This window comes from Pseudohongiella spirulinae, from assembly GCF_001444425.1.
Classification (GTDB): Bacteria; Pseudomonadota; Gammaproteobacteria; order Pseudomonadales; family Pseudohongiellaceae; genus Pseudohongiella; species Pseudohongiella spirulinae.
In genome coordinates this window covers 1,380,294-1,437,964 of the sequence record NZ_CP013189.1, presented here as the reverse complement: position 1 = coordinate 1,437,964, position 57,671 = coordinate 1,380,294, and the positions used below count along the sequence as shown (strand labels likewise).

Here is a 57,671-nt window from a genome sequence, read left to right as displayed (position 1 = left end):
CCCATTGCTGGATTAAAATTGCGCTGCACCTCTTTGAAACCAAGTCGCGAACGCCAACCCGTGTTGTTCGGAAGCCTGAGACCGAAGCCCCAGGACGCATCGTCGCCAGCCAGCCCCGGCGTATCCGACTGCTGGTACCAGGCATCCGCTTCGAAGCTGCGGCCGCCGCCAATCTGGTTATTCAGATACCTGAAATCCAGGCCAAGCACCGAATTGTCGTTGTTCGATCTCGGATCTCCGTCCGTATAGATAAATCCGATACTGGAATCGCTCAGCACATTGGCCGACATGCGCGCTACAAACAGATCCGATGCTTCAATAGCGCCGTCTTCGTCCTGTCTGATCGCTAAAGTGCCGATATTCCAGCGTCCTACGCGACCGCTGATACGCCCGCCGTAATTAATATCGACGGGCGAACCCGACTGACTCAGGCCGATCCTGCGCGAAAAAAACGGGCGGGCATTCTCACGGCTGCCACCTGAGGTAGCGCTGTTGCCACCCGCCATTCCGCTGATGTTACCAAACTGGAACAAATCCGAATCATTCAGGAAAAAATCCCGCTTCTCGGGAAAAAACAGACTGAATCGCGACAGATTGACTTGTCGGTTATCCACCTCGGTTGCCGAAAAATCAGTATTGATGGTCAAGGCCGCATTCAGCGATGGCGTCAGTCGATAAAACGCATCCAGAGATGGCGCCCAATGCACGTTGGTCGATCCGGCAACGCCGTAATCCTTGCTGCGCGTAACCGCCATCGACGGCACAATATCCAGTCCGGCTCCGGCACTGAGGCCGGTCAAACCAGTCAATTGTCCCGAAATGCTGGGGTTGTAGGTGCGGTTCTGTGACACCCAGGCCATTTCTTCGCCGCGTCGGCGAATGGCGCGGCCAAAATTGAACCCCCAGGTATCAATCGCCGGATCAAATGGAATAGATTTGAAAGGTATGGCAATTTCGGCCACCCAGGCGTTGCCATCAACATTGGCGGCCACATCCCAGATGGTATTCCAGTCGATAGAAAATGAAGTCACGCTGGTGTATAGAGAATCATGACGGGCAGCGTTCAGATTAGTCTCAAACCGGTATCCCGCACGCCGGGAATTAAAGGGATCAAGGATCACGACCAGCCGATCGTCCGAGGGCATGCCCTGACCATGCCGGATTACGGGCGCGGCAATCAGGTCCGGCTCGCTGTCATACATACGGGCAGCGATGTAGAGGGCATCGTCATCATACAACACGTAAACTTCAGTGCGCTCCGACGGAGGGGTTCCGTTACCTGGCCGGGTCTGGTGAAAGTCCGTGATGACATCAGCCTGGGTCCATACCGGATCGCTCAGATCACCATCGATGACCGGCGGCACAGAAACCCGCACGGCTCTCACCTGTTTGACTCTGGCTGTCTCTTCAGGCGACAGGGCTTCCTGTGCGTGAAGGGATGTGACACCAAACAAGGACGACAGGACAACAACAGTACTCAATGACGATACAGATCCGGCCCGACGTCTCATAATCAAACTCCCGCATAAAAATCCGGATTTTAATTATAAATCGCGACCAAGTAACCAGAATAATGGAAAACAATTGTGGCCGGATGCCTTGATTCTGTGACAATGCATTAAAAACTGTTACAGTGGCGGTATGCGCACCCAGCCTTCCATCAGGGTACGGGCGCTGCGACTCATCATTGCCTTCTTGACCTGCCAATTACCATCCACCACTGCAGCGCTGGCGCCTACCCGTAAAGTGCCCGATGGGTGGCCGAAAGTCACCGCCTCGCGCTCGCCACCACCCGCAGCCAGATTAACCAGGGTGCCCGGCACAGCAGCGGCCGCGCCGATTGCTACAGCCGCAGTCCCCATCATGGCATGGTGCAGCTTACCCATCGACAGGGCACGCACCAGCAGGTCTATCTGATCTGCAGGCACCAGCTTCCCGCTGGATGACAGATACTCAGCCGCAGGTGCGACAAAAGCGATTTTTGGAGTATGTTGACGGTTCGCTGACTCGCTGACCTGCTTAATAAGGCCCATTCGTACGGCTGCATGCGCACGAATGCTCTCGAACATTGCCAAAGCCTGTTGATCACTGTTTATGGCATCCTGAAGCTCAGTACCCTTGTACCCAATGTCTGAGGCATTGACGAAAACGGTGGGTATCCCGGCACTCACCAAAGTGACAGGCAAAATACCGACACCCGGCACCTCCAGTTGGTCAATCACATTACCGGTCGGGAACATGCCACCGCCCGGCGCGTCATCGTCAGACGGATCCACAAACTCCAGTTGTACCTCTGCCGCCGGAAAGGTGACGCCATCCAGTTCAAAATCACCGGTCTCCTGCACCATGCCCTCAGTAACAGGCACATGCGCGATGATCGTCTTGCCGATGTTGGCCTGCCAGATTCTGACAGTACAAAGACCGTTGATTGGCACCCGCTCTGAATTTATCAGCCCTTTACTGATGGCAAATCCGCCAACTGCAGAGGACAGATTTCCACAGTTCCCGCTCCAATCAACAAACGCCTTGTCGATCGACACTTGTCCAAACAGGTAGTCGACATCATGATCAGGGCGTTCACTTCTGGAAATTATTACCGTTTTGCTGGTACTGGAGGTCGCCCCACCCATGCCATCAATCTGTTTCGCATAGGGGTCGGGGCTGCCAATTACCCTTAGCAGCAACTGGTCCCTGGCGGGACCTGGTACCTGCGCTGCATTGGGCAGCTCGTCCAGCAGAAAGAACACACCCTTGCTGGTGCCGCCGCGAATATAGGTCGCTGGTATTTTTAGTTGCTGAGTCATTCGCTGGCCCCTTGAGTATGAGCTTGCCCCTGCAGAAAGTCTTGTGCGAAACGCTGCAGTACACCACCGGCCTTAAAAACTGAAAGCTCTTCGTGGCTATCCAGACGGCACTTGACCGGCACCTCTTGCCGCCCACCATCACGGCGATGAATGAGCAAAGTCAACTCTGCACCGGGCGCCGGTTCCCCCTGTACATCAAAGGTCTCCGTGCCGTCTATCTCAAGCGTTTTACGCGTCGTACCTGGCAGGAATTCCAGCGGCAGCACACCCATGCCAATCAGGTTGGTACGATGAATACGCTCAAAACCTTCAGCCACTATCGCTTCTACTCCGGCAAGGCGCACACCTTTGGCCGCCCAATCACGGGACGATCCCTGGCCGTAATCTGCTCCGGCAATGATGATCAGGGGTTGCTTGCGCTGCATATAGGTTTCGATCGCTTCCCACATGCGCATGACTTTACCTTCCGGCTCAACACGCGCCAAAGAACCCTGTTCGACCTTGCCATCAATCACGGCCATTTCATTGATCAGTTTGGGGTTGGCAAAAGTGGCACGTTGCGCTGTCAGGTGGTCACCACGATGCGTCGCATAGGAATTAAAGTCTTCCTCTGGCACGCCCATCTTGCTCAGATACTCTCCCGCCGCACTGTCTGCCAGAATGGCGTTGGAGGGTGACAGATGATCCGTGGTTATATTGTCGCCCAGCACGGCTAGCGGACGCATGCCCTTCAATGAGGGCTCGCCGGCCAGTGCGCCTTCCCAGTATGGCGGGCGACGAATATAGGTCGACATGGGCCGCCAATCATACAGCGGACTGACCTGCTGAGACTCATCACGAGTGATATTAAACATGGGGATGTAGACATCACGGAACTGCTGTGGCTTCACCGCCGTTTTGACCAGTGCATCAATTTCTTCGTCAGAGGGCCAGATGTCTTTTAAGCGGATTTCCTTTCCATCAACCACCGCCAGCACATCTTTCTCGATATCAAAGCGGATAGTGCCGGCAATGGCATAGGCAACAACCAGCGGCGGTGACGCAAGAAATGCCTGTTTGGCATAGGGATGAATACGTCCATCAAAATTACGGTTGCCTGATAACACGGCCACTGCATACAGATCCCGGTCGATGATTTCCTGCTGTATTTCAGGTTCCAGAGCACCAGACATGCCATTACAGGTGGTGCAGGCAAAAGCCACCACACCAAAACCCAGCGCTTCAAGGTCATCAGTTAAGCCGGCTTCCTCCAGATAAAGCTTGACCGCTTTGGAGCCAGGCGCCAGCGAGGTCTTGACCCAGGGTTTTCGCATCAGTCCCAGCTTGCGGGCATTGCGTGCCAGCAAACCAGCAGCAATGACATTGCGCGGATTACTGGTATTGGTGCAACTGGTAATGGCCGCAATAATCACAGCGCCATCCGGCAACAGACCCTGCGCTTCCTGTTCGCGAGCCTGTTGCAGATCTTTGGCAATGCCCCGCGCTGCCAGATCACTGGTGGCCAATCGCGCATGGGGATTGCTGGGGCCGGCGAGGTTTCTGACGACTGAACTGAGATCAAACTGCAGTTCACGTTCATAGTGCACAGTCTTCATATCGTCGGCCCACAAACCACAGTGCCGCGCATAGGTTTCAACCAGCGCCACCTGATCATCTTCACGGCCGGTCAATTTCAAATAATCTATGGTCTGCTGATCGATGAAAAACATCGCAGCCGTTGCGCCATATTCCGGCGCCATATTGGAAATCGTCGCGCGATCGCCCAGTGTCAATGCTGCTGCACCTTCCCCATGGAACTCCAGCCAGGCACCAACCACTCGCTCTTTTCGAAGAAATTCTGTCAGGGCCAGCACCAGATCAGTTGCCGTAATACCAGGCTGTAACTTGCCGGTCAAATTGACGCCAACGATATCAGGTGTGCGCATCCAGGATGCCCGCCCCAGCATAACGTTCTCCGCCTCCAGTCCACCCACACCCACAGCAATGACGCCCAGGGAATCAACATGCGGCGTATGACTGTCTGTACCAACACAGGTATCCGGAAAGGCGACACCCCGATCGGTATAAATAACCGGTGACATTTTTTCCAGATTAATCTGATGCATGATGCCATTACCGGGCGGAATCACATCGACGTTTTTAAACGCATACTTTGTCCAGTCGATAAAATGAAAGCGATCCTCATTGCGGCGATCTTCAATATCACGATTCTTCTGGAATGCCTCTGGCACATACCCGCCGCACTCCACCGCCAGCGAGTGATCCACAATTAACTGCACCGGCACCACCGGATTCACCTGAGCCGGATCACCGCCCTGCTCGGCAATGGCATCGCGCAGACCGGCCAGATCAACAAGCGCCGTTTGTCCCAGAATATCATGACAAACGACTCGCGCCGGAAACCAGGGAAAATCTCTATCCCGACGCCGTTCAACAAGTTGCCTCAATGACTCTGTCAGATCCGCCGGATCGCATCGTCTCACCAGGTTTTCGGCCAGCACTCGCGACACATACGGCAGCCGGTCCCAGGCGCCGGCTTCAATGTCATTAACAGCCTGCCTGGCGTCATAGTAGTCCAGCTCTGTACCTGGCAAGGATTTCCTGTAATTAACGTTCATGCTTTTTTACCTTGAGGCAATAGGCGTGACTTTACGCGGTTCGGGACCAACATACTCGGCACTGGGCCGGATAATGCGGTTATCCGCACGCTGTTCCATGACATGAGCAGCCCATCCGGTCAGGCGACTCATCACAAATATCGGTGTAAAGAGTTTGGTGGGTATTCCCATAAAGTGATAAGCAGAGGCATGGAAGAAGTCGGCATTACAGAACAGCTTTTTCTCGCGCCACATCACTTCTTCACATCGCACGGAAACGGGATACAGTACCGTGTCACCCACATCAGCAGCCAGCTTCTGTGACCAGGATTTGATGATGGCATTTCGCGGGTCAGACTCTTTGTAAATGGCGTGACCAAAACCCATGATTTTTTCCTTGCGCGCCAGCATGCCCATCATTTCCTGCTCGGCATGCTCTGCATCACGGAACTTTTCGATCATCTCCATGGCCGCTTCATTGGCTCCACCATGCAAAGGCCCACGCAGTGAACCAATAGCGCCGGTCACACAACTGAAGATATCAGACAGCGTGGATGCACAGACCCGGGCGGTGAACGTCGATGCGTTAAATTCGTGCTCGGCATACAGAATCAGCGACACATTCATGACAGTGGAATGCAACTCGCTCGGCTTTTTGCCAAGCAGCATATGCAGGAAGTGACCACCAATAGAATCATCATCGGTATTCTCATCAATACGAACACCATCGTGACTGAATCGATACCAGTAACAGATAATAGATGGAAAAATCGCCAGCATACGATCGGCAGCTGCCTGTTGTGTCGGGAACTGTCCTACTACAGAGGTATCCTCAGGTTCCAGGTTACCCAGCACCGAGCAGCCAGTACGCATGACATCCATCGGATGGGCATCTTTTGGAATTCGCTCCAGCACTTCTTTTAATGCTTTAGGCAAACCGCGCAAAGATTTTAATCTGGCTTTGTATTCAGTCAATTGCGCCTGTGTCGGCAACTCACCTTTGAGAACCAGATAAGCGACTTCCTCAAACTGACAATTTTCCGCCAGATCTTCCAGATCGTAACCACGATAAGTCAACCCCGAGCCTGACACACCCACGGTCGACAGGGCTGTCTTACCGGCCACCTGCCCGCGTAGTCCCGCACCGCTTAATACTTTACCTTCTGCCATGTTTTGTACTCCTTATCTGATTTTGATTCTTGATTCAATTCGGTTTACCTGCCAACCCTCTTCCGGAGCATCAGGACTGCTTCTGTTTGGCAAACAATGCATCCAGGTGCTCTTCGTACACGTGATAGTTAATCCTGTCATAGAGTTCCGCACGGGTCTGCATGGTGTCGACCACGTTCTTCTGAGTGCCGTCACGGCGCACAGCCATATAAACATTTTCTGCCGCTTTGTTCATGGCCCGGAAAGCCGAGAGTGGATACAAAACCAAGCCGACATTAACAGAGGCCAGCTCATCCACTGTATACAGCGGAGTCGAGCCAAACTCAGTGATATTAGCCAACACCGGTACCTGCAGGCGCTCGGTGAACTTCTGGTACATGGACAGTTCCGTAATGGCTTCCGGGAAGATCATATCCGCGCCAGCCTCAATACACGCCTCGGCACGATCCAGCGCAGAATCCAGTCCCTCCACAGCCAGCGCATCCGTGCGGGCCATGATCACAAAACTCTCGTCCGTGCGTGCATCGACCGCCGCTTTGATGCGATCGACCATTTCCTGTTGAGTCACAATCTCTTTATTGGGCCGGTGGCCACAGCGCTTGGCACCCACCTGATCCTCTATGTGCATGGCCGCCGCGCCAAACTTGATCATTGATTTAACCGTGCGGGCCACATTAAACGCGCTGGCACCAAAACCGGTATCCACATCGACCAACAGCGGCAGATCACAGACATCGGTGATGCGGCGCACATCAGTCAGCACGTCATCAAGACCGGTGATACCCAGATCGGGCAAACCCAGCGACCCTGCCGCGACGCCCCCACCAGAGAGGTAAATGGCGCGAAATCCCGCGCGCTTTGCCAGCAGCGCATGATTGGCGTTAATTGCCCCGATTACCTGCAGCGGCTGTTCTTCTGCCACTGCTTCTCGGAAAAGTTGTCCGGGTGTCTTGTGCATAATGTACTCCTGAAAGATTGCCAAATATTCAGTCGCGGTCGCTCTGCTCCCGCATCAATTGTTCAATATTGCGCCTTGAGGCACTGATATGCCGCCGCATCAGTATTTCCGCCAATTCACCATCGCGGTCAGCGATTGCCTCAATAATCCGGTGATGTTCTGAAAAGGCTTGTTGTGGCCGTCTGGGTACCGTGGAATAGCGATAACGATACATTCTGAGCAGGTGATAAAGGTCGCTGCACAAAAGATCATGCAACATTCTGTTCTTGCTGCCCTTGATGATCAGGTAATGCAGATCCAGCTCGCCTTCCTGCTGATAATAGGATTCATTGCTGTGCAAGCCACTGTGCTGCTCATGCTCGGCCAACACCTGTCGCAAGCCGGCTATTTCTTCGATGCTCATGTTCTGTGCGGCCAGCCGACAGGCCATACCTTCCAGGCCCTCGCGCACGTAGTACAGCTCCAGCAGTTCCTCATAGCTCAGTGATACCACTCGCACACCGGCATGCGGAATACGCACTACCAGACGACGACCTTCGAGTCTGCGTATGGCTTCTCGCAGGGGGCCGCGACCAATGCCGAAGGTACTGCTCAGATACTGTTCGCTCAGTCGGGTACCTGGCGCTATCTCTCCTTTGACAATGGCATTCTGGATGCGTTCAAAGGCGCCATCAGACAGGGTCTGTGGGTTATCCGGGCGACTCACAGAGGCAGATTGTAGATGATCCATGGGTTGAAAGGTCAATTTAGCGGTATATTTGGGTGCATGGTCACCCAATATTATCAGATTGTCAACAATACAGCTCGAAGCTCGGGCAGTGGAAGCCCTGCTGCAATGGCTTTCGATCAATCGGACCGACCGCATCCTTTTGCCATTCCCCCGGCGGGGGGGGGAACTCGACGTCGCAGCTGCACCGTTCCGGACTCAGACAGTCCCGCCCGCTGATCGGGAGAATGGCAAAAGGATAAACGCGGTCTGATTGGTCCTCATCGATCGAAAGCCAATGCAGCAGGGCAACACTTCGTAGTGGGAAATCTATGAGTTTGAGTTGCGTCACTCAATGCCGCCAGATCCGGTTTAGCTGAGTTCCGAGCGTGTAGGCTGGGCGGGCTTTATCGTCACTTCAGCCAGGATGCTGTCCGGCATCGGGAATAGCAGTCTCTGGTTTGCAGGCTATAAAAATCACATTGTCTGACTCGCCCTTCCAGGGGATAAACGCGCCGTAGTTGTGCTCCAGCACGGTGACTTCAAATCCCGTTTCGCTAAGGATCGACTGCAACTCCCCTATGGTGATGGCCGTCATCTGGTGTTGATCATGCCATTGCTCGCAGCCTGCTGAGTCTTGACGGGTAATGGTCAGATGTAAATCCAGCGTTTCCCCCTGCCCCCGGTAATGCCAGGCCGAGCGGAAAGTTAATTGTTGCTCGCCTCTTTTGATCTGCGTGACCACCGGCCGCTCGGTCAATGCTCCCTGAGCATTGACCGCATTGAATACAAACACGCCTCCGGGTTTAAGTGCCTGCAGAACCCTCGTGAGCGTCTGGCGCAAGGAAGAAACCGGATGGCTGTAATGTATGGAATATAGAAAACAGCTCACCAGATCATATACTTCGTGCACGTCAAGTGCAGACATATCTGACTCGATGAGTCTGGCCCGCGGGACTTTGACCTGTGCCTGTTTCAGCATGGCCGGATTCAGATCCAGGCCATGCAGCTCATAGCCATAGGCCTGCATACGCGCAAGATGTGCGCCGGTGCCGCACGCCAGATCCAAAGCTACTGCACCGTCCGGACTGCCAAACGCGCTCAATACCCGATGCGCAAAGGCAGACTGTTCGTGGTAATCCACGCCAGCACAGAAGTCATCATAATACGCAGACAAATCGCTGTATAACGCATTATCTGCAACAAGCGTTTCAGACATAAATCTCACATATAAAAAGACGCCCTGTCATCGCCTTGCAAGCAGCACGACAACAGGGCGCCTCGAACAAATCAGCTCATCCAGTGCAGGGCACAGACCTTGTTGCCTGACGGATCTCGCAAATACGCCAGGTATAACTTCATACTGCCGCCCTCACGAACGCCGGGGGGATCTTCGCAGGTCACTCCACCACTTTCCAGTCCCGCCTTGTGCCAGGCCTCGACGGCTTCGGGGCTTTCAGCGGCAAAACCAATGGTGCTGCCATTGCCATTACAGGCCGGATTACCATCAATAGGCTTGGACAGGGCAAACACCCCGGTCTTGGTGCGATAGAAACAACGGCCTTTGTCATCCATCGTCCCCGCGGACACACCCAGAGCGCCCAGCGCGGCGTCATAAAATTTCTTGGACTGGGCCACATCGTTGGCGCCCAGCATCACATGACTGAACATCGTTTAACTCCTTTTTATGTCGTTGTTTGTTACTTCAGATTAAAAAAGTCATATATAAATGCTTGTATCGACTAAAAAACGGCTTTAATCTCATCATCTCGTCACTTTCCTGAACAGTCACCCAAATGAGTTCCGTCATGAAGCAATTTGTTCTGATCCTGAGTCTGTTTACCTTTGTAGCCTGCTCAGAGGCACCGCAACAGCCCTCGCCGCAAAGTGATCCTGCACCAGAAGCGCTTACAGAGCAAGCGTCCGGTTGGACCAAAGGTTATATGGCGGCTGTCGCCAATCCCTACGCCACTGAAGCTGCTGCTGAAATGCTCGCCATGGGCGGTCACGCTGTGGATGCGGCCATCGCCGCGCATGCCGTACTGGGTCTGGTAGAGCCAGAAAGTTCAGGTCTGGGCGGCGGCGGATTTATGGTGGTCTACGAACAGGATACCAAGTCCGTCAGATTTCTGGACGGACGTGAAACCGCGCCGGCCGCTGCCACCGCTGACATGTTTGTGCGGGATGGGGCAACCATGGGCTTTCTGGACGCCTGGCAAAGCGGCAAGGCGGTCGGTGTACCGGGTACCATCGCCCTGTACAAACTTGCACACGACAATTACGGCAAATTACCCTGGGAAACCTTATTCGAACCAGCTATTCATCTTGCCGCCAATGGCTTTGTTGTACCTGCCAAACTGGCCAATTATCTGCCGCAGATGGCTCAGATCAGTCGCCTGGATGAAAACCCCGGGTCCGCAGAGTATTTCTATCCCAATGGCCAGCCTCTCAGAGCCGGTTCGATTATCCGCAACCCGGAATACGCTCAGACATTACAACGCGTCGCCGCCGAGGGCCCATCGGCCTTTTATAGCGGCGAGATTGCCGAGGCAATTGCCGCCGCAGCTCAGGCCGGCCCCGACGGCGGCAGCCTGACTGTAGAGGACATCGCCGGATACCAGGCTTTAGAACGTCCGGCAATCTGTGGCCCCTGGCGTGAACTGCAGATCTGCTCAGCCACGCCACCTTCATCCGGTGCCATGCAGATCATGATCGCCAACATGTACGACCACCTGCTACCTGAAGACGCCTCAGCGGAGCAACGCATACAGGCCTTTGTGGACGCTCAGCGACTGGCTTACGCCGACCGTGACTACTATTTCGGTGACCCGGATCGGGTTGAGGTACCGCTGGATCAATTGCTCGACCCCCGCTATCTTGAGTACCGCGGCAATAACCCGGCAGAGCCTTCAGGCACACCTTTGCCCGGTGATCCCGCAGCCGTTCTGGCTCAGGGTACGGCCGCCATCTGGGCGGCTGACAGCACCTATGAAGCCGCCGGTACCACTCACCTGTCGATTGTCGACAATGAAGGTAATGCGGTCTCTGCAACCATGACTGTTGAAGCACCCTTTGGCTCAGCCCGCTGGGCCGCTGGTTTTCTGCTGAACAACGAAATGACTGATTTTGCGCGCGACTATGATGCCAGCCAGCCTGAAGCCGCTAACATGGTCAGGCCCGGTGCCCGGCCCAGGTCATCCATGTCGCCATCCATCTTGCTGGACGATGATGGAGAATTGTTTATGGTCACCGGCTCACCGGGTGGCAATTCCATTCCTGCCTATACCGCCAAGACCGTACTGGGAATTGTTGATTGGGGCCTGTCTGTGCAAGAAGCCGTCAATTTTCCGAACATCATCGCCCGGGGCGATACCGTCCGTGTGGAAATCAGTGTCGACTCAGGGCAGCAGCAGGCCGACCACCTGCGTGCCACGGGTTACAATGTTGAAGAAACCGACGGGGAAAATTCAGGACTGCACGTTATCCTGGTTACCGATGAGGAGTTAATCGGCGCCGCCGATCCGCGGCGCGAAGGCACAGTGGCTTCGGGAATGGCAGTGAACTGAACATGACTGTGAAAACTGGCATCTGCACGCTGCTATGCGTGCTTTCAGCACTGATCACTGCGATAACTGCCCATGCTCAGCCGCAGCAGCCGAGCATTGATCAGTTGCTTGATGAGCCCTTCCTTGATGACTACTACTCCAATGTTGTTTATGGATATAACATCATCACGGACACCCAGTCTCATGCCAGTCGTTATGTCGGCAACCGCCTGAATTGCACCAATTGTCATCTGCAGGCAGGCACTGTACCGGATGCCCTGCCATTAAATGTCGCTGGTATGTATCCGAAATGGCGAGCCAAGAACGGCAAACGCAATGGCATTGGCCTGCGTATCCGTGAGTGCTTTCTGTACAGCATGGATGGCATCATGCCACCTGAAGACGCGCCAGAAGTATTGGCAGTGTCGGCCTATGTAACCTACCTCTCGCAAGGCCAGATCATGGGGGCAGAGCCAGAGGGACGAGGTGTACCCACCCTTCCTGACACCGGCTACGATCCCAACCCCGCTAATGGCCGCGCGGTCTACATGCAGCACTGTGCCAGTTGTCACGGACAACAGGGTGAGGGAGTGGCTGGCATGCCGCCGGTTTGGGGCCTGGACTCCTATAACAGAGGTGCCGGGATGAACCGTATTCAGGAAGCAGCCGGTTTTATCTGGGCCAATATGCCGCTGGGACAAGGACGCACACTGACGCACCAACAGGCGCTGGATGTTTCTGCTTATCTCAACCTGCAAATTCGCCCCGCGGATCCCAGAAACAGTAAATTCCTGAAACTGTTGGAACACCTGATAAATTGATTAACAAGCTAATCAAAGAGGCAGTACCTTCGCTGTCCTGGGTGCAGAAACCTGACCGATGGCGTACTGAAATATTTGCCGGCCTGGTCGGTGCCATTCTTGTCATCCCCCAGGGCATCACCTTTGCCTATCTGGCTGGACTGCAGCCTGAATACGGCCTCTATTGTGCAATTTTTGTGACCCTGTTCTGCAGTTTGATGGGTACCTCTTCCATGATGAGCGGTCCGAACACCGCCGTGGCGATTCTGATTGGTACCGCCGTGCTGCCATTGGCCGGACGCGGCAGCCCCGTTTATATCGACTTTGTTTTTCTGCTCTGCATGATGGTGGGCTTGATTCAATTGCTGTTCTGGCTGCTGCGTGGCGGACGCATCTTTCAATATCTGTCTCCTGCCGCTATCTCCGGTATTTCAGCCGGCGCAGGCTTTCTGATTATCATGGCCTCGCTGGACAGCATTCTTGATCTGTCGACATTCAAGACCACTTTCTTCTATGAAAAAATATTTATCATCGTTGACGATGCACGGGATCTCATAAATCCATTCAGCCTGACGATTGGTGCCACAACGATTGCAGCCGGTTACATCGGACGACGCTTTTCACCTCGCTATTTCATTATTATCGCTGTCACTGCCGGCTATCTGTGCGGGCTGCTGGTGGCCTTTATCTGGCCACAACCGGTCACTGAACTGGAGTATCTGGGACGCATGCCTCTGCAGTGGCTGCCGTTTAACATTCCGACGGTCAACCGGGAATACCTGATGATCAGTGTCTCGTTGATCCCCTATGCAATCACCATCGCCTTTATCGGTCTTGCGCAGTCTCTGGTTATCGTGCGCGAGCTGAAAATGGAAACTGACCAGGACATCAATCTGGACAAAGAAGTCTACGCACAGGGCATGGCAAACTTCCTGGCACCCTTCTTCTCAAGCTTTGCCGGCGCCGGCAGTTTCAACCGCACGCGCGCCAATCAAAGCCTCGGCGCTACCACGCCCCTGTCGGGCATCGCAGCCGCGGGCTTTGTCTTACTGCTGATCACGTTTCTTGGACCCATACTGACCTACATGCCAATGGCAGCCATGGCCGGCACCCTTTTTATTGTTGGTGCCGACATGATCAAGTGGCGTGATATCAAACACTACGCCCAGGTCCGTTCAGAGCTGGTCATCTATCTGCTCACATTCATCTGCATTATGTTTTTTGACCTCGCAGCGGGTGTTGTTGTGGCCGTATTTTTGTCAGTCAGTGTGTTTCTGATGCGTATTACCCAGCTAGAATTGCTACTGGAGAAAAACAACACCGGTATTGTGCTAAAAATCAAAGGCGCGCTGTTTTATGCATCAGTCGCCCATTTAACCGAAAAATTCCAACAACATGCCGGAGAGAATATGACTGTCGATCTGCAATATACGACACATATTGATCAATCCGCCGTTGACTTCTTCATACGAGAGGCGCGCAATATGCGCACTCACGGTACTCGACTGACCTTGCTGATAAACGACAAACAAGCCCTCTTTCTGAAAAAACTCGGCGCCAGTCGGGACATCGATCTGGTTTTAATTCAAGTATGACTACAGGAGATCATCATGAGCGATGAACAACAAAAATCAGTAGGCCGCCGTACTCTGCTGGCGGGCATGGGTGTCATGGCGGCGGCCGGCCTGGCTACTGGCAGCTCGCCAGCCTCGGCCCAGACGCCATCAAGCGGTTTCCAGCCCGCACGACACGATCAGGACAAATGGATGGATGAACTGCCAGGCAACCATCGGGTGTTTGTCGACTCCTCTACAACTACCGGTGGCGGCAGCGCACTGTGGTATGCAAACAATATTATCAGTGCCCATGAAGAAGCCTATGATGGCAAAGCATCTGACTACGCTATGATCGTGTGCTTCCGGCACATGTCCACGCCTTATGGCTTTAACGATGCCATCTGGGCCAAATATGGTGCCCTGCTCAATCGCAATGCCGATCCGGCGCCCACCAGCAACCCAATGAGCCAACCGGGTCCAACCAACGGAGGCAACAGCATAGCCAGCTCAGTTGAGCGTGGTATGCACTTTGCCATCTGTGGACGGGCTACCCGACGTTTTGCGGGCATGCTTGCCCAGGCCACCAATGGCAGTGCTGATGAGATTTATGCTGAACTGCTGGCCAACGGCATCCCCAACAGCCATTTTGTGGCAGCTGGCGTGCTGGCTGCCACGCGAGCGCAGGAATACCGTTACAGTCTACTCTACGCAGAATGAAAAACAGGGGGAGCTGTCACACATTAACGGTACCAACCAGCTCCCCCTGACTGCTCCCCTGCATGGGTCCCAGCCCCAACCTCATGGCCTGTCGTTTGCTCAAGGGACGTTGCTCCGGACGATAGACACGCAAATGTCCATCCGCCGCTGCCATGTAGAACGGCAACCCCCATTCTCTGGCCAGTTCAGTATCTTCCGGCGAGAAGTATTGGCGTGTCCAGTGCTCCGCGCCATGCGTATGCCAGAAGGCTACAATCTCACTGCCTTGCGGAATGCGGGCCCGAACCGTCACGGTATCCTGCCCTGATTGACCCGCCCCGACTGTGTAACCAAACAGAAAGCCAGCATGCGCAGCACGACGGAAGATAACACCCATGAATTCACGATCCTCTCTCACTGACGCCGGATTATAAAGATTACTGGCATGCTGAACCGCCTGCAGCTCTGATTCGAATTGTGCCGTGACAGTTATCGATGACTCAGAGGAGGCCAGCGCAGATGAATTTAACAACAAGTGCAATCCGGCCAGTGCCAGCGATTTCCCGAAAGACTTGGTAAGCATATTTTGTTCTCCCATCCGGTTAAAGACGGGGTCAATGTTGTTCGATCAAAATCGAGTAAACCTTTGCATAAACTCAAATACACTTCTGAAAACCTTTTCATCGTGAAGACGTATTCGGAAAACATCCAGAATTCACCCTGATTTAAACGAATCGTTGTCTGCCTGCGTCTTCCATTTTAAAGTTTCCATACCACCCCTGGATCGCAGGCAGGAGAACAAAAATGAATAACTATTACGAGGGATTTTTGTTGGGCGAATGGCAGGTGTACCCGGAGACTGGCGTGTTAAGTCGCAACGGGCTGCGGATTCGCGCTGAACCAAAGGTTATTGATTTACTGATGGCATTGATTCACTCACCGGAACAATTCGGATCACGCGAGCAGTTGCTGGCCAAAGTCTGGCCTGACGTCGTTGTCAATGAGGAAGTTTTGACCCGCGCGGTATCCGAGCTGCGGACATTACTGGGCGATACAAGTCGCAACCGGCGTTATATTCTGACCGTACCTAAACGTGGTTATAAGTTACTACTCACGCCAACCACCCTGTGCAAACCACCATCGCAGCCAAGCGACAACTCACGGCCAATGTTTGCACAATGGAGCCGTTGGATCATGCTCGGCAAACTGGCTCATCATATTGCGGTTTTTGCCGGCTACGTCTTTCTGGGGGCAGGTAGCTGGCTGTATTGGGCGGATTCAAGAGATCACCATGCCACACCGGCTCTGGACAGCGGTGCAATCGCGCAGTCTCCGTACAATTGTGATCCCAGTGACAGTGCCACCCTGAGTAGCAAATTCAAAGCCGCCTGAAGGAGAGTATGCTAACATCCGGCCCGTATCTGAGAGATGCATAACTCCAGCATCAATGACCGGAAATTTGCTTATGACAAGATGGCTGAGCGCACGCAGGCTCGACACTCTCTGTGGCCAGCAGCGGCATCAGGCGCGCCTGGTACACATTGTGCTGATATTGATGGCTGTATATTTTGCCTTCATCGGCACGCTGAACGTCGTCATATTCAAAGACTACAATTTAGCCGCGATGGATTATGTTGGCCTGGTCACCGCTTGCGGACTGCTTGGGTACTTTCGTCACAGCGCCAACCTTAAGCTAACGGCCTGGCTGGTGGTCATCAGTATTGCATTAATCATGCTTTACTTCGTGCACCAGACCGGCGGGTTGGCATACTCAGTCATGTGGGTCACACTGCTGCCTCCCATTGCCTTTTTCCTGCTTGGTCGACAATCGGGTGCCCTGGTTTGCGCAGCCGTTTTCATATATGTCGGTATATTCTTTTATATGAGCTTGCCCGACATGCCAGCCGTACAGCCTTCCACGGGAAGTTTGTTCAATATTCTGGAGATTTTATTGGCGCACTGGCTGCTGTTCAGACTTTATGAGCGATCCCGAAGCGAGGCATACAGTGAACTGGAGCGACTCTCGGTTACGGACAAACTGACCGATCTTTACAATCGCAGCCATCTGGATGATTTGCTGCAACAGGAAATCACACGTCACCACCGCAGTGGTCAGGCGTTGACGTTAGTATTGTGCGATATTGATCACTTCAAACAGATTAATGACAAATATGGCCACCTGACCGGCGACGTTATTCTGCGCGAACTGGCGCGGCTGCTGAAGGGCAATATGCGCGGCACGGATTATTGCGGACGCTGGGGCGGTGAGGAGTTTTTGATCATCTGCCCGGATACGCCCGCAAATGCAGCAACCGCCATTATCAGCAAACTACAGCAGTCTATCAAAGAAGCAGATATGACAGAGCATATCCGCGTCACGCTAAGTTTCGGAATTGCCACCTTGCAGCACGGCGAAAGTGCGGATGATCAGTTGCGACGCGCCGACAGCGCCCTTTATGAAGCAAAGCGACTGGGACGCGACCGCATGATCATTGCTGAGGCAGCAGTTTCAGTTTAGAGGCAGGCTCAGATAACGATTGAAGCCCGAACCACCCTGAGAACCCGTATCGATCACCATACCGTAAACGACTCTGCCTTGCGCATCAAAATGCACTGAACCTCGCACCCAACCCGCGTCAACGTCGCCTATAAGCCGTTCGGCCTGTGACCAGGTCCCTGGCCGCGTTGAGTAAACATGGTAAACATCCCTGTCGTTCGCGTCGATGTAAACAACATGCAGCGTACCGTTATGATAGATCGTGTCAGCGCCGACCTGCTCCGCATCAACAGCATCGGTGACAACCGGCTGACGGGTCACCTGCACCACATCAGACAGGGTACCATTACGATGGAACCGACGCTCATACAGATAGCCGTCTGCCTGGCGGTACACCAGTATTGTTTCGCCTGTTTCAGGCACAACCACCAGCGGAGCCATCGCGCCATTTTCAGAATCTGTCACACCCAGATTATCAGCAAACTGAACACGCGTGGATAAAGTCCCCCCGGGCGGCAGATGGCGTACAAAACCGCTGCCATCACGGCCAGTATAGGCAAGCGTCACAATGTCATCTGGTGCAACCGCCAGTACAGGGCCAGACAGATCGGGTGCAAGCTCAACATCAATCTCTTGCGGCGCCTGCCAGGAACCACTGACGCTACGTCGCTGTAAGAACAATTTGTGCGCGCCACCATAAAGTGCCACAAGAGAGCCATCACTGAGCGCTACCAGATCAGCAAACTGAGTCGGCGGTTCCGCTGGTGTGGCAATGCTTTCACTGTTGACCAGCCATTTGCCAGGCACTCCCATCTCGAAAGCATGGTAAAACACCTCTTCGCTCTGTTGATGCAATATGTGAATGACGTCACCAACGCGGGCGGTTGCCACACCTTCCAGATCACCCTCGTCTGGACGATTCGCGCCATCCACCTCTCGCCAGGATTGACCGAAATCAGAAGACTTGACAGCCATGAAACGATTGTCGGTTTCTGAAGGTTCCATAACGAAATACAGATCTCCGTTAGCTGTCTGATAAGGGCCAAGTCTGCCCGGTGTTTCCACAAAAGTACCGCCCAGATGACCATCTGCTGCCCTGAATCTTAGAATAGCAGGACCTGAACCTGGCAGCGGCCTGTTGTAGCCATCAACCACACGCAACTGTATTTCAGTATCATTCTCAGCAAATCCCGGACCGTCAAAGAAGCGTCGCACAACTAGCGGCCACTCCCACTCTAGAGCCTCTCCTGTAGCTCGCCACACCGGAGTCTCGGCTGTCGCATTCAAGGCAAAACCATCGTCCCAGGCAATATCAGAAGTCCCCAGCAAGCGCACGGTCTCTTCGCCATGTTCGTAGGCATCTGTGCGAATGACAGAAATCATGGGGGTCGCAAAGTCCGGATAGGGAAAATGGGCGAGCCCCACTGGCCGCCAGACACTGCCCGGCAGACGATATTGCAGCCGCAATACATGCCCATCTGGTTCAACACGATTAGCACTGACCTGCACACGCAATCGAAATGGCTGGTCATATAAAAGCTGCGCGCTGGAATTTTCAGCGGCGGCCCAACCAATGTCTGCATTCAATGGCGCTGTGTCATCACTACGAATCCGGAAAGCTTGCCAGAGAAGATCCGAGGCGGACGATTCAGCCCCGCTGGATGGCGGCTGCGAGCTGCACCCGATGCTCAATCCCGCCATGAAAAACACAGCCAGGCAATTTCTGCTAGCTCGTGATACTGAATTTATTGAGAACATCCCTGGCTCCAGACGGCAATAAGAGGACTTCAGAGTCTATTATCGAAATAGTGTCATTATTGTGACAAATCGTCTGAACGCACTTTTTTATAAGCCTCAGAATCCAGTAATGGCTGCATCTGTCGGTACAACAAGATGTTGCGTAAGCGCAGGGGCAATAACCAGGACATCAGCCAAAGAGGCTTCGACTGATGGCCGTAAATAATTCGCTGACGCCCCTTTCGAAGAGCTTTGATGACATAGCGGACAAATTCATTCGCGTCCGTCTTGAGGAAACGCTGTGTGAACTCATCACCGCCCTCCACGCCTTTAGCGATATTTGTGCGGATTCCGCCGGGATGAACCAGATGCACTGTGACCGGCGATTCGCTTAACTCAACCATCAGGGACTCTGTAAATCCGCGCACTGCGAATTTAGCCGCGCAATAATCTGAGGTGTTGGGTACGCCTACCAGACCAAAAACGCTGGAGACATTGACAATCGCACCTTCAGCATTAGCCAGTAGCTGTGGCAAAAAAGCTCTGGTGCCATATACCACACCCAGAAAGTTGATCTGCAGGGTTCGCTCATATTGAGCATCTTCCATATGCCAGGCAGGCTGCCCGCCGCCGCCAATTCCTGCATTATTGATAATCATGTGTGCATTGCCCAATCGCTGTTTCACGCTATCGGCAAATGCAGACACTGCATTCCGGTCACTGACATCCAGGGGTTGACTGTAAATATCGCAGTTCGCAGCGCTGGTCACCAGTTTACAGGTTTCCTGCAATGATTCGGTGTCGATATCACACAAGGCCAGTCTTGCACCCATTCGCGCAAACTCAAGCGCATACGCACGACCCATTCCGGAGCCGGCACCCGTGATCACAATAACTTTTCCATTAAAATTTTTCATAGGGAGGACGCTACCACTGCAATTTCAATTTTTGCATCTCTGGGCAACCGGGCTACTTCAACAGTAGCTCGTGCTGGTGCATTGTTGACAAAGTACTCGCCGTACACTTGATTCATACGTGAAAACTCCTGCAGGTCAGTCATATACACAGTAGCCATTACCACGTGCTCCAACCGGAGGCCAAGTGATTGCAGTTTTGCTGCGATGTAATCAAGAACTTGTCGGGTCTGCTGTTCGATGGTGTCACCAGCAATTGCATCCCCATTCAGATTCAGGGGAATGACACCCGACAAGAAATACTGATCACCAGCTTGCACAATCTGTGAGTATGGGCCAACAGCCGGGTAAATATCAGCTGTACTGTGAATCAGCTTCCCGGTAGAAGGAGATACATGGCACGCTGTTAAAAAGATACACACCAATGCAAAGAATATATTTACAGACTTATGTGCCATGACCAGAACCCTCATTATGAGTCTGTGGATTGAGCACCCTGACTTCACGCTGCGGGAAGGGAATCGAAAATCCATGATCACGCATAGCCTCATAAATCATCAACAGCAGGTCGCCACCCACCCTGTTCTTACCGTCATCGATGCCTTCCATCCAGAATTCCACAAACATGTTAATGCCAGAATCACCGAATCCATCAATCTCACAATCGGGTCGCTCCTCAAAGGGTACCTCTTCGCCACTAAGCACCTGGTCATGGGACGCCACAGTTGCCTTGACAATCTCCACAAGACGACGGATATCAGAACCATAGGCCACGGAGAAATCGACCCGGTAACGCTGCTTTTTGTTTTTATGTGTCCAGTTCGTGAAACTTTCGGTGACAAATTTTTCATTCGGCACCATGATGTCTTTACCATCGAATGTTTCCAGCGTCGTTGATCGCAGCGTCAGTTCCCGAACAACGCCGGTGCGACCATCTTCCAGTTCAATATAGTCACCCAGTGATACCGAACGATCCAGCAGAATGATGATACCGGAAATGAAATTTGAGGCGATAGCCTGCAGCCCAAAACCCAGGCCCACACCCACTGCACCGCCGAACACCGCAAGAGCCGTCAAATTGATGCCCATGATCTGCAACAGCAGCAAAAAGATGACAAAAAAGATGGTGACCTGGAGAAGCTTGGCCGCCACCTCACGGGCACGGAAATCCAGTTTCTCCTGACGCCGGATCATCTCTTGTCCGGTGTTGTTGGAAATGCGTCCCAGCCAGAACAGGATCGAGCCAAATACTGCAACCCGCACCACACCATAGGCAGAAACCTGAATATTGCCCAGAGTCACCTGCATGGATTCAAGAATGTCGATCAATGGTTCCAGCCACTCAAGGTAATAAAGAAAGATCAGTGGCAATCCCACCCAGCGGAATACAAATGCAACAAAATCATTGCGTACGTGATCCCTGATAATAGAGTTGTAAATCAGCAGCATGGCGACAATCAGTGCTGTGCGTACCAGCCATGACTGTCCCAGCAAAGTGGTACTCAGTTCCACAGCGAAACTCAAAACCAGCACACTTAACAGCGGAAACAGTAAATTACCAAGATGACCGGTCAGTTTACGTATCGGACTGAGAGGACCGTCAGGCGCAGACTCCGCAAAGCCGGGTAAATACGCCCGCAGGCGGCTACTGATAAAATAGGCGAAGCCGAAAATAACGATGACAAGTCCGAGTTGAGCATAAGTTTCGGTCTGAGTTGACACATGCAGCAGCTGTGCAGACAGCGCGACGGCCTCATTTTTAAAGTCTGTGTATTCCACTGACTTGGCTACCTCTTGAGTTGAGTCGTTTGACGGAGAAACACTGACCCGCCATTTTTACGATCGTATGTTCGCACATAATCCTGAAGTTACACCATATCTTCACTGGGCCAATCAGTTTTGGGTGACGCGTGAAGAGTCACCAAATTCTATCTGTCTCGATGATTACGTCCCCAATACCTTGCACAACAAAGTACTTGCCTGCTGGGAAGTGCCACACACGCAGATACGTTATGAATTTTTCGGTCCTAAAGAAGACTTGACCGCTTAGATTTCTTGCGCTGCAACATAGCAAAGCGTATAAGTATATTCGTCTTCGTAATTCACGGATTATTGAACCTGTGACCGTGTTTCGCACATTGATGTCGACCCACTTCCTGCTCTGCGCTTTGCTGTTGTCAGGCTTTCCCCTGTCAACAGCCAGCGCACAGGGACAGCACAATGCAGATAAGCTTGGTGGCTGGGTCGCCTCACATGCCTCACTGCCAGCTGACATGCGGGCAGTGCTCGCCAGTCAGTTAATCCAGGACGAGTCTGATCCGGATCTGGCGATAGCGGGCCAGCCGCTGGCTCCGCTCAGCCGCTCCACAGGCGCCGCTTTCCTTTCCGGGAATGAGTGCCACATCAAACAGGCACTGACAACTCAGCAGGCCCGCGCCCCACCCTTTAATCGATAAACCCTGCATAACATCCTTTTTTTCTTGATGTGAGCCACGGCAAAACAATGCTTGCTGCGTAGCGAGTATTTGTCGTGCAGGAGTTATTGATGATGACGTCACTTTACAAGCGCACGCTGTGGTATGCGCTGATTATAGTTCTGGGGTTGCTAAGCGCCCTGCCCAATGTTCTTCCCGAGTCGGCACACGGCATGCTGCCCGAAGCCTATCTCAACAACACCCTGAAGCTGGGACTGGACCTGCGTGGTGGTTCCCAGCTATTGCTGGTCGTCGACAGCCACGAAATCTACCAGGATCGCGACAAGCTGAGTGCAGATGCCCTGCTGGATGATGTGATCAGCCAGAGCATCGAGGTCATCCACCGGCGACTGGATGAAACCGGCATGGTCGAACCGAGTATTACCCGCCAGGGCCAGGATGCGATTCTGGTGCAACTACCAGGCGTAGACGAGCCGCAACAGGTGAGAGAGCTGCTGGGTACAACTGCCCAGATGAACTTCCACTGGGTTGCCGAACCTGGCAACCGCACGGTCATGACTTTGCCCGATCAAAACGATCCTGAGCAAACATACCGCCTGGAGCGTCGAATAGCCATGGAAGGCAAACACGTTAGAGATGCACGCATGGCGTTGCAGCCACAGACAAATCTGCCGGTGGTCAACTTTACACTTGATCAAACCGGTGGCCGCCAATTCGCGCAAATGACCCGGGAAAATATCGGACGCGCACTGGCGGTAGTGCTGGACGGCAAAGTGGTCACGGCTCCGGTAATCCGTTCGCCGATAACTGGCGGCAGCGGGGAAATCAGTGGTCAATTCTCAGCGGTGGAAGCCGGTGAACTGGCTATGCTGCTACGCGCCGGCGCTCTGCCAGCTGCACTGGACATTGTTGAGGAACGCACTGTCGGACCCAACCTGGGCAGCCAGGCTATCAACATGGGCATTATGACTGGTTTGTTGGGGGCGGGGCTGGTGCTTGCGTTTATGCTGGCGATCTATGGCAGCTGGGGGCTGATCGCCTGGCTGGGACTGGCCATCAACATGGGCCTGGTCTTCGGTGTATTGAGTCTGCTCGGTGCCACCTTGACGCTGCCGGGCATTGCCGGTTTGATCCTGGTGCTGGGTATGGCTGTTGACGCGAATATCCTGATTAACGAACGCATCCGCGATGAAGTCCGTCAGGGCAAAGGCGCCTGGCTATCGCTGGACAACGGCTTTCGGCGCGCCTACGGAACGATTCTTGACTCCAACATCACAACCTTGATTGCTGTCAGCCTGCTCTTTGCAATGGGATCGGGGCCGATACGTGGTTTCGCTGTAACTATGGGTATAGGATTGCTGACGTCGCTGTTTACAGCTGTCGCCGTTAACCGGGTAATGATGGAGTGGATAGTGCGCCGCCGTGGTCGCAAACCACTGGTCATCCGTGGCCTGCCATGGTTGGATCACGCAGGTGATCAATTCAGCAGTGGCCGGCGTGTGATTCGCTTCATGAAAGCCGGTGCCACCGGACTGCTCATTTCGGCAGTTCTGTCCATTGCATCATTGGGGCTGATGATGCAACCCGGACTTAATTACGGAATCGACTTCAGCGGTGGTGCACTGCTGGAAATGCGAACATCTGATACCTCTCTTGAGCAGCTGCAGGCTGTGTTAAGCCAATCCGGTCTCCAGGATATATCTATACAGGCACTTTCTGCTGGTCAGGGACAGTCATGGCTGATTCGCCAGGCTGTTCAGGCAACAGCTGACGGAGATAATCAAATAGCGGATTTACGCAGCGCAGTCAGTGCAGCACTTCCGGAGGTCAATATAGACCGTGCCGAGATGGTAGGCCCCCGAGTCAGCGGTGACTTCACAGATATGAGCATACTGGCCGTCATGCTGGCAGGTGCCGGGATGTTGTTATATCTGTGGTATCGATTTGAAAATCACTTTGCTCTGGCGGCGATACTTACCATTGCGCTGGATCTGACCAAAACCATTGGTTTTTTCGTGCTCACTGGCGTGGAATTCAACCTCACAGCCATCGCAGCTCTTTTGGCACTGATCGGTTATTCAGTCAATGATAAGGTCGTGGTGTTTGACCGCATGCGAGAAAGCATGCGAGCGCGGCCCGATATGGCGCTGGACACTCTGGTCAATCGCAGCATCAGCGCAACGCTTACCCGAACAACTTATACCTCGATAAGTACACTGGTGGCGGTATTACCTATGGCGATTGCCGGTGGCAGCGCCGTTGCCAGTTTCGCTATCCCTATGCTGTTTGGCATCGTGGTCAGTACCAGCTCGTCAATTTTCATAGCGGCACCCATTGTATTGATATTGGGCAAACGCCGACAACGCCTGGGACAGCCCCAGTTACGCCCTCTCGAGCACGACGTGGCAACTGTTGTTAGATAGTGACAGGTTCATAACATTCTGCGGAAGATTCCATCCTTTCGCAGAATGTGACGAATGGCAGCAGCAATATGGCCCGCAATCAGCACACCCAGAACTAAAGCCAGCGTACCATGTATCGCAAACAATCTTTCGGCGAGCTCCTGGTTAACTGGCACCATCGGCATGGCCGGCAGATCGCCTCCCCAGGTAATCAGCGCCGGGTAGGCCGTCACACCGGCCCAGCCAAACAGTGGGGTCACGATCAGCAGAACGTACAATAAATGATGTAAACCCTTGGCGGCTCGCTGCAATGCCACCGGCAACTCTGCAGGATACGCCGGCGTGCGCAGCGTGAGTTTGAACCCGATTCGGACAACCATAAGCAAGAGCACCGCAAAACCAATCGCTTTATGCGAGCTATACAGGGCGTTGGTTAACTCACCCCAGACGTTCGCCTCACCACGCGCCGTCATCCACAAACCAACAGGGATCAGAGTCAGCACCATCAGCGCCATCAGCCAATGGAGTATTCGCCACATCAACGGGTATTTTTGTTGCTCAGACATATTCATTCTCCCGGTTCTACGATAAATTCGGACTTCTGTTTCGTCAGGAACACCCGACAGAATGTCGCCACGGATTGATATCTAATCCGTTACAAGATCACGATGCGGTTTGAGTTTCGATACTGAGCCGATTACGACCGCCGCGCTTGGACTCGTATAGCAGACGATCTGCATGCGCAACAATCTGCTCAGAGCTGGGATAATCTGCACAACCTCGAACCAATCCGGCACTGACAGTGACTATGCCATAGCCGGATTCAGGAAAGGGAATTGCCAGATTGCGCACCGCATTCAGCAGCCGCTCGGCAGCACTTTCAATCGGTTCTTCCAGGCCGGAATTGAATATCACCACAAATTCTTCACCACCATACCGATACAGGCGGTCATCGCTGCGTATTGCTGAATTCAGGGTGGCAGCGATCTCTTTAAGTGCCAGGTCTCCTTCGCCATGCCCATAGCTATCGTTAAACAGCTTGAAAGAATCGACGTCAATCATCATCACATAGAAATCACCAACCCCCCGCTTGCATTGCTCGTATACAGAAGCCAGATCCCGGTCAAACGCACGTCTGTTGTGAATGCCCAGCAAGCCATCCAGCAGACTGAGCTCACGCAGATTATGGTTGGCTGTCTCCAAAGCACGGGTTCGTTCTGCAACAACCTGTTCGAGAGTCGTCTGCGCGCCACGAATATTCACGGCCATGCCATAAAATGTACGAGCCAGCAGACCTATTTCATTGCGCAAATGCCGTGGCAATTTAATTTGCTCCTGAGCCACTGCATCGTAATCACCCAGCGCAATGCTTTCGGCCGCCTCACGCAACTGTTCAAGAGGCTTCTCGGCATCGCGCCGGATAATAAATCCAATAATAAAAATCAACAAAAGCAATAATATGACACCACTGATCAGCACGGCCGCTGCAGCCTGACTGGCTGACTCACGAATCAATGCTGCGGGGTAAACTGAAACAAACCACCAGCCCGGGCCGGACAACTCGCTGACCGCCAGCCAGTTATCATCAATACTGTTATGGATCAGCGCAACTTCACCTGGCTCGCCCCCGGTGGACTCATCTATCAGCTCGAATAGTCGAACCAGTGCCGGGTCATCAATATTCTGCAGTGACATCTGCCCGACCCAACGCCGGTCAGACGCTGGCTCGGCGGGATGCGCAATCAGATAACCATCCTGCCGAAAAATCAGATTGTATCCACCTTCAGGTGTATCGGTGATCAGCCTTTCCATCAGATCCGTTAACGACACATCATGGCTGGGATTGATCAAGTGCTGACCGTTCATGTCCAGTGGCACCTGATAAGTCAGAGCCCACTCCTGTGCTGTTTCATCGTAATAGAGTCCGCTCCAGCCCGGCAGGCGCTCAGGGTTCTCAGATTGCTGCATGGAGCGAATAACGCCGAGCTCATTCATGGGCAGATCAGGTTCCGCCTCCAAACCCCAGGGCGTGCCAGGAGCATAGAGCGCGATGGCGTTTTCGGGAAAACTGACATGTATGTTCTGAAAACGATTGATCATGGCCGGCCCTAACTGTGCCAGCAGCCGCACAGACAGGACCAGACGACGCTGCAGGTCAACACTGTCCACTGACTGGTTATTGCCAACAAAACTGCTTACGCTGCTGTAATAAAGGCCATCATCGGCATAAATACCGTCGTAAAAGTCCCGGCGCAGACGCACTGCGCCATGCTCGTCCTCCTGATAGTAGGACCAGAAGATGTCGCCATGCACCGGCACATCAGAGGTGTAGAGCCGCAAGAATTCAGCACTGAAACGCGCCAGGTTCTCCTGAGCCAGCTCAAAGATCAGACTGTCATTGCGAGCTCGCTCAATAACCCAGTCACTCAGATTATCAAGCAACCGGCTTTGGGTTTCGGTGTGGATAAAGCTGTATGCCAACGCCGTCAACCCGCCGACCACCAGAACGGCCGCCAGCACGATACGACGCAGCACGCTGCGCATCAGTGAGCGAGGGCGTGGTGTGGTATGTAAACTTTTATTTTGCACGAAATCGATTATATAGCGACTGAAGCGCAAGGAACACTCACTGGACAAGCGAGTCGGACAAATATACCTTTGTGGCATAGATATCCTTCAATCCGGACCAGGCCGACCGCTTCATGACAACACCCACGCCCGACGGCCTGATCGTCGTTGCCAAAGCCGATTGCCCGACCTGTCGCCTGATAGAGCCATTGCTGGCCAAACTGGCAGATACCGGACCACTGCGCGTGTATGTGCAGGACACCAGTCAATACGCCGAAAGCCTGCCGGGAACTGTTTATGATCAGACATTGGAGCACTCCTGGCGGTTGGAGACTGAATTTGTGCCTACCCTCATCCGTATCGAACAGGGGCAGGAAGTAGCACGCACCTATGGCTGGGACAAGGCAGAATGGCGAACAATCAGTGGACTGGACGAACTGGGCGAAGATCTGCCGGCCATGCGCCCCGGTTGCGGCTCAAAAACGCTGGAACCTGGCATCGCCGAGCGGCTGGAACTGGCGTTTGGCCGTGTGCAGTTGAAATCCCGTGAAATTGACGTCAGCGCCGAAGAAGACACCATCGAAGCCTGCTATGCGCGAGGCTGGAGCGATGGACTGCCGGTCGTGCCGCCGACACCCGTCCGCGTCCTGCGCATGCTGAAAGGCACACAGCGAGATCCGCAGGAAATCGTGGGCATCATGCCCCCGGACCTGGTGCCCTGCACCGTGGAAAAAATTGCGATCAACGCCGTCATGGCTGGCTGCAAACCTGAATACATGCCAGTGCTGCTCGCCGCCCTGGAAGCCGCATTAGACGACGACTTTGGCCTGCACGGCCTGATCTGCACCACCATGTTTGGCAGTCCCATGATCATGGTAAACGGCCCAATCGCCAAAGCCATCGGCATGAACTCGGGCAACAATGCCCTGGGCCAGGGTAATCGCGCCAATGCCACCATCGGTCGCGCCCTGCAGCTGATCATACGTAATGTGGGTGGTGGCCGACCCGGCGAGATAGACCGGGCCACGCTGGGAAATCCGGGCAAATACACCTTCTGTTTTGCTGAGGCCGAGGACAGTGACTGGCTGCCACTGGCCCAGCAGCGGGGTATACCGGCGGGTCGCTCTGCGGTCACCGTATTTCCCGGTGAAGGTGTGCAGGGTATCATCGATCAAAAGTCGCGCGATCCAGAATCTCTGGCCCGCTCCATGGCAGAATCGCTGCGGGCGGTAGACAACGTCAAACTGGCCATGGCGGGCGATGCGGTGCTGGTTGTTGCGCCCGACCATGCCCGTATTTTCATTGAGGCAGGCTGGTCGAAGCAACGTTTGCGTGAGCGGCTGGAAGAATTACTGCTGGCTCCGGGTGAGCGGCTGGTCGCTGGTGCGGGTGGCATCGCCGAGGGCATTCCGGAAAAATTCAAAGACAAACAGGTCCCCAAGTTCCGACCGGGTGGCCTGTTGATTGTGCGGGCCGGTGGCACTGCCGGTCTGTTTTCTGCCATTATTGCTGGCTGGGCTGCTTCCGGCCCGGTTGGTTCGTCACCTGTCACACGAGAGGTTAACTTATGAACGAAAACATTCTGCTGGACCCGACGGCGGAGAACGCTCCGGCGCAGCGGGCACGACTGCCCAGGCCCGACAGCCTTGATGGCAAAGTAGTAGGACTGCTGGACATCTCCAAACCACGCGGCAACGTCTTCCTCGACCGTATCGAGGAGCAACTGGCCGCACTGGGTGTTTCAGTCAAACGTTACAGTAAACCCACGTTCACCCGCCCTGCCCCGACTGAGCTGAAACAGCAGATGGCAGCCGAAGTGGATGTGTTGGTGGAAGGGCTGGCTGACTGAGGATCGTGCACGTCGTGCTGTATGCATGACATAGCCGATCTGGAGTCACGACAGATTCCGGGAGTTGGAGTTGCCTCCACAGAGTTTATTGATGCGGCCGCTGCACAATGCAAAACGCTGGGTTTCGATCCGGCCATGGTTTTTGTGCCGCACCCGATTCAGAATCGCACCGATGCAGAAATGCGCACCCTGGCCGATGACGCGCTGGATGACATTCTGCGCCTGTTGTGTGCCCGTCAGAACGCTGACCAATAAGTATTCAGGTTCAGTTGGCAAGCAAAAAACAAGTGACAGTGCACCGGGGAGATGTGGATGAACAGCTCCCCTGGTTCACGCCCACCTTCAGTCGATACAGCACTGTCCTGGCCGGGGATACAGGCACTGATCCAGTGCCACGGCCGGCCACTGGTAGTTGACGCAGTGCGAGCCGGCCTGCAGCGCTGGCGCGACGCACTGATTAGCGACGAACAGACGCTGCTTGCAGAAATCGGGCACACGCTTGAAAACTGGCTGGCACCCACCTTCAAACCCGTCGTTAATATGACTGGCACCGTCATCCACACCAATCTGGGACGTTCGCCGCTACCCCCCGAGGCTATCACCGCCATGACTGCGGTTGCCAGTGGTGCCAGTAATCTTGAATACGATCTGGAATCCGGTCAGCGCGGCGATCGCGATACGCATGTTGAAGACTGGATCTGCCGATTGACCGGTGCGGAAGCGGCTACCGTAGTCAACAACAACGCAGCCGCTGTGCTGTTAGTACTGAGTGCCCTCGCGCCACGAAAGGAAGTGATTGTATCGCGCGGCGAACTGATAGAGATTGGCGGCTCTTTCCGTCTGCCCGACATCATGTCGCGCGCCGGTTGCAAGCTCAGGGAAGTGGGCACCACCAATCGCACTCACACGCATGATTACCTTGACGCCATCAACTCACGCACAGCGCTATTGCTAAAGGCGCATACCAGCAACTATGCGGTGCAGGGTTTCACCAGCAGTGTCAGCGAATCGGAATTGGCGAGTATTGCCAGACAAAGCAGGATACCGCTGGCAGTTGACCTGGGCAGCGGCTCCCTGATCGACATGCAGCGCCTGGGCCTGCCTGCCGAACCGGTAGTGCGCGATGTACTGGCACAAGGCGTCGATGTAGTAACCTTCAGTGGCGACAAACTGCTGGGAGGACCACAGGCCGGTATCATTGCAGGGCGCGCCGACCTGATCAGCCGAATTCGCAAGAATCCTATGAAACGGGCACTGCGCTGCGACAAACTCACACTGGCGGCGCTGGCCGCCGTGCTGCGCTTATACGCCAACCCGAAGAAGCTGGCCCAGCGCATCCCGGCATTGCGCCTGCTCAGCCGCGAACAGACAGCCATTGAAGAGACGGCGACACAACTGCTGCCCGCTTTACAATCCTGGGCTGGCGAGGAGATCGATGTGGATTGCTGCAGCACGCTCAGCCAGATCGGTTCAGGTTCCCAGCCTCTGGATAGATTGCCCAGCGCCTCACTGCGCTTGCGCAGTCAGCACGCCAACAAACGCAAGCGCAGCCGACAATTGCGTGAACTGGCCAGGCAATTGCGGCAGCTGCCCTTACCTGTGATTGGCCGTATCACCGACGACAGCCTGCTGCTGGATTGTCGCTGTGTGGAAGATCCGCAGCCACTGATCGCCCAGTGGCACATTCACCGCTTTCAGGTGGAGCCGGCAACGTGATCATTGCCACTGCCGGCCATGTAGATCATGGCAAAACCACGCTGATCAAAGCACTCACCGGTAAAAACACCGATCAGTTGGCCGAAGAGCAGCGCCGTGGTCTGACCATCGACCTGGGTTTCGCCTGGCTGCATGACACACAGGCAGGCAGCATCGGATTCGTCGATGTGCCGGGCCACTCGCGTTTTATCCGCACCATGCTGGCGGGGCTGGCTGGAGTGGATGCTGCTCTTCTGGTTATTGCCGCCGATGAAGGGCCCATGCCACAGACACATGAGCATCTGGTCTTACTTGAACTTACTGGTATTGAGCGCGCCATTGTCGTTATCAGCGCTATTGAACGCGCCAGCCCGCAGCAGCTGTCAAATTGTCTGAAGGCCACTCAGCAGCTAATCAAAGACACCCGCCTCGCCGGTTCTGTCATTACTCTGGTGGATGCCATCAGCGGTCGTGGAATGGACGAACTGCTGGCATCCATCAGAACATTGGCCCTGACGACGCCGATACGCAATCCTGACGGTTTACCCCGCTTCCTGATCGATCGGCGATTCACTGTACCGGGTGCGGGTTGTGTGATCACCGGCACCTTGCTCAATGGAAGGCTGAGCACAAAAGATCAGACATCACTGAGACTGGCGGCTACGAACGGTGAGATACGGTTGCGCGGCATTCAGATAGACGGAAAACCGGTATCTGAAATTGTCAGTGGGCAACGTGGCGCATTGAATCTGACTGGCGCAGTCAACCACACGCACCCCCAACGCGGAGACTGGCTGCTGAACACTGATATGGTCCAGAGTAGCCAGCGACTGGATGTCCATCTTCGCGTACTTCCCGATCAAAACGTTCATCGTGGCACCCTGCAGATTATAATCGGTGCTACCGCAGTCAGTGGCCGGCTGGTCTGGCTGGATCAATCCGCAGGACTCGCGCAATTGTTACTCGACAAACCAGTACACAGCATTGTTGGTGACACGGTCATATTGCGTGAACCAGCCGCCAACATTACGCTGGCTGGTGGCCAGGTATTGGATCCACAAGGGCGACAGCGCGGACGCAGCAAACCCGAATCTGTGGCACGTCTGCGAGCACTGGTCGGCATAACATCAGCTTCCGACGCGCTGCTGACAGAGCTTCAGCATCAGGCTGAGATTGATCTGCACAGCTTTGCACAGCGCTGGAACCTGAGTAAAACTCAGATCCGCAAGGTAATGACGCATCCAGAGGTGCTAACACTGGGTGACATGGCGCTTAGCAAAAGTCGCTGGGCACAGTCACAGCAACGGCTGTTACAAGTCATACAAATTGCACACGCATCTCAGCCTGAGCAACTTGGCGTTCACCAGCAGGTACTGCTGAACAGAGCCATCCCGGATCTGTCGCAAGTGACCGGCCAGACTATCATCAAACAACTGATCAACGATGGGCAGCTCCGGCAACATGGCACCGTGCTCGCACTACCTGATCATCAGCCACGACTACCTGAGCAGGACCAAAAGCTCTGGCCAAAAATACGCGAAGCCATCAAGAATGCCGGATTACGTCCTCCGATCGTCGGAGAGCTAGGCGATCAGCTGGGATTGCAGCGAGACGAAATGCTGGCTGTCATGCAGCGGCTACAAGCCTGGGGATACCTGTTGCCGGTGGCGCCCAACCGCTTTTATCTGCCCGAACAGCTGGGTGATCTGGCGGCGGTGGCACAGGCATTGTGCAAAAACAGCAGCGACAGCGGCTTTTTGGCCGCGGAGTACCGGGACCTCTCGGGCATCGGCCGCAACCTCACCATCAAGGTACTGGAATATCTGGATCGTTCGGGTGTGACATACTATCGGGCAGAACGACGTTATTTACGACCAGCCTGGCGCGATGAGGTAATGCCAGGCGGCGTTTGAACTGACAGCAATGGAAGGACATCGTCCCCGGTGGGGCGCCCGGACTTCAAATCCGGTGAGATGCGCAGCGCGCGCCTGGTGGGTTCGACTCCCATGTCCTTCCGCCATTTCTCAGGTACCACTGTCAATTGCGAAATGTCGCATCGCCAAAATCAGGGCACATTGACACGGGTTCCGGATTCAATGCTGCGATCCGGGCTGAGTACACAAGCGCAGGGCCAACTCGAGCGTTGGAGAATGACAACGCAAAACCGGCAGTATCGCCGGTATCGTAATCGGCCACCGACATCTGAACAAAAGGCCAGACCGCGCCAGCCTGTGGATTTGTCTGTTAGGATTGCTGATCACCGTGTTTATCCCCGTCATATCACTGGGCTCCCACGGCAAGCCAACAAATGAGCATGGAGAGCATACCGGACAGGCCTGACAGATGATGACCGACAACTTTAGTTCCGAAATCCTGGATATCATCAATACAGCCGAGTGGCGTGCTGTCAATGATGATGTGATGGGCGGACAATCCAGCAGTTTACCCACTGTGGTGGACGACAAGCTTCACTTCTCCGGCATTATTTCGCTGGAAAACAACGGCGGTTTTGCCTCGATTCGATCCCAACAGCACCTGGATCTGAGCGACTTCAGCGGCTTAACACTGCGCGTTTGCGGCGATGGACGCCGTTATCAGTTCCGGCTCTACACCGACGCGACCTTTCATGACTCTAAAATAGCCTATAGCATGAGTTTTAATACCACGGCTGATCAATGGCAGGACGTGACTGTCGATTTCTCTAAACTCAAGCCAGTATTTAGAGGTCGCTTGTTATCCGGACCGGCATTTGATGCCGCCAGGGTGGAACAGATTGGTTTTCTTTTGGCAGATAAGCAAGCTGGAAAATTTCACCTCCGTGTGGCCTGGATGCGGACTCAATCAAATTAAGATTTGCGACTGCCATACGGGACGGAGTATTGTCCATATTAATCAGAACAAGAGGAGCACTCCAATGAACACGGCCGGCAAAGCAATCCCGATGTTGTTCCTGATCTCTTTCCTGCTATCCTTCAGCAGCATCGGATCCGCACAGACATCCAGTACGGTACCCGACAATGTCCAGGTTCGAAGTGCAGACATCTGGAGTGAAGGCACCCGCCTGACCGCCACTGTTTACTCGCCCACCTCTGCGTCTGCTGCAGACCGGCTGCCGACAATTTTGATGGCACACGGCTGGGGAGGCGTCGCCGCCCAGTTGCGGCGGGACGCAATCTCATTTGCCCAGCATGGCTATCTGGTTGTCACGTTTGACTATCGAGGCTGGGGCGAGAGTGACGGTCGTATTATTGCTACTGAGAAATTGCCGGGCGAACACGAGGGCAGCTTCACTGTTCAAGTACGTGAGATTCGTGAAATAGTGGACCCGGTGGACATGCTCGCAGACTGGGAGAATGCCATGCACTGGCTGCAGGCGGAGCCTCAGGTCGACACGGATCGGATAGGTGTATGGGGTAGCAGCCAGTCTGGCGGTTACGTGGTGGAAATGGCGGCACGGGATCAACGGATCAAGGCGGTACATAGTCAGGTCAGCTCACTGAGCGGACGAAGTATCGGAGAGACCGTTCAAGCCTACAACGAGGCAACTCTGCGTGCACGCGGCGAACTGAGTTACCCCCAGGCAGGTGCCACAGTAGTGGGCAATCTACGTGGCGCGCCAATAGCGAATCGCTTCGCCAATTATTCACCTGTTGACCGGATGCATGAAATCGAAGGTACGCCGATCCAGTTTGTGCTGGCCGGTGAAGAAGAGTTATTTGATAACCGCGATCATGGCATTCTGGCGCACGATCGCTATGAGGGACCCAAAAATCTGGTGGTGATTCCCGGTATCAGTCATTACGGGATCTATCGTGAAGCGTGGCGGCAGGCCCACGATCTGGCATTAGCGTGGTTTGACCGGCATTTGAAGTAAGGGCTCTACTGTTACCATGCTAACCCCGATCACCTCTGCCTGTTTCGTCCATCTCGGCACTGTCGCGATTTTAAGTTATCCTTCCGGTTCTTCGGAGGATAGTTTATGAGCATTAAACACACACGCCGCAGGCGCGCCCGATCATCCCTGGTTGCAGCCCTGTTGTCCCTGATCATGATCAGCCTGAGCGGGACCGCCAGTGCGCAGGAAACCCGCTATCAGGTGGACCTGTCCGAGCGGGTCATGCAGCAGGTCACGATCGAGGCGAGATTCAGCGAAGTCACCGGAGACACGCTGGATTTTCACCTGCCGGTGTGGCGCTCTGGCCTTTACCTGGTACTGGACTTTGTGGGAACCGTTTCAGGGCTGGAAGTCACCGATGGCAATGGCAACGCCCTGCCCTTCGAACAAACCGCAAAATCATCCTGGCGAGTCAGTCGACCTGATGCAGCCAGCGGTGATGTCCGGGTGCGATATCGGGTCTACGCGGACAGCCTGACCGACCGCACACGTCACGTGGATGCCGATCATGCATTTCTGAATCCCGCTGCTGTGTTTGTTTATGCTGACCCTCTGCGTGATATGCCCATTGAGGTGAACCTTGACCTGCCCGATGGCTGGCAGGCAGCCAGTGGCATGGAACAACCTGAACCGGGTCGCTTTGTTGCGCCGCATTATGACCGCCTGGTGGATTCACCGATCGAGGCTGGCACATTCGATCTGGTAACTTTTGAGGCGGCAGGCATGACTGTCGATTTTCTGATTCACGGCATCTGGGATGGAGACGAAGAGCGGCTGATCAACGATATGAGTGCTCTTGTCGAAGCCACCGCAGAGGTCTTCGCTACATCCAGCACCGGTCTGCCGACGGACTATTATCTGTTCATTCTGCACAGCGGCGATGGTCTGGGTGGCGGCACCGAGTACTACAACAGCACACTGGTGCATACTGATCCCCGCGCATTCTGGGACGAAGATCGCTGGCAGGGATTTCTCGGGCTTATGGCGCATGAGTTCTTCCATACCTGGAATGTGAAACGTTTCCGTCCAGCCGCAATCGACCGGTATGACTATCAGGACATCAATTACACCGAACTGCTGTGGGTGGCCGAGGGTCTGACCAGTTATTACGATCAGTTGCTGCCGGTGCGCGCCGGTCTGGTGTCGGTGGATGATTATCGGGACCAGCTTGCCGACACCATCACCAGCGTGGTCGATGCGCCAGGCTACAGTCAGGACACCCTGGCGCGTGCCAGTTTCGAAGCCTGGACCAAAAACTTTCATCGCGGCGCCGACCGTGCCGCCGATAAACCCAACCGGACGGTATCATTCTATAGTCAGGGCGGGCTACTGGGGCTGGTGCTTGACCTGGAAATCCGCCGCCATAGCAATGGTGCCCGCAGCCTGGATACTGTCCTGACTGCGCTGTACGACGACTTCCCGCTGGGCGGCGGTGGTTTTACCTATGCTGATTTTCGCGAGCGTCTGGCAGCCGCGGGCGGTGATACTCTGGCCGATCAGCTAGACGGTTGGGTCTACGACACACAACCTTTACCACTGGCTGACGCACTGCAATCAATAGGTTGGCTGCTGGAGCGCGAAGATACCAGTGAAGACCCGGTGCAGGTCTCGCTGGATGCATCGCTGCGCGGCAACCCTCCGGTGGTGTTTTCACCACGACTCGATGGCGCTGCCTGGCGCGCAGGTATCAATGCCGGTGATGAACTGATGGCACTGGACGGTATGCGCATAGGTGGCAATTTGAACGCACTGCTAAGACGCTACAGCCCCGGCGACGAAGTCCAATTCACGCTGTTTCGCGATGGGCTGTTGAAAACCATACCGGTCACACTCAATGCAGTGCGCGGAGATTTTGAAATCGACTCAGATGACGAAGCCAGTAACGACGCCCTCCGCGCCCGAACTGACTGGCTGGGTGTTGCCGAAGACGATCAAACTCTTTGACGATCTCCAGATAAACCATGCGACTCCGATCAGAAGGAGTAGCGCAGTTGGCGTCGAAAGATGGCATACTTGGGTCTGGCCTGTTTAACAATCCTTAGCGGCCACTTGACATGAATCAGGATAATAAGAGGAAGACGTATGAAAGCACTGAAGTTATTGTCTCTGGCAGCCGTACTGGCGGGCGTATTTGCAACACCCGCAGCAATGGTCGCGGCGCAGGAGATTGAGCGCAAAGGCGAAGGCCGGCACTTTTACACCACCATCCGTGTTCCTGCCAATGCCGAATTCCTGTATCTGAGCGGCTCTGGCGCATCGCGAATGGAAGACGGCACATGGGGAGACATGGAACAGCAGACCATCGACACCTTCAACGGCTTCAAGGAAACGCTGGAAGCAGAAGGCTGGTCAATGTCCGACATCATCCAGGTGCGAGCTTTCGGTGTAGCCGGTGACGATGGCACGGTAGATTTTGATGGTTTCAATCGCGGCTACCGCCAGTTCTTCGGAACCGAGGAAAACCCCATGAAACCAGTTCGCTCATTTGTAGAGATCAAAGACCTGGTGGTAGATGGCTGGCTGATTGAAATTGAGATTCGTGCGGCGCGCGTGCCCAGATAACTCGCACTTGTCACTGCAAGCACCTATGCAGTGACTTTAACAGACAGGGTGCATGTGGCACCCTGTCTGCCTATCGATTACGGCCCGTCAGGAATCTCCTCAGACTTCACAACCCGTGCCGTACCAGAGAACTGCATGGCGGCGTCCGATGCCTCAGTATACGCTGGCCATTCTGTGCCACCTGCACAGTTGATGGATTTGGCTGCGAGGTCCATTTTGTAGAAGGCCAGCCAGCAGGACTGAACCATGGCGGCCACTTCCCTGTCTTCTCCACCTGCTCTGCCATTGGGGCCCATGGCCCAGCCTGATGAATCAATGGAGTCAAAGGTAAACATCAGCTCTGCCGAGTGAATGGGACCATTGGTCCACTCCGTGCGGAAACCGGGAACATAATCAAAACTGTATAACCAGGCACCGGCACCAGAGTCGCCGGCAAGACTGGCTACGCGGCGGGCACTGTTAAAGCCACGCTCCCCGGTGTTGGACCCGACCAGAACCGGCACATCGATTTCATCGCCCGCCTGCATGGCCTCCAGAGTAGACACTGGACGGAAGCGTCCATCAATGACGGTGCCCAGTCCGGCCCGTGTGGCCTGGTTATAGCTGAAAGTTTGTGCAGAAATGGAGCGCAGCTGATCTGGGGTGATATCTTCTGACAGACTCAGCGCACTCATTGCCTGCACGCCGCGTTGCTCAGCGTCAGCCAGAGACTGGCCGGGGCGAAGCAAGGCACCGGATTGCACCACAGCCTTGTGGAACAAGCCTTTGGCTGACGGAATGGAAAGCAAATCCATCACCATGGCACCACCGGCAGACTGGCCGGCAATCGTGACGTTTTCAGGATCACCACCCAGAGCTTCAGCATTGCGTTGGACCCACTCAAGGGCAGCTACAGCATCGGTCAGTGCAAAGTTGCCCAGAGCCTCATCGCTGTCAGCGGCGTTACTCAGCGCCGGGTGGTTAAAATTGGCCATCGGCCCCAGACGGTAATTGATGGAAACAGTAATGACACCGTTCTGAGCATTAGAGGTGCCATCATAGGAGCCAAGGTGACCGGCACCCAGGAAGGAAGCACCACCGTGCATCCAGACAACAATGGGGGCGTTTTGCGCATCAGGCGGCACAAAGGCCGTCAGGTATAGACAGTCTTCCGACTGCATGCCGGCGACACCACCGCCGTTAGGGCGACCATCCAGCGTGACGGGTTGCGTGCAGGGTGGTTCATGCGTGAGCGCCAGACGCTCACCCGGCCACGGGTCCGGTGCAACCGGAGCACGCCATCGCAAGTCGCCCACGGGCGGTTTGGCGTAGGGTACACCACGGAACACATGGACATTGTTTTCCTGTTGTCCGACCAGGACACCGGCATCTAGGGTGACCCTGACGGGGGTGATGTCGTCGGCAACCTGTGCCATGGCGCTGCCCGCCAAGGCAATGGTGCCAATCATGAGAGATGTCAAACGCTGCATAGCTAAGCTCCCCTTTTTGTTTTAGAAACGACGTGATTGTTTCAATCACGATGCGCATAGACCTTATTCAGGTTATTGACATGCTACCTGACCAATCCGGACAGTCATCCGATAAGCGGTGAACCGTGGAAAATATGAGATTACCATGATTTTCCGGTTAATGAAGCGTTGTCACAAAACAGGCTGTTCGTAACAACATTGATCTATTGAGGCAGCTCGGGAAATTCAGGATTTGGTATGTTGCTGTAAATACTTGACCGCTTTGTCGGGCGTGGCGATCTGCTGATAGTCGGATTCGGCAATCGCCACACCAAAACGCTTGTGCAGGGCAGCTACCAGATTGAGAATATCCATGGAATCGAGCTCCAGATCGTCCTGCAGATGATCGTTATCCCCGACCGTGGCTGCGTCAATATCCGGCGCGACGGCAACAAGACAATCGAGAAACGCACTGCGCAGTTCTTGTGCACTCATAATAGATCAGGCTCCCCGAGTAAACGTTCAATTTCTGTCAGCAGGCGGGCCCCTCGGCGCCCATCACTGACCCGGTGATCAGCAGCCAGCGTAACATCGACAACTGTTCGCACCTGCACTTCATCCTCAATCACCCACGGCCGTCGCGCTGGAGTACCAAAACCCACCAGGGCGACCTGAGGCGGATAAATTACTCCAAGCAGGCTGTCGGTGCCGTTATCGCCCATGCTCGACACCGTAATGGTGCCCTGCGTGACCTCTGAATTACGCAATCGTCCGGTTCTGGTGCGAACGACCGCATCGCGCATGGCAAGCATCAAGTCATCCAGATTTTTGCTTCCGGCATCCATCAAAGCCGGAGCGATCAGGCCGCCACCACGCATGGAAATCGCCAGACCACAATTAACCGTATCCGCCCCGGAGAAGACACCGTCCTCAAAGGTGCCATTGAGTTCAGGCACTTTTCTGACAGCCAATACTGTTGCTCTGACAAACATCGCGGCCATCAGCAGACGTTGCTCGGGATCACGTTCAGCATTGCGGGCAGCCAACCAGTCCGTGGCAGCCTGTAAATCGATACGATGAGATAGATAGTAATGGGGAATCTCGCGTTTGGCACGACTCATGGCTGCCGCAATGGCCTGGCGCATCATCGCCATGTACAACCCCGGTTTAAGCGAGGAAGATTGGCGTGTTTCGGCTGCCTCCGCATTGGCATCTGGCTGCGCGGCGGGTTTTTCCGCCAAGGATAACCAATGCTCCACATCATTCAGCAACACGGCACCGCCTGGCCCGGTACCCGGTATATCTGCCAGATCTGCGCCCGCGTCTGCCGCGCGCACTCTGGCAGCCGGTGAAGCCAGTTGTTGTCCGTCAGCAGCCGCCCGTGCAGCGGTGATTTTTTGGGGTTGTTTCTGAGACTTCTGTTTTTCTACCTGACGGGCTTCCACTTTTTCTATTTGATCGCCCTGCTTTTTTATCCCCTGCTTTTCCGATGCGACTGTTTCGCCAACCGGCCCATCTTTCTCATTCTCCACAACCGCTTCACCGGCTGCACGAATAACAGCCATCGGCGTGCCTACCGGCACCGATTCCCCGACCTGTACATCCAGACTTTCAACCACTCCTGCCTCAAATATTTCAATCTCGATGGCACCCTTGTGGGTCTCCACGACGGCGATAACATCGCCTTTTGCGACGGTGTCGCCGGGTTTTACCAGCCACTCAATCAGTTCACCCGATTCCATGTCGGCGCCCAGCGAAGGCATTTTAAATACACTCATGGCGCCTCTCCCATCACTGCCCTGGCCGCCGCGATAATCTGTGACACCTGCGGCAATGCGGCTTTCTCCAGGTGACCCGCGTAGGGGATGGGTACCTCGGCAGAGCAAACCCGACCTACTGGCGCATCCAGCCGCCAGAAACAATGCTCCATAATACGGGCAGCAATTTCAGCTGACAGTGAACCGCTGCGCCAGCCCTCATCTACAATTACAGCACGCCGGGTCTGCGACACAGACTGAATAATTGTTTCATCATCCAGCGGGCGCAAGGTGCGCAGATCAATCACATCGGCCTTAATGCCCTGTTCTGCCAATTCATCGGCCGCTTCAAGCGTTTTGAACAGGGAACCACCGTAAGTGATCAGCGTCAGGTCACTTCCCTTGCGTCGCACGATTGCGCGGTCAATATCTACAGCGCCTGCATTGCCAGCCAGCAAACCCACATTGTTGTAGTACATGATGTTTTCGAAAATAAGCACCGGGTCGGATTGTTGCAGCGCCGTCCACAACATGCCGCGCGCATCTTCCAGCGTGGCAGGTGCCAGAACACGCAGACCGGGAATATGCGCGTACCAGCCTTCCAGCGAATGGCTATGCTGAGCGGCCAACTGTCGCCCGCCACCGGTGGTCATGCGGATCACCACCGGCGCGCTGAACTGCCCTCCAGACATGTGACGGATGGTTGCCGCCGTATTCATGATCTGATCCAGCGCCAGCAGGCTGAAATTGACTGTCATGATTTCAATGATGGGTTTCATGCCTGTCATTGCCGCGCCTATGCCAGCGCCCGTAAATGCTGACTCGGACAGCGGGGTGTCACGGATTCTCTCTTCACCAAATTCCTGCATCAGTCCTTTGGATACAGCAAAGCCTCCACCATAGGCGCCTACATCCTCACCCATAAGAAACACCCGCTCGTCACGCAGCATGGCGTCCATGATGGCCGCCCGCATCGCATCGCGGTAGCTTATTTCGATTGTTTCTTCCGAAGGAGGCTGCAATTCCGGGAATGGCGGATTGTCATCGGCCATGACATGCCTGGTCAGAGTCTCTTCCGGCTCCCACGGTGCCTGCTCGGCACTCTGTACGGCAGCGTCTATCTCAGCATCAACTTCAGATTCGATAGCACTGATTTCTTCCTCATGAATCATCCCGTTTTCCAGCAACCAGCGCTGAAAGCGGACTATTGGGCCCTTTTTGCGCCATTCGCGCACCTCGGACTTGTCACGATACAGCTCCGGGTCAAACATGGAGTGAGCACGAAAACGGTAGGTATTGCATTCCAATAATTGCGGCTGCGATGTTTGCCTTATTTCGCTCACCATGCAACGCGCAGCGCGCTCTACCGCGACCACGTCCATGCCATCCACCGACTCAGACTTTATTCCGTACGCTTTTGCCTTATCACTGACCTGGCCTCCAGACTGGGTGCGCTCCAGCGCAGAGCCCATTGCGTAGCGATTGTTTTCACAAACGAACAGCACCGGCAATGACCATAATGCCGCCAGATTCAATGTCTCGTGAAACTCACCTTCCGCGGCCGCACCTTCTCCGAAAAAACAAGCCGTGACGCGCGACTCGCCTTGCATCCTGTCACCAAGCGCCAAGCCAGCGGCCAGCGGCAATCCGCCTGCCACAATGGCATTGCCACCGTAAAAATTGGTGTCCGCATCAAACAGGTGCATGGAACCACCACGCCCGCCGGAACAACCCGTGGCCTTGCCATACATTTCGGCCATGATACTGTCCATGGACACACCTCGCGCAAGCGCATGACCGTGTTCGCGATAGGTCGCCACCACACGATCCTGCGGCTCAAGCGCCGACATGACGCCGACGGCATTAGCTTCTTCTCCGTCATACAAATGCAGGAATCCGCGTATTTTTTCCTGTGTATACAGTTCGGCACATTTGGCCTCGAAACGACGAATACGGATCATCGCACGCAACAATTCACGCACATGGGCCTGAGACAGTTTTACCTTGGTCTTGTCACTCATGCGTCATCACTCTCCAGGGTAGAAATATCACCTTCCGGCAAACCCAGCTCTCGAGCCCGCAGCAGGCGACGCATGATTTTTCCGGAGCGTGTTTTGGGCAGACTATGACGAAATACAATCTCTCGAGGTGCCACCGCGGAGCCAAGACGCTTACGGGCATGTCCACGAATATCTCTCTCCAGCGCCTCGTCAGCACTGTAACCGGCGTTGAGGGTGACATAGGCTTTAACCACCTCACCGGCTGTCTCATCAGGAATGCCGACTACCGCCGCTTCGGCCACGGCATCATGCTCGATCAGTGCACTTTCCACTTCAAATGGTCCGATCAAGTGCCCTGAACTTTTGATCAAATCATCAGCGCGGCCAACAAACCAGTAATAACCGTCACGATCACGCAGCGCGAGATCTCCGGTCAGATACCACCCATCAACAAAACATTTTGCGTAACGTTGCTCTTCATGCAGATAAGCCCGCATCATAGATGGCCAGCCGGCTCGCAGTGCCAGCTCACCTATTTCACCGGCATCCAGCTTGCGCAGCGTCTGACCCTCGGTTTCCACAACGGCTGCGGTAATTCCTGGTAGCGGTTTACCCATGGAACCGGGTTTGATATCCATGGCCGGCGTATTGGCAATCATGATGCCACCGGTTTCTGTCTGCCACCAGTTATCGTGGAATGGTTTGCCAAATACCTCCATTGCCCAGATCACGCATTCAGCATTGAGGGGTTCACCGACACTTGACAAAAAGCGCAGCGCCGAAAAATCATATCCCTGTGCCGCCGCTTTGCCTGCCCGCATCATCATGCGAATTGCCGTTGGGGCGGTATACCACACCTGGACTTTTTCCCGCTCCAGAATGCCGTACCAGCGTTCCAGATCGAATTCTGCTTCATCCACAATCATGGTTGTACGATTAACCAGCGGCGAAATAATGCCGTAGCTGGTTCCGGTTACCCAGCCCGGATCTGCCGTGCACCAATAGACATCACCCGGATGCAAATCCAGTGCAATCCGTCCGGTTTCAGCATGTGCAACAACAGCGCCATGTACATGCACGGCACCTTTGGGTTTACCTGTGGTTCCCGAGGTAAAATGCAGCAGCGCCATCTCATCCGCTCGGGTCGGCACGGTGGCAAAATCATCGGCGGCGCCGACCATCGCAGCGTCGAGACCCACACAGTCTTCCGGTACATCCTCACCGATAATCAGCACCCGTTTCAATCCTGGTAACTCATGGCGCCAGTCAGCAATCTTGCGGCGGTATAGCGCCGCAGTGGTCAGCAGTACACTGGCGGAACCGATCTCCATACGTGAACGAATCGGTTCCGGGCCAAAAGCGGCAAACATCGGCGTAAAACTCAAACCTGCCTTTAGCGTTCCCAGCGCAGCTGCGTAAAGTGCGGGCACCCGGCCCATTAATGCAAACAGGCGGTCGCCACGCACCAGTCCATGTGTGTTCAGCACATTGGCAAAACGTGCGGCGTCCAGGGCCAGTTGAGCGTAACTGATCTCTGCTCGTCCGCCATCACGCCCCAGCCAGCGGATGGCGATCTGTTCCCCATAGCCGTCGGCCACATGACGATCCACCGCTTCATGGGCAATATTGAGTCCGCCGTCAGGCAAGTCGGCCGGTCGGTACTGCGCCTGCTCGCTGTCGGGTGCCGCGGCACGTTCGGCATCAGTCTTGTGAATCACTGCATACACTTTTGCGTCTGTCATTGACCGTGCCCTTCCATGTCCGCGACACGCATTTTTACCGACACAAAACTATCCGGCGTCACCGAAATTGAATCAATTCCGGACTCCACCAGAAAAGCCGCAAACGCCGGTCGGTTGCTCGGCGCCTGCCCGCACAAACCGACTTTAACCCCCGCCTTATGAGCCGAGCCGATAACACGGCTAATCATCCATTTCACGGCCGGATCGTCTTCGTCGAATAAATCAGCAAGATCTTCTGAATCACGATCGATACCCAGGGTAAGCTGGGTAAGATCATTGGAGCCAATCGAGAAACCATCAAATCGTGTCGCAAACTCTTCTGCCAGAATGACATTCGAAGGGATCTCACACATGACATAAACCTGAAGACCATTTTCACCCCGTACCAGGCCATTCTGCGCCATCACATCCAGCACCTTGTCCGCTTCACCCACGGTACGACAGAAGGGAATCATCACAATCACGTTGCTGAATCCCAGCTCCTCACGCAGTTTCTTGATGGCAAGACACTCAAGAGCAAAACCGGCCTGGTAACGCGGCGAGTAATAACGCGATGCGCCACGGAACCCAAGCATGGGGTTCTCCTCAGGCGGCTCAAACTGTGCACCACCAATAAGACTGGCGTACTCATTGGTTTTAAAGTCACTCATGCGAATAATGGCTGGGTGCGGATAGAACGCCGCTGCGATCCGCGCCAGTCCCCTTGCCAAGGAGTCAACAAAGTAAGCGGATTTGTCGTTGTAACCGGCAGTCAGATCATCGATTTCGCGACGCGCTGCTTCGTCGCTCAACTCGGCATATTTCACCAATGCCATCGGATGCACCTTAATGTGGTTGCTGATCACAAATTCCATGCGTACCAGACCTACACCATCGGCGGGCAGTCGCCACCAACGGAACGCAGCAGCCGGATCAGCCAGGTTCAGCATAATTTTAGTGCGGGTTTCAGCCATATTCGCCGTATCGAGCACCACACTGTCAATCTGCGCGACACCCTCATAGATATGTCCTTGATCACCTTCAGCGCAGGATACAGTGATTGACTGTCCGTCTCTCAATAACTCAGTCGCGTTGCCTGTGCCCACCACCGCGGGCAACCCCAGTTCACGGCTGATGATGGCTGCGTGTGATGTGCGCCCGCCGTGGTCAGTGACAATAGCGACGGCACGTTTCATGACCGGCACCCAATCGGGATCGGTATTACCAGTGACCAGAATGGCGCCATCAACAAAACGATCAATATCGCGAGCACTTTCCAGTCGGCAGACTTGACCACTCACGGCCGCCTCTCCAATGCTCAGACCGCTGACCAGGCGTGGGCCCGTTGCGCTCAGACGATAACTCCTGAACTCACCCAGCGCCCGCCGCGACTGCACGGTTTCCGGTCGTGCCTGCACGATGTAAAGCCTGCCCGATTCGCCGTCTTTTGCCCATTCCATGTCCATCGGACAGCCATAATGTAATTCAATAACACAGGCCCAACGTGCCAGCTGCAGGATCTCAGCATCGCTCAATACCCATTGCTCACGCTCTGCAGGTGAGGTATCCACCGTCTGTGTGGCTTGTCCGGTTTGCGGGGCATAAACCATCTTTCGCCTCTTGGTGCCCCGACGTTTTTGCACTATGGGTGTCAGTTCGGGATCTGACAGCAAGGGCTTGAACACAAGGTATTCGTCGGGATCAACACTGCCCTGCACCACGGTCTCACCCAGGCCCCAGGCTGCGTCTATCACCACCACCTTCTCAAAACCGGTCTCGGTATCAATACTGAACATGACACCTGCGCCGCCGACGTCGGAACGCACCATAAGCTGCACGCCTACCGACAGGGCCACTTTAAGGTGATCAAAACCGTGAGTTTCCCTATAGCTGATAGCGCGGTCGGTAAACAGGGAGGCAAAGCAGCGGCGGCAGGCATCAAGTAAGGCTGCCTGGCCACTGATATTCAGAAAGGTTTCTTGCTGACCGGCGAAACTGGCATCGGGTAAATCCTCCGCGGTTGCGCTGGAGCGCACTGCCACCGGGACGTCGGTGCCACCCGCCTGCAGGCACAGATCGCCATACGCAGTGCTGATAGCATCGGCAATGTCGTCGGGCCACCGTCCCCGCAGAAACGCATCACGCAACAGTTTGCCGGTTAGTGCCAGCGTCGCGTCACCTGTTTGAAATGCGTCAATCGCCTGACTTAAGGTCTCACGGAGGTTATTGGACTCAACAAAACGCCAGTAGGCCTCAGAGGTGGTGGCAAAACCGGGAGGGACCAGTACTCCGGCGGCACCCAATCTGGAGATCATTTCGCCCAGAGAGGCATTTTTACCACCCACGCGCGGCAAATCGGTGCGGTCAAGCGCGTCAAAAAGGATCACGGATTCACAATGCTCAGGCATGGTTGCTCCTAATTCCCGCTGCGTCAGAAATGAGTCGAGTTGTCCGTTGTCTGGGCGTACAGTAGAGCCACTGTCGATTATTACGTAATTTTTCAGAAAAATACTCGATGACATCAAACATTCGTCATGTTTCCTGTTCTGTCTCCGTCTATTCCACGATATGCAGGCTGTGAGCGTTTCGGGCTTTTGCGGGAATTACACACCCACCGCACCAATATTTTTACCTTTCAAGAACGCTACAACTACTAAAGGCCATAACGAGACAGATCCAAACCAAGGCCTCTAAATGAAATCGCCACGCAAACATCGAGCATTCATTGTATCCAAATTGTAGGCCAGAAGTGTCCGGCAACTGGGAACAGTCCACTGGCAGTCGACGGCGGCATGGTGGCTCGCTCAGCAGCCTGGTGGAATACATTTCATTTTTCCACAACTATCGAGTATTGCCGATGAATGCAAGGCCAGTTACCTGGATTAATTACACACCGTTATCTAACCATACGATACAGAAAAAACCTCATTGCGAGTGTTGAATTCGATCTTGCAACTGACCCCGTGCAGATTGAGGATGCTACTATGAATAATTCTTTTTTCTTGCCTCGTTTGGATAGAAACCAAGCACCAACGCTACCGGAATGCCTATTACAGCAGCGAGTACGCGTGGAGTTACTCGATTGGCGTGGCGACTGGTGGTACCCATTGACCTGATGTAATGACGTTGCTGGGTTGATAGGCGCGCAGCACGTAATTCCAGCCCTCTGGCGTTGGAATACAATTCACGCTGGTATCGCTACATCCGCCTAGTTGGATGCGATAGCTGCCATCTTCATTCGGCTTCGCATTAACATTGTTTAGTGCATTCACACCGACGAGCCCGTTTGGCACCATGAATCCTCTCGCATTGTAGACAGTTATCGACCAGAAAGCGTTGGCTGGTACATCTGAAAGTAGCAATTGGTGAGGCTTGTCCTCATTGCCGGGCACTGGCCCGCTCTGGAAATAGGCAGCTTCGGATCTGGGCAATCCTCCCCAGCCTGTTGCCGTAACGATAAGATGTGACACTGGATCGACCTCATCCGGACCACCCGCGAACAAACCGAGGTTTCCACGAGCAAGGGCTCCAAGGCGGAGAAGCGTCATTCGTGTCGCTTCAAAGCTTTCGGATTCATAGTCCGGCACGATGAATTCGCCCTGCGCAGGCTGGCTGACCCTGACCGCATCCTGCAGACCATTTGCATATGCAATGTCATTTGCGTCCATTGAGTCCGCAAATATGCGCAAGATGACAACGGCGTAGCGCGTGCCGATATCTTCAATAGTAAATGTGTTGGTTCCATCGTGATATACAGCGATTGTGAAATGATCCTGAGAGATCACTTGTGCAGAGATGTATCGACCGTCTGGCGCATCAGGCAAGGTGATTGTTACCGCCCCGGCCTCCATGTCGAATACGCCGCTGGAATAAAGTGTATCGAGATTCATCCGGATAACCGTCTGGGCTGACAGGTCAGTTGGCTCACGCCGGTGGCGTAAGCTTCCCAGTTCGCCCTGCTCAACCAATTCACCCATATACCGATCGGTTTCTGCACGGATAAAGTTATGCGGTCCGACGAATACTGGCTCTGCATTTACTGCAGCGCAAAAGACAAGTCCCGCCAGCAAAATGACAGTGATCTTCATAAAAACATCCATCCTGATCCAGTTTGAACCAATTCGAGGCGCGAGCCTGGATGCAACCAAACTCACCGCTGCGTCACTACCAGCCGAGCCACCAACCCTACAAAGACAGTCCCGGCTACACGATTCATAATGACTTGTGCACGCTCAGAATGTCTAAGCCATTCACTAAGGAATCCCGACGCCCATGAGACTGCGCCAAAAACAACAAACGCCGCCAGCATGAATATTGCGCCGAACGCAACCATTTGAAGCGCAACCGAGCCCCTGGTGGGGTCGGCAAACTGCGGAAGAAAAGCGAGGAAGAAAATCGCCACCTTCGGATTCGTGACATTCATAACCACTCCACGCAAGTACAACTTGCGGCGAGTCAGTTTGCCGTTGGCGCCCAAGGTCATGTCTGAAGGTCTTGCCTTAAATGCCTGCCACGCTAAATAGAGCAGGTATGCCGCGCCGATCAGCTTCAGCGCATTAAAGGCCATCGCCGATGTCTGAAAGATCACGGCCACACCAAACGCGACGGCCAATGTGTGGACGATCAGCCCGGTACAAAGCCCAAGCGTAACGACCAATCCAGCGGCTCGACCGCTAAGCGCAGATTGAGTGAGAACAAAAATGTTATCTGGCCCCGGCGCAAGGGCAAGAGCGACTGAAGCCGCGAAAAATACGCTGATTGTTTCGATGGGGATCATGATATCTCTTCGTTACAGGACGGCCTAAAGCCTCGTATCAGGCATGCGATTGTTAGCACTCTAGATTGTAGGTTTAAACCCTTCATGACTCGCTTTAAATCCCAGTGACTCGTAAAATCGCAAAGCGTCAGGACGTTGTTTATCCGATGTAAGTTGCACTATGGTGCAATTTCTTTCCTTCCGGCGTCACCCCGTAATTGAATCGCGTCGCGATTTAAAGTCCGATACGCTCCCAACCATGATGGCGATCCAGGAGGCAATATACCCCGGAATGATTTCATAAACGCCCGGGCCTCCCATGAACTCGCTGTTCCAGCCGAGCGAAATCCAGATCATAACAGTTGCAGCCCCCACCACAAGACCCGCTATGGCGCCGACACCGGTTGTGCGAGGCCACATCAGCGACAGGATAATCAGAGGGCCGAATGCCGCACCAAAGCCGGCCCAGGCATGACTGACGAGCCCCAGTACCTGAGAATCAGGATCGGAGGCAATCAGGGCGGCCATCAGGCCCACGGCGACAACGCAGCCCCGGCCTGCCATGACGCATTCACGGTCGGTGGCCTGCTTGCGCAGGAACAGGCGATAGAAATCCTCGGTCAGCGACGATGATGACACCAGCAGCTGGCTGGAAATGGTGCTCATGATGGCGGCCAGCAGCGCAGCATACAAAAAGCCGGTAATCAGCGGATGGAACAGCAGTTCCGACAGAATGATGAAGATGGTTTCCGGGTCGGCCACATCCAGGTTGTTTCTGATGGCATAGGCGCGACCGAAAATGCCCAGGGAAATAGAACCTATCAGCGAAATGCCCATCCAGCTCATGCAGATATTGCGGGCGATGGGCACATCTTTCAGCGTGCGAATGGCCATGAAACGGACGATGATGTGGGGCTGACCAAAATACCCAAGTCCCCAGCTAAGCGCCGAAAGCCAACCGATGAAGGTCAAGCCGGCTGTCCACGACAGCAGTGCGGGATCCACTTGGTTCAGTGTTGCAGACGCCTGGGCATAGCCGCCTCCCCCTTCGCCAAACAGCACAACCGCCGGAATAATCACCAGGGCCAGCATCATGATGCAACCCTGCACAAAGTCGGTCATGCTCACGGCCAGGAAACCACCCACCACCGTGTACGCCAGCACCACACCCAGGGTGATGAGGATACCCATGGCGTAATCGCTGATACCGGCCACATTAAAGATGCCTGCAAAAGCGCTTTCAAACAGCTTGCCGCCAGCTACCAGACCGGACGCGGTATACACCACAAAGAAGATGACGATGACGAGGGCTGAGACGGTGCGCAGTGATAATGCCTGAGCTGGGAAACGATTCGCCAGAAAAGCTGGAATGGTGATGGCATTGCCGTGCTGGACGGTCTGCTCGCGCAGTCTGGGTGCAACCAGTATCCAGTTGATGAAGGCGCCGATAAACAGGCCAATGCCTATCCAGGCAGACGCCAGACCGGATATATACAGAGCACCGGGTAGGCCCAGCAGCAGCCAGCCACTCATATCGGATGCACCGGCTGACAGGGCGGCGACTTTGGGGCTGAGTGTGCGTCCGCCTAGCATGTAGGCTTCGGACGATGAGGTTGAGGTGCGCATGGCGTAGAGGCCGATGATGATCATCAGCGCGAAGTAGACAAACAGGCTTATCCAGACACCTACGGCCATGGTGTGTCTCCGGTACTGTGCGTCTGGTCATGTGTCATGGATGGGTAGTCACGGAGGATGCTGGTTCTCGCTGGTAAGTCGAAGAGAAAGCGTCAGGGAAATCCTTGCGAGAGCCCAATGCACTCTAAATCTTGAGTTTAAACCCTTCATGACTGGCTTTGTAGTGGTCAACTAAAATCGGACGATAAAATAGGTTTTTGCTCAGTTTTTTGCCGGTGGCAGGCCATCGTTAAACTGATGTGGCCAACGCCAGTTTAGATAGTCCATCAAGTAATAACTCAGATCCTTTGCTGATTCATTTTTGGACACATTGCACAAATAAGGGGTAAACCCGGCATGATTGATTCGCAATCCGCATTGGCGGATTACTCACCCCTTCGGAGCGCCCTGGCGGGCGTCCAAAACGCGATGCGTTTTGTCGAACATGAGCAGTTCTCTCGTAGCCAGGATACGGCAGATGTGAAAGTAAAAAGGGGACTTAGCCTTGGCTACGTCCCCTTTTTACTTTCAAAATGGCGCACCCGGCATGATTCGAACATGCGACCACCTGATTCGTAGTCAGGTACTCTATCCAGCTGAGCTACGGGTGCCTTGAGAGGTGCGTATTATATAGAACTCAGCGCATTTTCAAAGCCCTTTTTGGGATTTTTTGCTTTATTTTCCGGACGGCGGTAACCGTGATAAGATCGGTGACCAATTATGATGTTGTGGATCTGCTTATTATGCTTAGAAAAATCAGAATTTCAGTCGGCGTATTGATGACGGCGGGCGCTTGTCTGGCGGCTTTACCGGCCAGCGCCGACTATGAAGCAGGTGTTCGGGCGCTGGAGTCTGGCAATTATCAGGCGGCGATGATGGAGTTTACGCTGGAGGCCAGCAAGGGAAATGTGCAGGCTCAGCGCCGGCTGGGTGAGATGTATCGACTGGGTCAGGGTACCACGCCGGATCTGGTGCAGGCGGTTAAGTGGCTGACGCTGGCTTATGTCAGTGGCGAGCGCGATCTGACCGACACGCTGGAGATGATTCGTGGCAGCCTGTCGGAAGCTGAGGTTGTGCGGGGTGAGCAGATGGCGCTGGAGTGGCTTGAAGAGGCCAACCGGACGGTGTTTGCTGATGATGACACCAGCAGTCTTTACGAAAGCTTCTGAGCGAACGGTTCTGCATGATGCGTGTACGGAAATGGCTGCAGGCCGCTGCATTGAGTCTGCTGGCCGGGGGCATGGCTCCCCTGCTGGCTGCGGCTGAGCCATCGGTTGTTGATCAGGAGCTGGCCAGCCTGAGTGTGCAGGCTGAGCAGGGTGATGCGGCGGCGCAGTTTGATCTGGGCAATCGTTATCTGAAGGGCAATGGCGTGGAGCAGGATAACTTTGAGGCCTTGCGCTGGTTCAAACTGGCCGCTGATGCCGGCAATGTTAACGCGCAGTACAATATTGCGGTGATGTACCTGAATGGTATCGGCGTGATTCAGGATGGGCCGGAAGCCGTGCAGTGGTTTCTGGCGGCGGCTGAAAATGGCGATGCACAGTCGCAGTTTACGCTGGGTATTCTGCTGTTTAACGGCCAGTTAGGTGTGCCGCAGAATGTACCGGAAGCCTACAAGTGGTTTACGCTGGCCGGCGCCGCGGGCCACCAGAGTGCTGCCGCCAACGCGGTGCTGATTCAGGAAATGCTGCCCGCCAATGAGGTAATGGCACGACAGGCCGAAGCCCAGGCCTGGATAGAGGCGTTTAATGCGCGACTGGCGGAAAATACGTCGTCGCAACCCTGATATTTCTCTCTGTGAGTATCCCCATGAAAAGTCTGATCACTGCTCTGCTGCTGATGCTGTCGTCCACAGCACTGGCCCAGGTCACCCTTGTTGATGAAAACACGGAGATGCCCGATTACAGTGATTATTACGCGGGAGTTGATGCGCGCGATGCAGGCGATCTGGAGACGGCCGTTGCTTTATTCACACAAGCCGCCGACAACGGATTGGCCATCGCCCAGTATAATCTGGGTGTGATGTATTTTACGGGGGAAGGTGTGGCGCAGGATTATGAGCGCGCCTTTCACTACACTCAGATGGCGGCTGAGCAGGGACACGTGAATGCCATGGTAAACCTGGGCGTGCTCTACTATAACCAGCTAGGAGTGAAGCCAGACTGGATGGCTGTCTGGCCGCTGTCGCTGATCAATCGCAATCGCCACTATCGTGAAGCCGCGCACTGGTACGGACTGGCCGCGGAATACGACCACGGTGGTGCGCAGTATTATCTGGCCACCCTGTATGACAACGGGCTGGGCGTCGAGCAGGATCTTTCTGAGGCTTACATGTGGACATTACTGGCGCGCGACAATGATGTACCGGAGGCCTCGCTGTTGATGGCATCGTTGCGTCAACGTATGTCGGCAGAGGAATTGGCGCAGGCCGAACGGGCCTATGCGGAGTGGGTGCTGAAGTACCGCTCCTGACCCGGACTCAAGCAGCCAGGGACTGGATGCGGGCCACCATGGCCTGCAGACCGCTGCCGCGGGTCGGGCTCAGGTGTTTCAGAAGATCCAGTGCCTGGAAGTAGGCTTCGATGTCAAAGTCGCGAATCTGCGCCGGGGTTTTCCCGTTATAGGCGGCCATGACAATGGCCAGCAGGCCTTTGACGATAAAGGCATCGCTGTCGACATCAAAATACAGCCGCCCGCCCTCTTCGCGGCTGACCAGCCATACCTTGCTTTGACAGCCGCGAATCAAATGCTCGTCCAGCTTGTCGGCGTCATCCATGGGCGGCAGCTCGCGGCCCAGATCAATAATGTACTTGTAACGCTCGTCCCAGCTGTCAAAAAAATCCAGAGTATCGATGATCTCCTCAGTGGTGATATCGATACCAAATTGCTTGCTCATCAGAAAAACATCCCCGTTTCCAGCTGCGCTTCTTCGCTCATCATATCGCGACTCCACGGCGGATCAAAAACCAGTTCTACATTCACTTTTTGAACGTTGGGGACTTTGCGCACGCGATATTCTACATCGCCAACCAACACCGGACCCATGCCACAGCCGGGTGCGGTGAGCGTCATATCTATATTGACCGTCTTGCTGGCCTGATCAATATCCACTTTGTAGATCAGTCCCAGATTGACCAGGTCCACGGGTATTTCCGGATCAAAGACGGTGCCCAGCGCTTCCCAGACCTGGGATTCATGGATCTGATCATCCGTGGGAGGCGGGAAACTCAGTGTTTCGGGTTTCAGGCCCAGGTTGGCGGCGTCAGTGCCATCCACCCGCAGCATCTGCCCCTGAAAAACCACGGTATAGTTGCCACCCAGAGCTTGTGTAATACTGACAAAGCTGTCCCTGGGTATGGTCACGGGGGTGCCATCGGGTACCCGGCGCGCAGGACACTCCTGCTGCGCCACCACCATCTTGCGTTCCATAATCTGTCCTGGTTCAGGCCACGGAGAAGCTTTCGCCGCAGCCGCAATGATCTTTGGCGTTGGGGTTCTGGAAGCGCAGTTGCTTGTTAACACCCTCAGTCACCAGCTCAATGCGTGTGCCATTAACAATGCCCAGACTGGACTTGTCGATCAGCAGCTCCACGCCCTCGGCCAGCGGCTGGTGCAAGTCGTCTGACTGAGCATCGGTAACCAGATCCACCACGTACATAAAACCGGTGCAGCCGCTTTCCTTGACACTCAGGCGAACGGCCTTTGCCTTTTGGTCTTTCAGCAGCTGCCGGCGAAAATGTTCAATCGCTTCCGGGGTCACGGAAACTGGCGAGGCCGCGCGCTGCGGGTCAAATGTCTCTACTGTCATAGACCTTACCTCACATCAACAGCTGGCGCGCTTTATCCAGCGCGGCAAACAGTCTGTCTGCATCATCAAATGTGTTATAAAAACTGAAACTGGCTCTGACCGTGCCAGGAATCCCGTATTGATCCATGATCGGCTGTGCACAGTGATGTCCGGTGCGCACGGCTACCCCCTGCTGGTCCAGCAGCATGCCCAGATCGGCCGGGTGCACGCCCTCCAGTACAAAGCTCAGCACGGCCACTTTGCGATCGGCCGCGCCGATCAGGCGCAGGCCCGGCACATTCTGCGCCTTTTCCAGCGCATAGGCCAGCAGGGCATCTTCATGAGCTGCCGCTGCGGCGCGGTCCATGCCGTTGATATAGGCAACAGCGGCGGCCAGCCCAATGGCACCGGCTATATCGGGTGTGCCTGCCTCAAATTTGTAGGGTAACTGATTGTAGGTTGTACCATCAAAACTCACGCTGTCGATCATCTCGCCACCGCCCTGATACGGCGGCATGGCATTCAGCAGATCTTCTTTGCCATACAGCACACCGATGCCGGTAGGACCAAACAGCTTGTGGCCGGAGAAAACAAAAAAGTCGCAATCCAGGGCCTTCACATCAATCGGCCAGTGGGCGATGGACTGGGCACCGTCTATCAGCACAAGTGCCCCATGCTGATGAGCCAGGGCAATCATCTGTTCAATCGGGTTGATAGTACCCAGAGCGTTGGACACATGGTTGACGCTGACCATTTTGACGTGCGCATCCAGCATCTGTTCAAACTGATCCAGACGCAGGGTGCCGGACTCATCCACCGGGATGGCCTCAACACGTGCGCCGGTGCGCTCGGCAACCATCTGCCAGGGCACAATATTGGAGTGGTGTTCCATGGCAGACACCAGGATGCGGTCGCCGGGCTGCAGATTAGCCGCGCCCCAGCTGGCCGCTACCAGATTGATGCCTTCGGTCGTGCCGCGGGTCCAGATGATCTGTCTGGACGATGCTGCCCCGATAAAGTCGGCGACTGCCTGACGGGCCTGTTCAAATTTTGCCGTCGCCCGATCGCTCAGGGTATGAGCACCGCGGTGCACGTTACTGTTGTCATGAAGATAGTAATCGCTGATGGCATCAATAACAGCACGGGGCTTTTGTGTTGTTGCGGCGTTGTCCAGATACACCAGCGGCTGCCCGTTAACCTGCTGCTGCAGTATGGGAAAGTCCTGCCGAACCGCTTCTGCATCAAAGGCAGCCTGACGGGCTTGTCGCTGGGCCTCAGTCAATTGAGGACTCCTCGATAAAGCGCTGTCGCAGACGCGTCTGCAGTGTATCCAGCATGTCCGCATACGGCAGGGCCATCATGACCTCATTGATAAAACCGTAGCTGAGCATCATGGTGGCCTGTTGGCGTTCAACGCCCCGGCTCTGCAGGTAATACAGCGCTGTATCATCCAGCTGACTGATGGTGGCGCCGTGCGCACAACGCACATCGTCAGCGTAAATTTCAAGCTCGGGCTTGGTATCCACCTCTGCACTGTTGGATGTCAGCAGGTTGCGGTTGTTAAGCTCCGCCAGGGTTTTCTGGGCATCTTCATGGATATGGATACGGCCGTTAAACACAGCTTTGGCCTTGTCGCCCACAATGCCCCGGAACACTTCGTTGCTGGTACAGTGCGGCACGCGATGTTCGATGGTGGTATGGTAATCCACCAGCTGCTGATGACGTGCCAGGTAGACGCCATTAAGTATGGCTTCGCCGCCCTCCCCGCCGTGATTAATCTGATAGTCTATGCGCTTGAGACGGCCGCCTTCGGCCAGCGTAAAGCCTTCAAACACAGCGCTACGCTGCAGGTTCACATGCACACCGCCAATATGGCGACTGTCTTCATGTTCCAGATGCAGGCGGGTGTGGTGCAGACGGGCATTTTCCCCAACCGCGATTTCCGTCAGGCTGTTGGCAAAGCTGTCAGTCGCGTCATCGGCCGACAGATACTGTTCAATGACCTTTGCATTGGCGCCCTGTTCCAGAACAATCAGTACACGCGTATTGGCCATCAAATCACCGGCAACAGCCGACGACAGGTAGATCAGATTCAGCGGCTTATCCAATGTGGTGTTTTTGGCCACTGTAACCAGCACACCCTCAGTCAACTGGGCATTGTTAAGCGCAGCAAACAGATTGCGCCGTTCACTGGCCACCTGACTGGCAATTTTGCCAAGATGCTGTTGCAGGATCTGCTGTGCTTCGTCACCGGCCTGACTGAACAGACTGACACCGGCTGGCAGAGCATCGGACGCGTCTGCATTGAATACACCATCAACAAAAATCACATTGATGTACTGCTCACTGCGCATTGCCTGCAAGTCCGCGCTGGTCGGAACAGTATCAAGCGCCTTGGGCAATCCGGCCTCCGCAAAGGCCTGCAGCGACATCAGCGGCGTATACTTCCAGTGCTCGCTCTTGCGGCCCGGCCAGGGCGCGCAGGCAAACTCGGCGGCACCACTGTGCCTTAGGGCCTGCAGATAATCAGGCGCATGCTGCTGGCCAGCCAGCTTCAGGGCCTGTTGTTGAAACTCACTTTGCTGCATGTTCAGGCGACCTCACCTTCCAGCCAGCCGTAACCTTTGGCTTCCAGCTCCAGGGCCAGATCTTTGCCGCCCGACTTGACGATTTTGCCGCCGGCCAGCACGTGCACATAATCCGGCACGATATAGTCGAGCAGGCGCTGATAGTGTGTGACCACGATAAAGCTGCGATTCTCGGCACGCATGGCGTTTACGCCGTTGGCAACCACCTGCAGGGCATCAATATCCAGACCGGAATCAGTCTCATCCAGAATGCACAGCTGCGGTTCCAGCAGCATCATCTGCAGAATTTCATTGCGCTTCTTTTCACCACCAGAGAATCCTTCATTGACACCGCGCTTAAGGAAGGACTGGTCCAGACTGACTTTCTGACTGACCTCGCGAGCCAGTTTCATAAAATCGAAGGAGGACATTTCCTCAAGACCCCGGTGCTTGCGCTGCGCATCCACCGCTGCCTTCAGGAATTCCATATTGCTGACGCCGGGAATTTCCACCGGGTACTGAAAGGCCAGAAACAGGCCCTCGCGGGCACGCTCTTCGATATCAAGTTCAAA

General features: G+C 54.7%; 49 protein-coding genes and 2 tRNA genes (2 of these 51 cut by a window edge). 20 read left to right on the top strand and 31 right to left on the bottom strand.

The genetic code is table 11. The features are described 5' to 3' along the window. The 8 genes from PS2015_RS06525 to PS2015_RS06490 form a co-directional block, all read right to left on the bottom strand. Nucleotides 1–1,511 carry the 5' portion of a DUF5916 domain-containing protein gene (locus PS2015_RS06525; RefSeq protein WP_058021458.1) on the bottom strand. 736 nt of this gene lie to the left of the window's left edge, so only the first 1,511 of its 2,247 coding nucleotides appear in the window; the start codon lies at nt 1,509–1,511; its stop codon lies beyond the left edge, outside the window. 117 nt (nt 1,512–1,628) lie between these two features. After that, a complete protein-coding gene (gene prpF, locus PS2015_RS06520) occupies nt 1,629–2,804 on the bottom strand; it encodes a 2-methylaconitate cis-trans isomerase PrpF (protein WP_058021457.1) in 1,176 nt (391 codons plus the stop codon). After that, on the bottom strand, nt 2,801–5,422 hold the full coding sequence (acnD, locus tag PS2015_RS06515; RefSeq protein WP_058021456.1) for a Fe/S-dependent 2-methylisocitrate dehydratase AcnD: 2,622 nt from the start codon (nt 5,420–5,422) through the stop codon (nt 2,801–2,803). The genes prpF and acnD overlap by 4 nt, the downstream gene beginning before the upstream one ends. A gap of 6 nt (nt 5,423–5,428) precedes the next feature. Next, nucleotides 5,429–6,571 carry a bifunctional 2-methylcitrate synthase/citrate synthase gene (gene prpC / locus PS2015_RS06510; protein WP_058021455.1) on the bottom strand — a complete coding sequence of 381 codons (1,143 nt, stop codon included), beginning with the start codon at nt 6,569–6,571 and terminating at the stop codon, nt 5,429–5,431. A 70-nt stretch (nt 6,572–6,641) separates the two neighbouring features. Next, nucleotides 6,642–7,529: a methylisocitrate lyase gene (gene prpB, locus PS2015_RS06505; RefSeq protein WP_058021454.1), complete on the bottom strand. Its 888-nt coding sequence runs from the start codon at nt 7,527–7,529 to the stop codon at nt 6,642–6,644. 28 nt (nt 7,530–7,557) lie between these two features. Then, entirely contained in the window at nt 7,558–8,259 is a 702-nt protein-coding gene (locus PS2015_RS06500) for a GntR family transcriptional regulator (protein ID WP_058023184.1), read from the bottom strand. A gap of 394 nt (nt 8,260–8,653) precedes the next feature. Continuing rightward, nucleotides 8,654–9,454 (bottom strand): class I SAM-dependent DNA methyltransferase, encoded by an 801-nt coding sequence (locus PS2015_RS06495; protein ID WP_058021453.1) that lies wholly within the window; start codon nt 9,452–9,454, stop codon nt 8,654–8,656. Between the two features lie 71 nt (nt 9,455–9,525). Then, nucleotides 9,526–9,906, bottom strand: coding sequence for a VOC family protein (locus tag PS2015_RS06490; RefSeq protein ID WP_058021452.1), 381 nt, complete (start codon nt 9,904–9,906; stop codon nt 9,526–9,528). A gap of 137 nt (nt 9,907–10,043) precedes the next feature. Between PS2015_RS06490 and ggt the strand changes: the two genes are divergently transcribed. Genes ggt through PS2015_RS06470 form a run of 4 tightly spaced genes read left to right on the top strand, consistent with a single transcriptional unit; the run spans nt 10,044 to nt 14,853 of the window. Further along, a complete protein-coding gene (ggt, locus tag PS2015_RS06485; protein WP_058021451.1) occupies nt 10,044–11,801 on the top strand; it encodes a gamma-glutamyltransferase in 1,758 nt (585 codons plus the stop codon). Nucleotides 11,802–11,803: 2 nt separating this feature from the next. Beyond that, complete coding sequence (locus PS2015_RS06480) at nt 11,804–12,601, top strand: c-type cytochrome (protein WP_058021450.1); 798 nt, start codon at nt 11,804–11,806, stop codon at nt 12,599–12,601. Continuing rightward, nucleotides 12,598–14,175: a SulP family inorganic anion transporter gene (locus PS2015_RS06475; protein WP_058021449.1), complete on the top strand. Its 1,578-nt coding sequence runs from the start codon at nt 12,598–12,600 to the stop codon at nt 14,173–14,175. Before PS2015_RS06480 ends, PS2015_RS06475 begins: the two co-directional genes overlap by 4 nt. Nucleotides 14,176–14,190: 15 nt before the next feature. Next, entirely contained in the window at nt 14,191–14,853 is a 663-nt protein-coding gene (locus PS2015_RS06470; RefSeq protein WP_058021448.1) for a hypothetical protein, read from the top strand. A gap of 16 nt (nt 14,854–14,869) precedes the next feature. On the opposite strand, the gene PS2015_RS06465 is transcribed toward PS2015_RS06470, so the two are convergent. After that, a complete protein-coding gene (locus tag PS2015_RS06465; RefSeq protein WP_058021447.1) occupies nt 14,870–15,415 on the bottom strand; it encodes a DUF4329 domain-containing protein in 546 nt (181 codons plus the stop codon). Nucleotides 15,416–15,636: 221 nt separating this feature from the next. On the opposite strand from PS2015_RS06465, the gene PS2015_RS06460 reads away from it, so the two are divergent. Together PS2015_RS06460 and PS2015_RS06455 are read left to right on the top strand one after the other, a co-directional pair. Further along, the gene (locus PS2015_RS06460; protein ID WP_058021446.1) at nt 15,637–16,224 is read left to right on the top strand and encodes a winged helix-turn-helix domain-containing protein; all 588 of its coding nucleotides are present in this window, start codon (nt 15,637–15,639) and stop codon (nt 16,222–16,224) included. 73 nt (nt 16,225–16,297) lie between these two features. Then, entirely contained in the window at nt 16,298–17,350 is a 1,053-nt protein-coding gene (locus PS2015_RS06455) for a GGDEF domain-containing protein (protein WP_058021445.1), read from the top strand. Here the strand turns inward: PS2015_RS06455 and PS2015_RS06450 are convergent. Genes PS2015_RS06450 through PS2015_RS06435 form a run of 4 tightly spaced genes read right to left on the bottom strand, consistent with a single transcriptional unit; the run spans nt 17,342 to nt 21,759 of the window. Further along, nucleotides 17,342–19,087 (bottom strand): exo-alpha-sialidase, encoded by a 1,746-nt coding sequence (locus PS2015_RS06450; RefSeq protein ID WP_156412676.1) that lies wholly within the window; start codon nt 19,085–19,087, stop codon nt 17,342–17,344. The two genes, PS2015_RS06455 and PS2015_RS06450, sit on opposite strands and share 9 nt — an antisense overlap. Before the next feature lie 56 nt (nt 19,088–19,143). Next, on the bottom strand, nt 19,144–19,983 hold the full coding sequence (locus PS2015_RS06445; RefSeq protein WP_058021443.1) for an SDR family NAD(P)-dependent oxidoreductase: 840 nt from the start codon (nt 19,981–19,983) through the stop codon (nt 19,144–19,146). Then, the gene (locus PS2015_RS06440; protein WP_058021442.1) at nt 19,980–20,438 is read right to left on the bottom strand and encodes a RidA family protein; all 459 of its coding nucleotides are present in this window, start codon (nt 20,436–20,438) and stop codon (nt 19,980–19,982) included. The genes PS2015_RS06445 and PS2015_RS06440 overlap by 4 nt, the downstream gene beginning before the upstream one ends. Further along, nucleotides 20,428–21,759: a mechanosensitive ion channel family protein gene (locus PS2015_RS06435; protein ID WP_082628005.1), complete on the bottom strand. Its 1,332-nt coding sequence runs from the start codon at nt 21,757–21,759 to the stop codon at nt 20,428–20,430. The genes PS2015_RS06440 and PS2015_RS06435 overlap by 11 nt, the downstream gene beginning before the upstream one ends. 341 nt (nt 21,760–22,100) lie before the next feature. Between PS2015_RS06435 and PS2015_RS06425 the strand changes: the two genes are divergently transcribed. Both PS2015_RS06425 and secD read left to right on the top strand, forming a co-directional pair. Further along, on the top strand, nt 22,101–22,436 hold the full coding sequence (locus PS2015_RS06425; RefSeq protein WP_058021440.1) for a hypothetical protein: 336 nt from the start codon (nt 22,101–22,103) through the stop codon (nt 22,434–22,436). A gap of 89 nt (nt 22,437–22,525) precedes the next feature. Next, a complete protein-coding gene (gene secD, locus PS2015_RS06420; protein ID WP_082628004.1) occupies nt 22,526–24,838 on the top strand; it encodes a protein translocase subunit SecD in 2,313 nt (770 codons plus the stop codon). An 8-nt stretch (nt 24,839–24,846) separates the two neighbouring features. Here secD and PS2015_RS06415 read toward each other — a convergent pair whose 3' ends face one another. Continuing rightward, complete coding sequence (locus tag PS2015_RS06415) at nt 24,847–25,383, bottom strand: cytochrome b (protein WP_237113398.1); 537 nt, start codon at nt 25,381–25,383, stop codon at nt 24,847–24,849. Between the two features lie 97 nt (nt 25,384–25,480). Beyond that, a complete protein-coding gene (locus PS2015_RS06410; RefSeq protein WP_082628003.1) occupies nt 25,481–27,484 on the bottom strand; it encodes a sensor domain-containing diguanylate cyclase in 2,004 nt (667 codons plus the stop codon). Nucleotides 27,485–27,519: 35 nt separating this feature from the next. Between PS2015_RS06410 and PS2015_RS06405 the strand changes: the two genes are divergently transcribed. From PS2015_RS06405 to PS2015_RS06365, 9 genes are all read left to right on the top strand, one after another. Beyond that, the gene (locus tag PS2015_RS06405) at nt 27,520–28,956 is read left to right on the top strand and encodes a thioredoxin family protein (protein ID WP_058021437.1); all 1,437 of its coding nucleotides are present in this window, start codon (nt 27,520–27,522) and stop codon (nt 28,954–28,956) included. Next, nucleotides 28,953–29,489: a UGSC family (seleno)protein gene (locus tag PS2015_RS15890; protein ID WP_257721210.1), complete on the top strand. Its 537-nt coding sequence runs from the start codon at nt 28,953–28,955 to the stop codon at nt 29,487–29,489. The genes PS2015_RS06405 and PS2015_RS15890 overlap by 4 nt, the downstream gene beginning before the upstream one ends. A 57-nt stretch (nt 29,490–29,546) precedes the next feature. After that, nucleotides 29,547–30,950, top strand: coding sequence for an L-seryl-tRNA(Sec) selenium transferase (gene selA, locus PS2015_RS06390; protein WP_058021434.1), 1,404 nt, complete (start codon nt 29,547–29,549; stop codon nt 30,948–30,950). Continuing rightward, nucleotides 30,947–32,842, top strand: coding sequence for a selenocysteine-specific translation elongation factor (gene selB, locus PS2015_RS06385; protein WP_058021433.1), 1,896 nt, complete (start codon nt 30,947–30,949; stop codon nt 32,840–32,842). Before selA ends, selB begins: the two co-directional genes overlap by 4 nt. Nucleotides 32,843–32,854: 12 nt before the next feature. Further along, nucleotides 32,855–32,949: transfer RNA gene (locus PS2015_RS15585), tRNA-Sec, on the top strand. A 323-nt stretch (nt 32,950–33,272) separates the two neighbouring features. Then, nucleotides 33,273–33,779 carry a CIA30 family protein gene (locus PS2015_RS06380; RefSeq protein ID WP_058021432.1) on the top strand — a complete coding sequence of 169 codons (507 nt, stop codon included), beginning with the start codon at nt 33,273–33,275 and terminating at the stop codon, nt 33,777–33,779. A 64-nt stretch (nt 33,780–33,843) separates the two neighbouring features. Further along, nucleotides 33,844–34,803 (top strand): alpha/beta hydrolase, encoded by a 960-nt coding sequence (locus PS2015_RS06375; protein WP_058021431.1) that lies wholly within the window; start codon nt 33,844–33,846, stop codon nt 34,801–34,803. Between the two features lie 105 nt (nt 34,804–34,908). Then, nucleotides 34,909–36,768 carry a M61 family metallopeptidase gene (locus PS2015_RS06370; RefSeq protein WP_058021430.1) on the top strand — a complete coding sequence of 620 codons (1,860 nt, stop codon included), beginning with the start codon at nt 34,909–34,911 and terminating at the stop codon, nt 36,766–36,768. 138 nt (nt 36,769–36,906) lie between these two features. After that, on the top strand, nt 36,907–37,386 hold the full coding sequence (locus PS2015_RS06365) for a Rid family hydrolase (protein WP_058021429.1): 480 nt from the start codon (nt 36,907–36,909) through the stop codon (nt 37,384–37,386). 77 nt (nt 37,387–37,463) lie between these two features. Here PS2015_RS06365 and PS2015_RS06360 read toward each other — a convergent pair whose 3' ends face one another. From PS2015_RS06360 to PS2015_RS06315, 10 genes are all read right to left on the bottom strand, one after another. After that, nucleotides 37,464–38,855 (bottom strand): carboxylesterase/lipase family protein, encoded by a 1,392-nt coding sequence (locus PS2015_RS06360; protein ID WP_237113397.1) that lies wholly within the window; start codon nt 38,853–38,855, stop codon nt 37,464–37,466. Nucleotides 38,856–39,080: 225 nt separating this feature from the next. Continuing rightward, nucleotides 39,081–39,329 carry an acyl carrier protein gene (locus PS2015_RS06355; protein ID WP_058021428.1) on the bottom strand — a complete coding sequence of 83 codons (249 nt, stop codon included), beginning with the start codon at nt 39,327–39,329 and terminating at the stop codon, nt 39,081–39,083. Further along, nucleotides 39,326–40,612 (bottom strand): dihydrolipoamide acetyltransferase family protein, encoded by a 1,287-nt coding sequence (locus tag PS2015_RS06350; RefSeq protein WP_058021427.1) that lies wholly within the window; start codon nt 40,610–40,612, stop codon nt 39,326–39,328. The genes PS2015_RS06355 and PS2015_RS06350 overlap by 4 nt, the downstream gene beginning before the upstream one ends. Continuing rightward, entirely contained in the window at nt 40,609–42,612 is a 2,004-nt protein-coding gene (gene pdhA / locus PS2015_RS15450) for a pyruvate dehydrogenase (acetyl-transferring) E1 component subunit alpha (protein WP_082628000.1), read from the bottom strand. Before pdhA ends, PS2015_RS06350 begins: the two co-directional genes overlap by 4 nt. Next, a complete protein-coding gene (acsA, locus tag PS2015_RS06340; RefSeq protein ID WP_058021426.1) occupies nt 42,609–44,333 on the bottom strand; it encodes an acetate--CoA ligase in 1,725 nt (574 codons plus the stop codon). Before acsA ends, pdhA begins: the two co-directional genes overlap by 4 nt. After that, nucleotides 44,330–46,720 (bottom strand): phosphoenolpyruvate synthase, encoded by a 2,391-nt coding sequence (ppsA, locus tag PS2015_RS06335; RefSeq protein WP_058023179.1) that lies wholly within the window; start codon nt 46,718–46,720, stop codon nt 44,330–44,332. Before ppsA ends, acsA begins: the two co-directional genes overlap by 4 nt. A gap of 666 nt (nt 46,721–47,386) precedes the next feature. Further along, a complete protein-coding gene (locus PS2015_RS06330; protein ID WP_169792277.1) occupies nt 47,387–48,400 on the bottom strand; it encodes a DUF1214 domain-containing protein in 1,014 nt (337 codons plus the stop codon). Between the two features lie 62 nt (nt 48,401–48,462). Further along, a complete protein-coding gene (locus PS2015_RS06325; protein WP_211271218.1) occupies nt 48,463–49,089 on the bottom strand; it encodes a LysE family translocator in 627 nt (208 codons plus the stop codon). 186 nt (nt 49,090–49,275) lie between these two features. Next, the gene (putP, locus tag PS2015_RS06320) at nt 49,276–50,763 is read right to left on the bottom strand and encodes a sodium/proline symporter PutP (protein WP_058021423.1); all 1,488 of its coding nucleotides are present in this window, start codon (nt 50,761–50,763) and stop codon (nt 49,276–49,278) included. Between the two features lie 513 nt (nt 50,764–51,276). Next, nucleotides 51,277–51,353: transfer RNA gene (locus PS2015_RS06315), tRNA-Arg, on the bottom strand. An 87-nt stretch (nt 51,354–51,440) separates the two neighbouring features. Here PS2015_RS06315 and PS2015_RS06310 point away from each other — a divergent pair. The 3 genes from PS2015_RS06310 to PS2015_RS06300 are packed head-to-tail and all read left to right on the top strand — an operon-like array spanning nt 51,441 to nt 53,217. Further along, the gene (locus PS2015_RS06310; RefSeq protein ID WP_156412674.1) at nt 51,441–51,911 is read left to right on the top strand and encodes a tetratricopeptide repeat protein; all 471 of its coding nucleotides are present in this window, start codon (nt 51,441–51,443) and stop codon (nt 51,909–51,911) included. A 14-nt stretch (nt 51,912–51,925) separates the two neighbouring features. Then, a complete protein-coding gene (locus tag PS2015_RS06305) occupies nt 51,926–52,531 on the top strand; it encodes a tetratricopeptide repeat protein (RefSeq protein WP_058021421.1) in 606 nt (201 codons plus the stop codon). A 23-nt stretch (nt 52,532–52,554) separates the two neighbouring features. After that, complete coding sequence (locus PS2015_RS06300; RefSeq protein ID WP_058021420.1) at nt 52,555–53,217, top strand: tetratricopeptide repeat protein; 663 nt, start codon at nt 52,555–52,557, stop codon at nt 53,215–53,217. Nucleotides 53,218–53,224: 7 nt separating this feature from the next. Here the strand turns inward: PS2015_RS06300 and PS2015_RS06295 are convergent, their stop codons facing one another. The 6 genes in view from PS2015_RS06295 to sufC are tightly spaced (at most 13 nt apart) and all read right to left on the bottom strand, a layout consistent with a single transcriptional unit that may run on beyond the window. Continuing rightward, the gene (locus PS2015_RS06295; protein WP_058021419.1) at nt 53,225–53,641 is read right to left on the bottom strand and encodes a SufE family protein; all 417 of its coding nucleotides are present in this window, start codon (nt 53,639–53,641) and stop codon (nt 53,225–53,227) included. Next, complete coding sequence (gene sufT / locus PS2015_RS06290) at nt 53,641–54,174, bottom strand: putative Fe-S cluster assembly protein SufT (RefSeq protein ID WP_058021418.1); 534 nt, start codon at nt 54,172–54,174, stop codon at nt 53,641–53,643. The genes PS2015_RS06295 and sufT overlap by 1 nt, the downstream gene beginning before the upstream one ends. Nucleotides 54,175–54,187: 13 nt before the next feature. Then, nucleotides 54,188–54,553: a HesB/IscA family protein gene (locus PS2015_RS06285; RefSeq protein WP_058021417.1), complete on the bottom strand. Its 366-nt coding sequence runs from the start codon at nt 54,551–54,553 to the stop codon at nt 54,188–54,190. A gap of 10 nt (nt 54,554–54,563) precedes the next feature. Then, nucleotides 54,564–55,814, bottom strand: a complete 1,251-nt coding sequence (locus tag PS2015_RS06280; RefSeq protein ID WP_058021416.1) for an aminotransferase class V-fold PLP-dependent enzyme — start codon at nt 55,812–55,814, stop codon at nt 54,564–54,566. Further along, entirely contained in the window at nt 55,807–57,120 is a 1,314-nt protein-coding gene (gene sufD / locus PS2015_RS06275) for a Fe-S cluster assembly protein SufD (RefSeq protein WP_058021415.1), read from the bottom strand. The genes PS2015_RS06280 and sufD overlap by 8 nt, the downstream gene beginning before the upstream one ends. Nucleotides 57,121–57,122: 2 nt before the next feature. Further along, nucleotides 57,123–57,671, bottom strand: the 3' portion of a protein-coding gene (gene sufC, locus PS2015_RS06270; RefSeq protein ID WP_058021414.1) for a Fe-S cluster assembly ATPase SufC. It continues 201 nt past the right edge of the window; only the last 549 of its 750 coding nucleotides appear in the window; its start codon lies beyond the right edge, outside the window; it ends in the stop codon at nt 57,123–57,125.

Coding starts and splice junctions, on each gene's coding strand:
- prpF (WP_058021457.1), bottom strand. CDS start 2,804: ATGACTCAGCAACTAAAAATACCAGCGACCTATATTCGCGGCGGCACC.
- PS2015_RS06370 (WP_058021430.1), top strand. CDS start 34,909: ATGAGCATTAAACACACACGCCGCAGGCGCGCCCGATCATCCCTGGTT.
- PS2015_RS06380 (WP_058021432.1), top strand. CDS start 33,273: ATGATGACCGACAACTTTAGTTCCGAAATCCTGGATATCATCAATACA.
- sufT (WP_058021418.1), bottom strand. CDS start 54,174: ATGGAACGCAAGATGGTGGTGGCGCAGCAGGAGTGTCCTGCGCGCCGG.
- selA (WP_058021434.1), top strand. CDS start 29,547: ATGAACAGCTCCCCTGGTTCACGCCCACCTTCAGTCGATACAGCACTG.
- PS2015_RS06445 (WP_058021443.1), bottom strand. CDS start 19,983: ATGAAAAATTTTAATGGAAAAGTTATTGTGATCACGGGTGCCGGCTCC.
- PS2015_RS06460 (WP_058021446.1), top strand. CDS start 15,637: ATGAATAACTATTACGAGGGATTTTTGTTGGGCGAATGGCAGGTGTAC.
- acsA (WP_058021426.1), bottom strand. CDS start 44,333: ATGACAGACGCAAAAGTGTATGCAGTGATTCACAAGACTGATGCCGAA.
- PS2015_RS06325 (WP_211271218.1), bottom strand. CDS start 49,089: ATGATCCCCATCGAAACAATCAGCGTATTTTTCGCGGCTTCAGTCGCT.
- PS2015_RS06495 (WP_058021453.1), bottom strand. CDS start 9,454: ATGTCTGAAACGCTTGTTGCAGATAATGCGTTATACAGCGATTTGTCT.
- PS2015_RS06360 (WP_237113397.1), bottom strand. CDS start 38,855: ATGCAGCGTTTGACATCTCTCATGATTGGCACCATTGCCTTGGCGGGC.
- PS2015_RS06450 (WP_156412676.1), bottom strand. CDS start 19,087: ATGTTCTCAATAAATTCAGTATCACGAGCTAGCAGAAATTGCCTGGCT.
- prpC (WP_058021455.1), bottom strand. CDS start 6,571: ATGGCAGAAGGTAAAGTATTAAGCGGTGCGGGACTACGCGGGCAGGTG.
- PS2015_RS06330 (WP_169792277.1), bottom strand. CDS start 48,400: ATGAAGATCACTGTCATTTTGCTGGCGGGACTTGTCTTTTGCGCTGCA.
- PS2015_RS06305 (WP_058021421.1), top strand. CDS start 51,926: ATGATGCGTGTACGGAAATGGCTGCAGGCCGCTGCATTGAGTCTGCTG.
- PS2015_RS06415 (WP_237113398.1), bottom strand. CDS start 25,383: ATGTCTGAGCAACAAAAATACCCGTTGATGTGGCGAATACTCCATTGG.
- PS2015_RS06365 (WP_058021429.1), top strand. CDS start 36,907: ATGAAAGCACTGAAGTTATTGTCTCTGGCAGCCGTACTGGCGGGCGTA.
- PS2015_RS06300 (WP_058021420.1), top strand. CDS start 52,555: ATGAAAAGTCTGATCACTGCTCTGCTGCTGATGCTGTCGTCCACAGCA.
- PS2015_RS06500 (WP_058023184.1), bottom strand. CDS start 8,259: ATGGATCATCTACAATCTGCCTCTGTGAGTCGCCCGGATAACCCACAG.
- putP (WP_058021423.1), bottom strand. CDS start 50,763: ATGGCCGTAGGTGTCTGGATAAGCCTGTTTGTCTACTTCGCGCTGATG.
- PS2015_RS06350 (WP_058021427.1), bottom strand. CDS start 40,612: ATGAGTGTATTTAAAATGCCTTCGCTGGGCGCCGACATGGAATCGGGT.
- prpB (WP_058021454.1), bottom strand. CDS start 7,529: ATGCACAAGACACCCGGACAACTTTTCCGAGAAGCAGTGGCAGAAGAA.
- PS2015_RS06285 (WP_058021417.1), bottom strand. CDS start 54,553: ATGACAGTAGAGACATTTGACCCGCAGCGCGCGGCCTCGCCAGTTTCC.
- PS2015_RS06490 (WP_058021452.1), bottom strand. CDS start 9,906: ATGTTCAGTCATGTGATGCTGGGCGCCAACGATGTGGCCCAGTCCAAG.
- PS2015_RS06295 (WP_058021419.1), bottom strand. CDS start 53,641: ATGAGCAAGCAATTTGGTATCGATATCACCACTGAGGAGATCATCGAT.
- sufD (WP_058021415.1), bottom strand. CDS start 57,120: ATGCAGCAAAGTGAGTTTCAACAACAGGCCCTGAAGCTGGCTGGCCAG.
- PS2015_RS06465 (WP_058021447.1), bottom strand. CDS start 15,415: ATGCTTACCAAGTCTTTCGGGAAATCGCTGGCACTGGCCGGATTGCAC.
- PS2015_RS06410 (WP_082628003.1), bottom strand. CDS start 27,484: ATGCCACAAAGGTATATTTGTCCGACTCGCTTGTCCAGTGAGTGTTCC.
- PS2015_RS06375 (WP_058021431.1), top strand. CDS start 33,844: ATGAACACGGCCGGCAAAGCAATCCCGATGTTGTTCCTGATCTCTTTC.
- PS2015_RS06480 (WP_058021450.1), top strand. CDS start 11,804: ATGACTGTGAAAACTGGCATCTGCACGCTGCTATGCGTGCTTTCAGCA.
- PS2015_RS06405 (WP_058021437.1), top strand. CDS start 27,520: ATGACAACACCCACGCCCGACGGCCTGATCGTCGTTGCCAAAGCCGAT.
- pdhA (WP_082628000.1), bottom strand. CDS start 42,612: ATGAGTGACAAGACCAAGGTAAAACTGTCTCAGGCCCATGTGCGTGAA.
- PS2015_RS06470 (WP_058021448.1), top strand. CDS start 14,191: ATGAGCGATGAACAACAAAAATCAGTAGGCCGCCGTACTCTGCTGGCG.
- ggt (WP_058021451.1), top strand. CDS start 10,044: ATGAAGCAATTTGTTCTGATCCTGAGTCTGTTTACCTTTGTAGCCTGC.
- acnD (WP_058021456.1), bottom strand. CDS start 5,422: ATGAACGTTAATTACAGGAAATCCTTGCCAGGTACAGAGCTGGACTAC.
- secD (WP_082628004.1), top strand. CDS start 22,526: ATGATGACGTCACTTTACAAGCGCACGCTGTGGTATGCGCTGATTATA.
- ppsA (WP_058023179.1), bottom strand. CDS start 46,720: ATGCCTGAGCATTGTGAATCCGTGATCCTTTTTGACGCGCTTGACCGC.
- PS2015_RS06440 (WP_058021442.1), bottom strand. CDS start 20,438: ATGGCACATAAGTCTGTAAATATATTCTTTGCATTGGTGTGTATCTTT.
- PS2015_RS06355 (WP_058021428.1), bottom strand. CDS start 39,329: ATGAGTGCACAAGAACTGCGCAGTGCGTTTCTCGATTGTCTTGTTGCC.
- PS2015_RS06455 (WP_058021445.1), top strand. CDS start 16,298: ATGACAAGATGGCTGAGCGCACGCAGGCTCGACACTCTCTGTGGCCAG.